Here is a 54,583-nt window from a genome sequence, read left to right on the forward strand (position 1 = left end):
GCCTTCAAGGTCTGCATGAGGTGGGCAGCGAGGCGCTCGGCGGCGTTACCTACGGCACGATCGGCAAGACTACCGGCCGGGCGCCGACGCGCAAGGAGATCGACGGTATGTGCCGCTTCCTCGAGCGGGCGGCGAAGTCGGCGAAGGCGCGCGGGCTGAAGCTCGGCATCGAGCCCTGCAACCGCTACGAGACGCATCTGATCAACCGCGGTATCGATGCGACCAGGGTCATCGAGCGGGTCGGGGCGGAGAATATCTTCATCCACCTCGACACCTACCACATGCATATCGAGGAGGAGAGCTTTGCGGCCGGCTTCGAGGCGGCCGCGCCCTTCCTCGGCTATGTGCATGTGTCGGAGGCAAACCGCGGCGTGCCGGGGCGCGGCATGATCAACTGGGCGGCCTGCATGAAGGCAATCGCCGACATCGGCTATGAGGGACCGATCACGCTCGAAAGCATGAACCATGTCGATGTCGACATTGCCGGCGGGCTAGCGGTGTGGCGCCCGGTGGCGGAGGACCCGCGCGACGTCATCGAGGTCGGCCTGCCGTTCCTGCGTGAGGAAGCACGCAAGGCAGGGCTGCAACTGGGGTGAGCGGGCTGTGAGGCGGTGGCCTTCTCCCGATCACTATTGGTCCGTCTTGTCGCTGTGCGCCAATCGACCTTCTCCTTGAGCGGGAGAAGGAACGTGGTTTGTCCGACGCAATGCCTTCAGGAAGGCAACTAGCGATGCAAGGCCTGCCAGTTGACTACCGGGACCAAGAAAAGCGCCAATGCCGAAGCGCTCTACAATTGCTATCTGGTCCGGATCATCCGGGCCAATCGGCACTTTTTCAAAGCGATCCCGAGGTGCGGCAGCGAGTTTTGCCGACTTGATCTCGTCGAGGCGATTGCCCAGCCGCCTTAGTCGCGTCTCCAACTCGCCATCTGCTGGTCCCATGCCACCATCATCCCAGCTAATTGAGACAGCCGCAACGAGCATCGATACAATTAGCGAGAAAGGCATGTAGCGCCACCGGCGGATGGCGCCAATGGGACCTGCAGTTTCAGAACGGATAATGCTGTCCCGGGTCCTCGATCGTCACCCAGCGCAGGTCGGTGAATTCGGCAATCGAGGCCTTGCCGCCGAAGCGGCCGTAGCCTGAGCCTTTCACGCCGCCGAACGGCATCTGCGCCTCGTCGCCGACAGTCGGGCCGTTGATGTGGCAGATGCCGGCCTGAATGCGGGCAGCGACCGCCATGCCGCGCTTGATGTCGCGGCTGAAGACGGCCGACGACAGGCCGTATTCGGTGTCGTTGGCGACGCGCACGGCCTCGTCCTCGCCTTTGACGCGGATGACCGGCTTGACCGGACCGAAGGATTCTTCAGCGTAGACGCGCATGGCCGGCGTGACGTCGTCGAGCAACGTCGCTTCCACCACAGTGCCGGCGCGCTTGCCGCCGGCGACAAGCTTCGCGCCCTTGGCGACTGCGTCGGCGACCAGTTCCTCCATCTTGTCGGCGGCCTGGCTACTGATCAGCGAGCCCAGCACGACGTGGCCGCGCGGATCGCCTGCCGGCAGTTGCGCGGCACGGGCGGCGAGCCTGGCGACGAACTCGTCGGCGACCTTGTCGTCGACGATCAACCGTTCCGTCGACATACAGATCTGGCCCTGATGCATGAAGGCGCCGAAGGTCGCGGCATTGACCGCCGCGTCGATGTCGGCGTCGTCCAGCACCAGTAGCGGCGCCTTGCCGCCGAGCTCGAGCAGGGCCGGCTTGAGATGCCTTCCTGCAAGCTCGGCGATGATGCGGCCGACCTTGGTCGAGCCGGTGAAGTTGACGCGCTTGACGGCCGGATGCGCGACCAGCGCTTCGACGATGCCGGCCGCGTCCTTCGGATCGTTGGTGACGACGTTGACGACCCCCTTGGGCAGGCCGGCCTCGACCAGCACCTGGCCGATCAGGCGATGCGTGCCGGGGCACATCTCGGAGGCCTTGAGCACCACCGTGTTGCCGCAGGCGAGCGGCATCGCTAGCGCGCGGGTACCGAGGATCACGGGTGCGTTCCAGGGCGCGATGCCGAGGCAGACGCCGGCCGGCTGGCGGATCGCCATGGCAAGCGTGCCCGGCTTGTCCGAGGGGATGATCTCGCCCGAGATCTGCGTCGTCATGGCGGCTGCCTCGCGCAGCATATTGGCGGCCAGCATGACATTGAAGCCGGCCCACGGCCCGGTCGCTCCGGTCTCCTCCATCATCAGCCTGGTGAATTCGCCGACCTTGGAGGCCATCACATCGGCGGCCTTGGAAAGCAAAGCGCGGCGCTCGCCTGGGCCGGTCCGCGACCAGGCCGGGAAAGCCGCGGCAGCGGCCTCAGCCGCGGCGTTGGCGTCGGCGATGCTGGCGGCGGCGGCGCGCGTCGCCAGCTTGCCGGTGAAGGGGTCCAGGCGGTCGAAGGAAGCCTTGCCCGCTGCAGTTCTTTCGTCGCCGTCGATCAGAAGTCCGATATCCATTGTTCTCTCCCTCGCTCCCGGTGGAGCGTTGCAAGTTCAGATTAGAAGCCGAGCACCTCGGCGTTGATCGAGGCTTCGAGGCCGCCGTCGACCGGCACGTTGGCGCCGTTGATCCAGCGCGCGCCATCCGAGCACAGGAACAGCACGACCGGCGCGATATCGCCCGACGTGCCGGCACGACCCACCCGCGAAATATCGCTGTCGACGCGGTCGTCGCCGAGCACGGCGCGGAACTGCTTCAGGATCGGCGTCTCGACCGGGCCTGGGCTGACCGCATTGACGCGGATGCCGCGGCTCTTGAAACGCTCCTGATGCGCGGCGCGGAAAGTCCACAGCAGCAGAAGCTCCTTCGAGACCGGATAGCCTTCCTCGTTCTTGACCGCATGGTCGGCGACCACCCTGGCGACATCGGGAAAGCCCTCGATGCCGATCATCGAAGCGGCGCGGTTGAGATTGGCGCGCCAGCCGAAGCCGGCGATCGAGGCGACATTGACGATGGCACCGCCTTCGCGAAGCTTCGGCGCCAGCGCCTCGGAAAGCGCACGCAGCCCGTAGAAATTGACGGCGAGCGTCGACACGGCGCCGGTGTTGCCGGAAAGGCCGGCGACGTTGCAGAGCGCATCGAGGCGCTGCGGCAGCCGTGCCACCAGTTCGTCGACGCAGGCCCTCGACGAGATGTCGGCCTTGACGAAGCTGCCAGCACTTGCTGCTGGCTCACGCACGTCGACGCCGATCACGTCGGCGCCGAGTTGGCCGGCGAGTTCCGCCGTGCGGGCGCCGATGCCGGAGGCGACGCCGGTGATGAGGATGGTCTTGCCGAAAAGCATGGTCAGGCCTTCTCCCGAGATGTCGTTGTCGGTGCCGGCGAAGCGGTCTCGCCCGTCGTTTGGGTCGAGTTGACGGGAAGCCTGACGCTATAGCCGACGGGCAGCAGGCGCAGCCCAAATCGCTCCTCCAGCGTTCCCCACAGGCCGCGCGGCAACAGTAGCGAGAAGGCGAGGGCCGTGGCGCCGAGGCCGATCAGGTACCAGACGCCGGCACCGCCGAACCAGGTCTCGATGAGGAAGAAGAGCAGCGCGCCAAGGATGGCGCCCTCGAAGGTGCCGATGCCGCCGACCAGCACCATGAAGATCATGTAGGCTGTCCACTGGACGCTGAAATAGGTCTTCGGCTGGAAGGTGATCGAGGTCGCCAGCCACAGCGCGCCGGCAACGCCGATGCCAAAGGCGGCGAGCACGAAAAGCAGCCGCTTGGTGCCGGTAACGCGCACGCCGACGGAGGCCGCCGCATCCTCGTTGTCGCGGATGGCGCGGATGGCGGCACCGGTGCTGCCGCGCAGCAGGCCGAACAGGACGGCAAGCAGGGCGGTCATCGACGCCAGCGCCAGCCAGTAGATCGCCACGCGTCTGGTCGAAGCGTCGTAGACGTTGAGCGAGATCAGCGACGTGCCGGTCTCGCCCTGCACCAGCCGGTCGAGGTTGACGAGGAGATGGGTGAGGGCCGCGATCACCCACATGCCGATGGCGAACTCGCCGTTCCTGAGCCGCAGCATGAACAGCGAGATCGGCCAGGAGACAGCGCCGACGACGATCGCCGAGACGAAGAGCGCGACGAAAGGATTGAGGCCGGCATCCGCCAGCCGGATGCTGAAATAGGCGCCGAGGCCGAAGAACACCTGCTGGCCGACCGAGACCAGTCCGCCGAAACCGGCGAGCGCGTTCCACATCGCCGCGAGGATCACATAGATGAACAGCGCGGTCATCCGGTCGACGGCGCCTGCCGACAGGAATTGCGGCGCGATCGCCAGCAGCGCGATGATCAGGGCCACCGCGATGGCGGCAATGCGCGAGGCGGCGGTGCCGCGCTCGATGACAGGGGAGGCGGCGCTCATGATGCCTTCCCCGCGGGCAGGCGCAGCAGGCCGCGCAGGCCGAGGCCGGAGGTGGACAGGCGTATGAACAGGGCGATCAGGAACGCGACATGGCCGCCGATCAGAAAGCCCTGCGGATGCACCTGGGCGCCGAGCGTCTGGGCGAGCGCCAGCACGATGCCGCCGATCAGCGTGCCCCACAGCGAGCCGGCGCCGCCGATGACCGCCGCCTCGAAGGCGAACAGCAACTGCGGCGCGCCGGCATAGGGATCGAAGGTGGCGCGCATGCCGAGGAAGGCGCCGGCGAGACCGACGGAGACCATGGCGATCGACGCGGCGACCGCATTGGCGCGGCGCGCATCGACGCCGACCAGGCCGGCGGTATCAGGGTCTGCCGAGGTCGCGCGGATCGAACGGCCGAGGCCGGTGCGAGTGAGGAAAAGCTGCAGCCCGCCAAGCAGCACCACGGCGGTGACGAAGATGATGACCGCGAGCTTGCCGACATAGATGCTGCCTGGCCATTCCCAGGAATCGTAGGAGAGGCTGCCGATAAAGGGCGCCAGCGAGCGCGTGTCGGCGCCGAACTGCTCGAACAAGAGATTGTCGATGACGATGGCGAGGCCGAAGGTTGTCAGGATCGGCAACAGCGCGCCGCCACGCGCGCTGCGTTCGAGCAGGAAGCGCTGCAAGGCCCAGCCGATCGCGGCCATCAGCGGCAGGACGATTAGCAGCCCAAGGAAGGGTGAAATGTGGAAGCGCGAGGCGAACAGCCACAGCGCGAAGGCTGACAGCACGGCGAGGCTGCCATGGGCGAGGTTGATGATGCGCATCACCGAAAACATGAAGGAGAGGCCGCAGGCGATCAGCGCGTAATAGCCGCCGAGCAGGATGCCCTGGACGATCTGGTTGGTCATGCCGGCATGCCTCCGGCGCCCTTCCGATGCAGGCCGAAATAGGCTTTCGTCACCTCGTCGCGCGACACGCTCTTGCTGTCTCCGGCAAGCGCGATCCGTCCCTCCAGCATGCAGATGACGTTGTCGGAGACGGAGAGGGCACGGTTGAGATCCTGTTCGACGAGGATGATCGTCGTACCGGAGCTGATCAGGCCGTGCAGCGAGGCGTAGACGCGGTCGACGACCAGCGGCGACAGGCCGAGCGAGACCTCGTCGAGCAAAAGCAGTTGCGGATTGCTCATCAACGCGCGGCCGATGGCGGTTGCCTGCTGTTCGCCGCCGGAGAGATGCCCGGTCTTGGCGCGGCGGCGCGGCTTGAGGTTCGGAAACGAGTCGAGCACCCTGTCGACGCTCCAGTCGCCGGGGCGGCCGGCGCTTCGTCCGAGCAGCAGGTTCTCCTCGACCGTCATGTCGACGAACAGTTTCCTGCCTTCTGGCACCAGCGCGATGCCCATGCCGACTCTGCTGTGCGAGGGCACGCCGCAAAGATCGACGCCATCGAATCGCACGCGCCCCGATGCCTGCGGATGCGCGCCGGCGATGGCTCTCAGCAGCGTCGTCTTGCCGGCGCCGTTGGCGCCGACCAGCGCCAGCGTCTCGCCGCGCTCGACGTCGAAACTCACGCCGCGCACCGCCTGCAACAGGCCGTGGCGGACAACCAGATCCTCGACCGAAAGCAGGCTCATTTCGGGCCTCCGCCGAGATAGGCGTGGATCACCTGCGGATCGGCCATGACCGATTGCGGCTCGCCGTCGGCGATGATCTTTCCCGCATCCATGCAGATCAGCCGCCCGGCCACCTGCAACAGGATGTGGACGATGTGTTCGATCCAGACGATGCCGATCTTCCGGCGCCGCAATTCCCTGATGGTCTCGACCAACTCGCCGGCCTCGCCGTCGGTCAGTCCGCCGCCGATCTCGTCGAGCAGAAGCAGCGTCGGCCTGGCAGCGAGCGCCCGGGCGAGCTCCAACCGCTTGCGGTCGAGCAGGCCGAGCGTCTCGGCACGGCGGTTGGCGACGCCAAGCATGCCGCACAGTTTCAACGAGGCAAGCGCCTCCTCATAGGCTTCGTCGCGCTTGAGTCCGGCGCCATGCGAGGCGGCGACGAAGACATTCTCGAACGTGGTCATGCCGCCGAACGGTTTCGGCACCTGATGCGTGCGCACGAGGCCGAGCCGGCAGCGCGCCGTTGCCGGCAGCGACGTGACATCGCCGCCCTTGAAGGCGACGGTACCGGCGTTCGGCGGATAGGCGCCGGACATCACGCTGAGCAATGTCGTCTTGCCGGCGCCGTTCGGGCCGACAATGCCGACCGCCTCGTCGGCCTGCATGGCGAAGTCGATGTCGTCGAGCACCACCAGCGCGCCGAAGCGCTTGTGGATGCCGGCGGCATTGAGGATCGCAGCGTTGGGCGAAATGGTCACGATGCGAACCCCGTCAGCAGTCCAATCAGCCGTTGTACGGCTGCAGCTTGGCTTCGACCGGCACCTTCGGGTCGGTGGCGTTTTCGGTCACCACATAGTCGAGCGCGAATTTGCTGCCCTCCTTCGCCGCCACCCACTGCGTGCCGATGATCGGGCCGGGCGAGACATTGGCGACTGGGCCGCTGGTAAAGTCGACCTTGCCGATCATCGTCTCGGTGTTGAGCGTGCTGAGAGCCTTCGCGACCGCCGCCTTGTCCTTGGCATCGGTGCTGGCCTTCAGCGCTTCGAACCCGGCGTCGAGCAGCGACATCGAGGCGCCGAGCTGCTGCGTCCACTGCTTGCCGCTCGCCGCCTCGTAGCCGTCGGCCAGCTCGGTTCCGGAGACGCCGGTCAGCGGCGACTTGTAGGGGAAGGCCTTGTGCCAGTAGGCGGCGCTTGAAAGCTTCATGCCGAGATCGCCCAGCGCCTCGATATCGGACGGGAACAGGCCGGTCTTGGCGACCTGGGCGATCTTGATCTGCCGGGTCAGGCCCTGCTGCGCCGCCTGACGCCAGAACGCGGCGAAATCCGGCGGGATCGGGAAGGAATTGAAGATCTCGACGCCTTCCTGCTTGAACAGCGCGATCTGCGAGGAATAGTCGGTGGTGCCGGTCTCGTAGGCGCCGGGGTCGACGATGGTGAAGCCCTGCTTGGCGAGCAGCGGCGCAAGATGGGCACGGATGGCATTGCCGTCGGCGTCGTTCGGATACATGACGCCGACCTTCTTGTTGGTCTCGATCAGAGTCCACTGCGAGACATAGGCCTTGAAGAATTCGTCGACGCCGAAGCCGAAATGATAGGTCCATTTGAACGGCGAAGGCTGGCCCGGCTTGGCGCCGCGGCCGAAATACCAGGCTTCCCAAGGCATGACCGTCGACAGGCAAGGCACGCCGGCCGCTTCGCAGGCGTCGGCCACCGGGTTGATTACCTCAGGCGTGGACACCGCGAGCATCAGGTCGATGGCCTGGTTGTTTATCAGGTCCTTGGCGAGTTGGCCGGCGCGCGAGGGGTCCGACTGCGTGTCCTGGTCGAGGATCTCGACGCTGTATTTCTTGCCGCCGAGCTCGATGCCATTGGCGAGCGCCTTTCGGGCCAGGTCGAGCACATAGCCGTCGGTCTCGCCGAAACCGCCGAGAGGCCCGGTGCGCGGGCTGACGAAGCCGACCTTCAGGGTGTCCGCGGCCTGCGCGAAGGCCTTGCCGCGGCCGAGCGCAAGGGCCGCGCCGCCGGCCACCGAAGTGGCAATGAACTGGCGCCGCGACATGCCGGCGATAACGGGTTTGCTGCCGATAGTCTCAGTCATCTGCTCCTCCCTCAGTGGCCGCCCCACGCGGGCCGCAACCGGTTTTCCGGGTGCCGCCAGCCGGGGCTCGCCTTTGATCCTCCACGGTCACATTGCACTAGCGGTTTGGTTCGGTAAAATGATATTTTGCGGTGTTTCATTAACCCGTAGGTTACGAAAAGACACGCCGAACGGAGTCCGTTGTCAGGCGCTATGCCGTGCCGCCTCGCGGATCGTCTGCAGCAGGATGGAAAAGGCCGGAGAGGGAGCAGTGTCGGTGCGCATGGTCAGGCCGACCGGTCCCTTGGTCTCCTCGGTGTCGACTGGCAAGGCGACGAAGGCGCCGCTGGCGATCTCGTTGGCGACGACGCCGGCCGAGATGATCCAGACCGCATTGCTCTGGCGCATGAAGGAACGTCCGAAGGAATCCGAGACGGTCTCGATCTCGGTTTTGGGCGCGGTCATGCCATTGGTGATGAAGAGACGGTCGACGAAGGGACGGATGACGGATTCCCTGGTTGGCATCAGCACGGGGAACTCATCGAGGCGGGCGAAGATGTCGGCTCCCGGCTCCAGCAGCGGGTGCCCGTCCCGCACCACGAACAGCACCTGCTCGGAATAGAGATGCTCGAAGAAGAAGCCGGTCATGTTGTCCGGAGCGGCGAGACGGCCGACGACGAGGTCGAGCGCGCCGACTCGCAACTGCTCGAGCAGCACCGCGTTCTCGCCGGTGACGATCTTGATGGCGGCACCCGTGTTCTCGCTCAGGAACAGGCTCATCGCCAGCGGCATCACCCGCGCCGATACGGTCGGCAAGGCGCCGATGCGGATCGGATGGCGATTGATTGCGCCGTCCTGGCGGACGGAATCGACGCCGCGCTTCAGTGCCGTGATCGCCGTGCCGGCATGGCCGAGGAAGATCTCGCCGAGCCGCGTGACGCGGATGCCGCGGCCGTCGCGTTCGACGACGGCGATGCCGAGCGCCTCTTCCAACTCGCGCAATGTCTTGGTCACGGCCGGCGCGCTGACATGCAGGAATTCGGCCGCCCTTGCCACGCTGCCTTGCCGCGCCACTTCGAGAAACGCTTGCAGGTGTCGGAAGCGGATGCGGCTTTCGGCCATGGTTCGATAACCTCGGAGTTAATGAAACGCCGCAAAATATCATTTTACCGAACCAAATACCTAGTGCAAGCTAACATCGGAGGATCGAAATCGTGCCATTCGTCAGCATTGGCGGCGTTACGCTGCACCACCGCTACAGGCCGGGGACTGGCAATGCGTGCCCGATCATATTCATGAATTCGCTGGGGACCGACTTCCGGATCTGGGACGAAATTGTCTCGCTGCTCGGCGATGAAATGCCGACGCTCGTCTATGACAAGCGCGGGCACGGGCTGTCCGACATCGGCGGCGTCAGCTCGATCGACGATCATGTCGATGACCTCTGCGGCCTCGTCGATCACTTCGGCCTGGCCAAGGTCGTGCTGTGCGGCCTGTCGGTCGGCGGCCTGATCGCGCAGGGGTTCTATGCGCGGCGCCCCGAAAGCGTTGAGGCCCTCATCCTAAGCGACACGGCGCACAAGATCGGCACGGCCGACAGCTGGAACACACGCATCGCGACGGTCGAAAGCAAAGGCATCCAGGAGATTGCCGACGCCGTGCTCAAGCTGTGGTTCACCCCTGCCTTCCACGCGGAGCGTTCCACCGATCTCGACGGCTGCTGGAACATGCTGACCAGGCAGCCGCTCGCCGGCTATATCGGCACCTGCGCCGCCGTTCGCGATGCTGACTTCACCGAGGCCGCGCCCCGCATCGCGGTGCCCACGCTCTGCATCGTCGGTGACCAGGACGGCTCGACGCCGCCCGATCTCGTGCGCTCGCTTGCCGATCTCATCCCTGGTGCGCGCTTCGAGGTGATCCGCAATGCCGGCCACATTCCCTGCGTCGAGCAGCCCGGGCCGTTTACCGGGCTGATCCGCGATTTCATCGCATCGCTTCCCAGCGGAAAGCAAATCCATGGATGACATTTCCAAGAACACAACCCGATACCGGACCGGACTTGAGGTCCGGCGATCCGTGCTCGGCGATTCCCATGTCGACCGGGCCGAGGATGCGGCCACCGATTTCGACCGGCCGTTTCAGCACCTGATCACCGAAGCCGCGTGGGGAACGGTGTGGGCGCGGCCGGGCTGGTCGAAGCGCGAGCGCTCGATCGTGACGCTGGCGCTGCTTGCGGCACTCGGCCATGACGAGGAGGTGGCCATGCATGTGCGCGCCACCGCCAACACCGGCGCATCGCGCGACGATATCTGCGAGGCTTTCCTGCATGTCGCGATCTATGCCGGCGTACCGGCCGCAAACCGCGCCTTCAGGATCGCCAAGGAGGTGTTCGCGCAGATGGACGAGAATGCCCATGCCTGAGTCGGGCTCCAACCGGGCGCCGGAGACCGGCGCCTTCTTCCAGCGCGATCGCCTTTGGCATCCGCCGGCTTTCACGCCGGGCTACAAGAGTTCGGTGCTGCGCTCGCCGCAAAAGGCACTGCTTTCCTTCGACAACACGCTGTCCGAACTCACCGGCCCGGTGTTCGGGCACGCCATGCTCGGCGAGTACGACAACGACCTGATTCACAATTTCGCCCAGCCAGGCGAGAGCGCCATCGGCGAGCGCATCATCGTGCATGGGCGGGTGCTCGACGAACGGGGCAAGGGTGTGCCGGGCGTGCTGCTCGAATTCTGGCAGGCGAATGCCGGCGGCCGCTACCGCCACAAGAAGGACAGCTATCTGGCGCCGCTCGATCCGAATTTTGGCGGCTGCGGCCGCACCATCACCGGCGACGACGGCGGCTACGCCTTTCGCACCGTCAGGCCGGGACCCTATCCGTGGCCGAACGGTCCGAACGACTGGCGTCCTGCCCATATCCATTTTTCGGTGTTCGGCCAGGGTTTCGCGCAGCGGCTGATCACCCAGATGTATTTCGAAGGCGATCCGCTGATCTGGCGCTGCCCGATCGTCGGCGGCATTTCCGACAAGGCAGCCATCGAAGCGCTGATTGCTACCCTCGACATGCAGTCGACGATCCCGATGGACGCGCTCGCCTACAAGTTCGATATCGTGCTGCGCGGACGTCGCTCGACGCTGTTCGAGAACAGGCCGGAGGGCAATTGATGGCGCAATCGCTCGACCGGCTGAAGGAAAGCCCTTCGCAGACCGCGGGACCCTACGTTCATATCGGGCTGACGCCGAATTTCTGCGGCATCGGCGGCGTCTATGAAAGCGACCTCGGCTCGACCATGGTCAATGGTGAGACCAGGGGCGAGCGCATCGAGCTGCGTATCTGCGTTTTCGACGGTGCCGGCGCGCCGCTCAAGGACGCGCTGATCGAGATCTGGCAGGCCGATGCCAACGGTTTCTACAATTCGCCGGCCGAATTGCGCGGCGCTGCCGATCCGAGCTTTTCGGGATGGGGCCGGAAGCCGACCGACATGGAAACGGGCGTCTGCTTGTTCCAGACGATCAAGCCCGGCCGCGTGCCGTTCCGCGACGGGCGGCTGATGGCGCCGCACATTACGCTGTGGATCGTGGCGCGCGGCATCAATATCGGCCTCCATACCCGGCTCTATTTCTCGGACGAGGAAAAGGCCAATGCCGAGGACCCGATCCTTGCCCGCATCGAGCATCGCCTGCGCGTTCCGACGCTGATCGCCAAGCGCCAGGGCGACACCTACGTCTTCGATGTCCACCTGCAGGGCGAGAAGGAGACGGTCTTCTTCGACAGCTGACCGACCGGAACATGACCGTATCGCCCTTCGATCATCCGCTGCTTTCGGCTCTCCTCGGCGACGAGGAGGCGGCAAGGCATTTTTCCGTGGAAGCCGACATCGACGCGATGCTGGCTTTCGAGCGCGCCCTGGCCGAGGCCGAGGCCGAGTGCGGCGTCATTTCCAACGACGCCGCAACGGCAATCGGCTCGGCTCTGACCTCGTTCCGGCCCGACACGGCCAGGCTCAGGGCCGGCGTTGCCAGAGACGGGGTCGTGGTGCCGGAGTTGGTACGCCAGATCAAGGCCGCCGTCGGCGAACCGCACAATGCGTTCGTTCATTTCGGCGCGACCAGCCAGGACGTCATCGACAGCTCGCTGGTGCTGCGGCTCAGCGGCGCGGTCGACCATATCGGCCTGCTGCTCAGCGAAAACATCGTGCGGCTTGCGGGCCTCGAACAGGATTTCGGGGGCAGGGCGCTGATGGCGATGACGCGCATGCAGCCGGCAATCCCGATCACGGTTGGAGATCGGATTGCCTCATGGCGGGCGCCGCTGGAGCGTCACCAACTCAGATTGAAGGAACAGTCCGCGCGGCTGCTGGTCGTCCAGTTCGGCGGCGCGGCCGGCACGCTCGATAGACTCGGCGACAAGGCTGCGTCCGTGCGCGCGGCGCTCGCCGCCAAACTCGGCCTCGGCGATGCGCCGCAGTGGCACAGCCAGCGCGATGCGATAGCCGAGTTCGCCGGCTGGCTGTCGCTTGTCACCGGCAGCCTCGGCAAGTTCGGCCACGACATCGCGCTGATGGGGCAGGCCGGTACGGACATAAAACTGTCCGCGGGCGGCGGCTCGTCGGCCATGCCGCACAAGCAGAACCCGGTGAAGGCGGAGGCGCTGGTGGCCCTTGCCCGCTTCAACGCCACCCAGCTTGCCGGCATGCATCAGGCGCTGGTGCACGAGCAGGAGCGCTCTGGCGCCGCCTGGACACTGGAATGGCTGATCCTGCCGCAGATGGTGGTGGCGACAGCGGGAGCACTCCGGCTCGCCGCGGAGCTTGCCGGACAGATCGAAAGCCTCGGACACTGATGCGTACACAGGTTGTTATCATCGGCTCGGGCCCATCCGGCCTGCTGCTCGGCCAGTTGCTCGCCACCATCGGTGTCGAGACCGTCATTCTCGAACGGTCGAGCCGGGAGCATGTGCTCGGCCGGGTGCGCGCCGGCGTGCTCGAACAGGGGACCGTCGACCTGCTCGGCGAGGCGGGCGCGGCAGACAGGCTCCATGCCGAAGGACTGCCGCATTCCGGCATCTCGCTCGCCTTCGACGGTCGCTTGCACCGCATCGATCTCACGGCGCTCACCGGCGGCAAGCATGTCACAGTCTACGGCCAGACCGAGGTGACGCATGATCTGATGGACAAGCGCGAAACGGCCCGGCTGGTCACCGTCTACGAAGCCGCGAACGTCGCGCCGCATGATTTCGATGGCGCGGCGCCTTTCGTCACCTATGACAAAGACGGTGTCGGCCACCGCATCGACTGCGACTTCATCGCCGGCTGCGACGGCTATCACGGCGTCAGCCGCCGCTCGGTGCCGGAGGGCACGCTGAAGACCTTCGAGCGGACCTATCCGTTCGGCTGGCTTGGCGTGCTGGCGGAGGTGCCGCCGGCCGACCACGAACTGGTCTACGCCAATCACGAGCGCGGCTTTGCGCTGTGCTCGATGCGCTCGCCGCACCGCAGCCGCTACTATGTGCAGTGCCCGGCGGACGAGCGCGTCGAAGCCTGGTCCGACGACCGTTTCTGGGACGAGTTGCGCCGGCGCTTGCCGCCGAAGACAGCGGCGTCCGTCACCACCGGGCCGTCTTTCGAAAAGTCGATCGCGCCGCTGCGCTCCTTCGTCGCCGAGCCGATGCGCTTCGGAAAGCTGTTCCTGGTCGGCGACGCGGCCCATATCGTGCCGCCGACCGGCGCCAAGGGCCTCAACCTCGCCGCCAGCGACGTGCGCTATCTCTTTGCCGGGCTTCGTGAATTCTATCGCGAGCGGTCGCAGGCAGGGCTCGATGCCTATTCAGGCAAGGCGCTGGCCAGGGTCTGGAAAGCAGTGCGCTTCTCCTGGTGGATGACGACGATCCTGCACCGCTTTCCCGAGACGGGCGAGTTCGGCCAGCGCATCCAGGAAGCCGAGCTCGACTATCTCGTGCATTCCAAGGCCGCTTCGACGGCACTGGCCGAAAACTACGTCGGCCTGCCGTATTGATCGGAAGCAGTCGTCAGACGCGTTCCAGCGCGATCGCAATGCCTTGGCCAACGCCAATGCACATGGTGGCGAGCGCATAGCGGCCGCCGCGCTCGCGGAGTTCGAGCGCCGCCGTGCCGGTGATGCGGGCGCCCGACATGCCGAGCGGGTGGCCGAGCGCGATCGCGCCGCCGTTCGGATTGACGTGCGCGGCGTCCTCGGCGATGCCGAGCTGGCGCAGCACCGCGATGCCCTGCGAAGCGAAGGCCTCGTTCAACTCCACGACCTCGAACTGCTCGGGCGTCAGGCCGAGGCGGGCGCAGAGTTTCTTCGTCGCCGGCGCCGGGCCGATGCCCATGATGCGCGGCGCGACGCCGGCGGCAGCACCGCCAAGGATGCGGGCGATCGGCGTCAGGCCATGTTTCTTCGCGGCTGCTTCCGAAGCGATGACGAGGGCGGCCGAGCCGTCATTGACGCCGGAGGCGTTGCCGGCGGTCACGGTGCCACCCTGGCGGAACGGCGTAGGCAGTTTGGCCAGCGCCTCGATGGTGGTGCCGGCGCGTGGATGCTCGTCCTTGCCGACCACGATTGCATCGCCCTTCCTTTGCGGGATCGTCACCGGCGTGATCTCCTTCGCCAGCCGGCCATTGGCCTGCGCTGCGACCGCCTTGTCCTGGCTGCGCACGGCGAAGGCGTCCTGGTCGGCGCGTGAAACGGCAAAGTCCTCGGCGACGTTTTCGCCCGTTTCCGGCATGGAATCGACGCCATACTGTTTCCTCATCAGCGGGTTGACGAAGCGCCAGCCGATGGTGGTGTCGTGGATCTCGGCGTTGCGGGAGAAGGCGGTGTCGGCCTTGGGCATGACGAACGGCGCGCGGCTCATCGACTCGACACCACCGGCGATCATCAGCTCGGCCTCGCCGGCCTTGATGGCGCGCGCCGCGATGGTGACGGCATCCATCCCCGAGCCGCAGAGGCGGTTGACGGTGGAGCCCGGAATGTCCTGGGGCAGGCCGGCGAGCAGCAGCGCCATGCGGGCGACGTTGCGGTTGTCCTCGCCGGCCTGGTTGGCGCAGCCATAGATAACATCTTCAACCGCCGCCCAGTCGACGCCGGCATTGCGCTCGACCAAGGCCTTCAAGGGTACCGCACCGAGATCGTCCGTTCGTACCGAGGACAGCGCGCCGCCGAAGCGGCCGATCGGCGTACGGATGTAGTCGCAGATGAAGGCGTCGGTCATCTATGCAGCTTTCCCCTTGGCGGTCCCCTCATGCGCCGCCTTGGTGCGGGCCTGAAGATCGCGCAATGTCGTCAGCTCGAGTTCCGTCGGCGCCGGCGTCTCGTCAAGGGCCTCGGCGAATTTTACCACCCAGCCACAGGTCGCCTGCACCTGCTCGCGGGTCACGCCTGGATGCAGCGACACGACGGTGAATTCCTTGGTGACCGGATCCGGCTTCCAGATCGCGAGGTCGGTGATCAAAAGCGTCGGGCCGGCCGTATCGATGCCGAGACGCTTGCGGTGATCGCCGCCGTCGCCATGGCCGAAGGAGGTGAAGAAGTCGATCTTTTCGACCATGCCGCGCTTCGACTGCGCCATGGTGATGTACACCTCTTTTGAAGAGGTGGCGATTTCCGGCGCGCCGCCACCGCCGGGAAGGCGCGTTTTCGGGTGCGCATAGTCGCCGATGACGGTTGTGTTGATGTTGCCGAACCTGTCGAGTTGGGCCGCGCCCAGGAAGCCGATGGAGATGCGGCCGCCCTGCAGCCAGTAGCGGAACATCTCCGGCACCGCGACGGTGGTAACCGCTGTCTCGCACAATTCGCCATCGCCGATCGACAGCGGCAGCACATCGGGCGCGGTGCCGATGGTGCCGCTTTCATAGATCAGCGTGATGTCCGGCGCATGGGTCAGCCGCGCGACGTTGCAGGCGGCAGACGGCGCGCCGATACCGACGAAGCAGACATCCTCGCTCTTCAGCGCCCGGCTGGCGGCGATCGTCATCATCTCGTTGGGCGTGAAGCCAAGATTTTCAGCGTCGCTCATGCGGCTTTCCTCAGATGCTCGACGCGACCGGCGAAGTCGGCCGCGCTGCTCTCGATGACGTTCTTCTGCATCCAGGCCTGGAAACGGTCACGGTCGGCGGCGATCTCGTCCCATTCGAGATAGGCCGCGTTATCGCGCGCATAATATCCATGGGTGTAGGAGGGATGCGAGCCGCCCGGCACGACCGCGATCGCGGCGACCGTCCAGTTGGGCAGCACGGTGAGGTTGGGGTGGAGATCGTCGAAATTGTCGACTATTTCCTCGACCGTCACCACGGCGCGCTTGGCCGCGAGAACGGCTTCCTTCTGGATGCCGATGATGCCTTCGACCAGCACATTGCCTTTCCTGTCGGCCTTCTGTGCATGGATGAAGCTGACATCGGGCCGGATCGATGGAACGGCGGCGAGCACTTCGCCGCTGAACGGGCAGGTGAGCGACCGTATGTTCGGGTTGACCGAAGCGAGGCCGGCGCCGCGATAACCGCGAAAGACCGCGCAGGGCAGGCCGGCGGCACCCGCCTCATAGGCGTTGGCCATGCCGGCGTGGCTGTGTTCCTCGACCTCGATTGCGCGCGGAAAGCCATTCTCGATGGCGTCGCGGGCGCGCCGCAGCAGGCCGACGCCGGGATTGCCGACATAGGAGAAGACGATCTTTCTCGCCATGCCCATGCCGATCATCTGGTCGTAGATCAGGTCCGGCGTCATGCGAATCAAAGTGAGGTCGCGAAAGCCTTGGCGAATGGCCTCATGCGCGGCCGCTGTCGGGATCAGATGGGTGAAGCCCTCGAAGGCGACCGTATCGCCGTCGTGCAGGTTCTCCGCGACAGCCTCCTTCAGCGGCAGGAACTTCACCATTCTTCGGCTCCCGGTATCGAAAAGTTCGTATTGCGAACATATGTTTGATATGTGATACTTTCTAATCTTACCCTGAAGGGGAGTCAACGCCATGCAGACGGCTCTAGAAGGCGAGGCCAGTTCGCGCGATCATGTCGGCTCGCTGGAGCGCGGGCTTGCGGTGATGGAGGTCCTCGCGCGTTATCCCGCCGGCATGACGCTGACCGAGATGGCAGAGGAGGCGGGCCTGACTCGCGCCGGCGCCCGCCGCTTCCTGCTGACGTTGGTGAACGCGGGTTACGCGACACAGTCGGGCCGGCTGTTTTCGCTGTCGCCACGCCTGCTCACCATCGCGCGGACCTGGCTCGGCAGTGCCTCGCTGTGGAGCTTCGCTGCGCCGATCATGCGCGAGGTGGCCGGGCAGTTCGACGAGGCCTGTAACGCCGCGGTGCTGTCGGGCGAGGACGTCGTCTATGTCGCGCGCATCCCCGGCCGCCGCATCCTCAGCGTGGCGCTCGACGTCGGTACCCGGCTGCCCGCCTACTGCACATCGATGGGCCGCGTGCTGCTCTCTGGGCTGCCGGCCGATGAGATGAAGACCTTCCTCGCCGATGCAAAGATCGAGCCGCGGACGCCTCGGACGATCACCAGCCGCGCCGCGCTGGGCAAGGCAATCGACAAGGCGGGGGCGGATGGCTTCGCCATTGTCGACGAGGAACTGGAACTCGGCCTGCGTTCGATAGCCGTGCCGATCAGCGACCGTACCGGCCAGGTAGTCGCCGCCATCAACGTCTCGACGCAGTCGGCCCGGTTCTCGGTCGAGGCGATGGAGCGCGAGATCCTGCCTGTGCTGCGCAAAGCAAAGCAGCGGGTCGAGGAATTCTTCTTCGACTGACTGGCCAGCCAACTGTCTGAAGTCGGCGCCGCCCCTCATCGCCCTGCCGGGCACTTCTCCCCGTATAGTGACGGGGGCTGGCCGCAACGGCGGCGCCTGCATGCGCCGAACTCGACCGTTGACGCCGCCTTTCAAATGCATTATTGAACAGGATTATACAGGTTCAATGAACAGGTATTGATATGGCCCGTCGCGCGACGCAGCTCACTCCCGGCACCGGCAAGCCGGAGCAGATCGCGACGGTTTTGGAGCACGAAATCCGCTCCGGCGTGCTCGGCTTCGGCGACCGTCTGCAGAGCGAGAACGAACTCGTCCAGCGCTTCTCCGTCAGCCGCAACACGGTCCGAAAAGGTCTCGAGGAATTGTCGAGTCGCGGCCTGATCACCACCAGGGTCGGCATCGGTTCCTTCGTCACCTTTGACGGCATGCCGGTCGATGATGCCGTCGGCTGGTCGCGCGCGCTTGCCAATGCGGGCGCCAATGCCGAGACGCGCACGCTGCGGCTCGAAGTCATCGAGGACGCGGAGCTTGCGGCGAAGCTTGGCGTCGACAATCCAGCTTTCATCGCTGTCGATCGCGTCCGCACGAATGCAAATGACGGCCATGCGATCTCGATCGAGCGTAGCCGCCTGCCGCTGTCGCCCGAACTGGAAGACGTGCCGCTGCGCGGCCTGCGCGAAGGCTCGCTGCACCAGACGCTGCGCGGAGCAGGGCTCGTTCCCGACCATGGCGAGGAGTGGGTCGACATCGAGATGCTGAGCGCCGCCGATGCCGCCATCCTCGACTGCGCGCCGGGCACGCCCTTCCTGCGGACGCGGCGCCTGACTCGCGCCGCCGATGGTCGACCGATCGAATTCGTCACTAGCCTGCTCAACCCGGCGCATTTCGCCCTTCATCTGGAGTTTTGAGATGACGGATGCGGCCGGGGTGATCGACCGGGCAATGGGCGCGCTGATCGGCGGCGCGCTTGGCGACGCGCTGGGCATGCCGACGCAGCTTCTGTCGCCCGGCCGCATCGCCGAACTCTATGGCCATGTCGACGACTTCGTCGCGCCCGTCGACGATCATCCGGTGTCGAAGGGCCTTGAAGCCGGCACGATCACCGACGACACGGAACAGGCGCTGCTGCTTGGCCGCATCCTGGTCGGGTCCGGCGACCGTTTCGACCACACGCGCTGGGTCAATGCGCTGCTCGACTGGGAGCGCGGGGTCAAGGCACGCGGCAGCTACGACTTGCTCGGCCCGTCGACCAAGCGCGCCATCGACGCCATCAATGACGGCGTGCCGCCCGAGGAGGCCGGCAGCGGCGGCGACACCAACGGCGCGGCCATGCGCATCGCGCCAGTTGGCATCATGATGCCGCCGGAGCCACTCGACACGCTGGTTGCGAAGGTCGCGGAAACCTGCCGGGCCACGCACAATACCTCGATTGCCATAGCTTCGGCCGCCGCGGTCGCTTTGGCGGTCAGCGGCGGAGTCTCGGGCGCCGACTGGCGCGCGGCTTCCGAGCGCGCCGTGACGGCGGCACGGTTGGGGGCAACGCTCGGGCATTGGGTCACCGGCGGCGACATCGCCGCGCGGATCGCCTGGGCGCAGGACCTTGTGCGCGGCAAGGCCGAGAAAGAGGCGATCCGGCTGATCGTCGATCTGGTCGGCACCGGCGTCGCCAGCCAGGAATCGGTTCCGGCGGCGTTCGCCGTGCTGGAGGTCGCCGAAGGCGATCCGTGGCGAGCGGCTGTCATCAGCGCCAATCTCGGAGGCGACACCGACACGATCGGCGCCATTGCCGCCAGCATGGCAGGTGCCTCTGCCGGCCTGTCGCGCCTGCCGCAGGATCGCATTGCCAAATTGCACGGCATCGATCTCGCCGCGGTTCGCGCGCTGGCAGACGATCTCATCGCGGCACGCGAGGCAAAGATCCGCTCCGGCAAGGAGGCTGCAGCATGAGTGGACGGCTGGTCCATGTCGGCAGCGCCGTGGTGGACTATGTCTACCGCATCGACGCCTTGCCGGCGCCCGGCACGGAAAAGACCGCGTCGAGCTACGCGCGGGTCGCCGGTGGCGGCTTCAACATGATGGTCGCGGCGAGGCGCACCGGCATGAGGGTGGTGTTCGGCGGTCAGCTCGGTACCGGGCCGGACGGCGATTTCCTGCGCGCGGCTTTTGCCGCCGAAGGCATCTCGACGCTGACGCCGCCGTCGCCGTTGATGGACAGCGGCAATTGCGTTGCCATGATCAGCGGCGACGCCGAGCGCACCTTCGTCTCCTGGCCGGGCGCCGAGAGCCGGCTCACGCGCGACATGATGGCTTCCGTCCAAGTCCAAGCCGGTGATTGGGTTTTTACCTCCGGCTACACGCTGAGCTATCCCGGCAGCCGCGACGCGCTCGCCGACTGGATCGAGGCGCTGCCGGCGGAAGTCCCCTTCGTCTTCGATCCAACGCCGGTGATAGCCGAGATTCCGCGCCCGATCCTGGACAGGGTGCTGGCGCGCACGACCTGGCTGAGCTGCAACACCAGCGAGGCGGCCGCGATCGCAGGTTCGGGCGACGCGCAGACTGCAGCCATCCGGCTGCTCGCCGACCATTGCCGGAAAGCGGCAGGCGTCGTCATCCGCGACGGCGCGCAAGGCTGCCTAGTGCGGCTGGCCGATGGCGGTACGCGCGCCATACCCGGTTTCGAGGTCGCCGCCGTCGACACCAACGGCGCCGGCGATGCTCATATCGGCGCCTTCGTCAGCGGCCTGTCGCGCGACATGCCGCCATGCGAGGCAGCGCGCTATGCCAATGCGGCGGCAGCGATTTCCGTTACCCGCCATGGCGGATCGTCGGCGCCGACCGACGCCGAAACCCAGGAATTCCTTGCCCGGCGCGTTCAAGCGGCGATCGCGCAGGACCGGGAACGACAGGCCACAACTTAACAAGCCCGCCAACCGGGCAAACAATGAGAGGAAAGAAACATGCGCATGCCCAGACTGACCGCTTTTTTGACGGCCACGGCCGTCTTCGCTTCAGCATTCACGCTTGCCGCCAATGCCGGTGAAGTGCATGTGCTCAACTGGAAGGGTTACGGCGCCGACGAGCCATGGGCGATCGCCGCCTTCGAGAAGGCGACCGGCAACAAGGTGGTCAACGACTTCTTCAACTCCGAACAGGAGATGCTGACCAAGCTCAGGACCAATCCCGGCCTTTACGACGTCGTCATGATCAATGCCGCCTTCAACGATCAGGCGATGGCCGGCAAGCTGATCCAGCCGATCGACGTCTCGAAGCTTGCCAACTACGCCGACATCAGCAAGGACAAGGCCGGCTCGCCGATGCTCAACCATGACGGCAAGGTCTATGGCGTGCCGTGGGTCTGGGGGCTGACCGCCTTAGCGATCAACGAGAAGTCGTTCCCCAAGCCGCCGACGAGCATCGCCGAAATGTGGGATCCGGCGCATAAGGGCCGCGTCATCATCCGTGATGACGCCGTCGAGGCGGTGCAGTTCGGCGCCATCGCCAGTGGCCAGAACATCAACGACATCAAGGACATGGAAGCGGTCAAGGCGAAGCTCACCTCGCTGATGCCGCAGATCAAGACGTTCTGGAGCTCGGAGAACGACTGGAACCAGATGGTCGCCTCCAACCAGATCGACATCGGCACCTACTGGAGCGGCTCGGCCGATCGCGCCAAGACGCATTTCAAGCTGCCGGTCTCGCTGGTTATCCCGCAGGAAGGCGCCGTCGCCTGGCTCGATGCCTTCTCGATCCCGGCAGGCTCCAAGAATGTCGAGGGCGCCGAAGCCTTCATCAACTACATGATCGACCCGAAATTCTACGTCGAATGGGTCACCAAGGTCGGCGCGCCGGTATCGGCCAACACCAAAGCGGTCGAGGCGCTGCCCGAGGATGCCTTCAACCGCAAGGTCATGGGCGATCCGGACGTCGCCAAGCGCATCCAGTTCCAGGCGCCGGTCACCGACGAGCAGCGCGAGAAGTACCTGGCGCTCTGGCAGGAGCTGAAGGTCAACGTGAAGTAGTCGGCGTCTTTCGCGGAGGAGAGGCATCCATGGCTGACCAGCATGCGATCGGTTCGCGGCGCGGACTGAGGCCGGCCCTGCCGCTTCTCCTGCCGGCCTATCTGTGGCTGACGGTGGCGATCTTCCTGCCGCTGTCGGCCATGGTCTTCTTCTCCTTCATGACCGACCTGCCGCTGGCCGGGAAGGAATGGGCGTTCACGCTCGACAACTACGCGGCCTTCTTCTCGCAGAGCCTTTATCTGACGCTTCTGCTTGCCTCGCTGCGGCTCGGCCTCGAGGTCACCCTTTGGTGCGTGGTGATCGGCTATCCGGCGGCCTATGTGCTGGCCAAGGTGCTGAAGGGACGCAGCCGGGAGGCGATCTTCCTGCTCGTCATCCTGCCGTTCTGGTCGAACGGGCTGGTGCGCATCTTCTCCTGGGCGATGGTGCTGCGCGAGGGCGGCATCCTCGACACGGCACTCAACGCCGTGCTGCCGTTCAAGATCAACATCGATCTCATGTATTCCTACCCGGCCGTGATCATCGGCCTGGTGCACTCCTACGTGCCCTACATGGTGCTGACCTGCTACCTGACGCTGCAGGCGATCGACGATTCGCTGATCGAGGCCGGCCGCTCGCTCGGCGCCTCGCGGCGGCAGGTTCTTTGGCGCGTCATCATACCGCTGTCGATGCCGGGCCTGATCGCGGGGGCGGCGCTGATTTTCGTGCCGGTCGTCGGCTCCTTCATGGAGCCGCGTATTCTCGGCGGCCGCACCGGCACTTTCTACGGCACCGTCATCGAGGACCAGTTCGTCGCCGTCTTCAACTGGCCGCTGGGCGCCGCTCTCTCGTTCATCCTGCTTGCCGTCGTGCTGGTGATCCTGGCGGTGGCCTCGCCAGTGTTGCGGAGGGCCGCCTGATGGCGACGACGCGCATCCTCGAATGGCTAGGGCGGTTCTACATCGTCCTGCTGCTCGCCTTCCTCTATTTGCCGATCATCATCATGGCGCTGATGTCGTTCAACGCCTCGCCCTTCTACCAATTGCCACTCGAGTGGACGACGGACTGGTACGCCTCGCTCTGGCAGAACGACCAGCTGATCGCGGCGACCTGGAACAGCATCGAGATCGCGGTCATCACCACCATCATCTCGACCGTGCTCGGCTCGGCCGCCTCGCTGGCGCTCTACCGCTACGAATTCCCGGGTAAGAAGGCCCTGCAGGCGCTGCTCTTCCCGCCGATCGCCATTCCGTGGCTGATCACAGGCACGGCGATGCTGATCTTCTTCTTCGGCATCGGCATCGGCCGCGGGCTGGTAGCCATCCTGCTCGGCCATGTCGCGCTGGCGCTGCCTTATGTGATCGTCGTTGTCTCGGCCCGGTTGCAGACCTTCGCGCCGGAGCTGGAGGAGGCGGCGCGCTCGCTCGGCGCCAACCAGTGGCAGGTGACGAACCGCGTCACGTTGCCCTGGATCATGCCCGGCGTCATCGCCGGCGGTCTGTTCGCTTTCGCCGTTTCGTTTGACCAGTTCGTGGTCTCGTACTTCCTGTCGACCCCAGGCCAGACGACGCTGCCGGTCGAGATCTATGCGGCGATCCGCAAAGGCTTCACGCCCGAGATCAACGCGGTGTCGACGATCATCATCGTGGTGTCGATGGCGCTGATGCTGCTCACGGCGCGCTTCTTCAAATTCGGCGGAGAGAAATAATGGCAGGCGTCCAGGTAGCGAACGTCTCGCGCAGTTTCGGCGCGCACAAGGCGCTGGATGACGTCTCGATCGATTTCGCCGACGGCGGCTTCTACGCACTGCTCGGGCCGTCCGGCAGCGGCAAGACCACCCTATTGCGCCAGATCGCCGGCTTCGATTTTCCGGACAGCGGCCGCATCGCCATCGGCGGCGAGAGCGTCGGGCGCGTGCCGGTCGAGAAGCGTCGCATCGGCATGGTGTTCCAGAACTATGCGCTGTTTCCCAATATGAGCGTCGCCGACAATGTCGCCTTCGGCTTGTCGGTGCGCGGCGAGGCCAAGGCGACGATCGCCGCCGAGGTGCAGCGGGCACTCGACCTCGTCCAACTTGGCAAGCTGGGTGCCCGCCGGCCGCACCAGCTTTCCGGCGGCCAGCGCCAGCGCGTGGCGTTGGCGCGCGCCATCGTCACCAAGCCGCGCGTGCTGTTGCTCGACGAGCCGCTCGGCGCGCTCGACAAGGCGCTGCGCGTCGACATGCAGATCGAGTTGAAGCGCATCCAGCGCGAGATCGGCATCACCACCATCTTCGTCACGCACGACCAGGAAGAGGCGCTGACGATGAGCGACCGCATCGGCATCCTGCGCGACGGCAGGCTGGTGCAGGAGGGGCCGCCGGAAGAGATCTACGACCGACCGCAAAGCGAGTTCGCCGCGACCTTCCTCGGCGACGCCAACATCTTTCGCGGCGCCGCGACCGGCACCGGCATCCGGCTGCCCGACGGCACGGCGATCAATGCCTCGTCAGGGCCCTCGTTGGCAGCCGGCGCCAAGGCGAGTTGCGCGGTGCGGCCGGAGCGGATCCAGATCTCGACCGGCGCGGCGAAGCCCGATGCGGACAATGCCAATACGCTCAAGGGACAGGTGTCCAAGCGTATCTTCGCCGGCAACAACAGCACCTATTTTGTCGACCGCGACGGCCGGACGCTGAAGGTGATCGTGCAGAACACCGGCGCCGAAAGGTTGGCTGAAGGTCAGCCGGTGGTGCTCAGCTGGTCGCCGGACAGTACTGTGCTGATCGCGGCGGGCTAATCGACGCCGCCGGGCGGTCATCTGAAGCGTGTCGCGCTGGCGCCGATTCAAGAAACGCGGCCAACTCTTTGTTTTTCAGGCCCGCCACGAGCCGTCGGCGAGCGCGGCGTAGAGCACGTTGGCGTTGGCTCCGAGCGGCCTGTCCTCCTTGAGCGCCGGGACATGCGCGCGGACAGAAGCGTGGATGACGGCGGTTGCCGGCGCCAGCGTGATCCCCTCACGCAGGTCGACGGCTTGGGCCGCCGCCATCAGTTCCATGGCGATCAGGCGTCGCCACAGTACCATCATGTCGGCGCATTTCGAAACCGCCAGAAGGGTTTGCGTTGCGTGATCCTCCACGCCTTCCGAGACCGGCAGGTAATCGAGCATCACGGGGTTGGCCTTATGGCGGATCGCGGCCAGGATCGCCGTAACGGTCTTCTGCAGAGGCACGAAGCCGGCGGAGGCGCCGCCGAGCGGCGACAGGTATTTGGGCAGGCTGTTGCGGCCCGAGCCGGTGAGCTGGATGAAGCGAGCGGCGCAAGCCCCCGCGCATTGCGCGATTGCCAGGCCAAGCGTCTCGAAGGCGAGCGCGAGTGACGCGGTGTGAAAGTTGCCGGTCGACAGCACCAACGCGTCTTCGACCAGCACCAGCGGATTGTCGGCGGCGGCGTTGAGCTCGATCTCGACCGCCAGCCTGGCATGATCGATCGCCTGGATCAGCGCCCCGTGGATCGAGGGCATGCAGCGGATCGACAGCGGATCCTGCAAGCTCGTCTGCGTCGTTTCATGATCGCGCGCCAGCAGGTCGCGCAGCGTCCTTGCCGCCAGCAATTGGCAGGCCGCGGGCCGCGCGACATGCAGGCGCGGATCGAGAATGGTGCGGTTGGCCGCGAGCGCTTCCATGGTCAGCGCGCCGGCCTGCTGCTGCTGTTCCATCGCAGACAGCGCGTCGACAAGTGCCAGTGCGCCGGCGCCGGTGGAGACCGCCGAAGCATTGATCAGCGACAAGCCGTCCTTCGGCGCCAGGCTGACAGGAGGGAGGCGCGCCATCATAAGCGCCTTGGCCGAAGGCATGCGCCGGCTTTGGTAATCGGCGTCGCCTTCGCCGATCAGCGTGTGGGCGATCGCCGTCATCATCACCAGGTCGCCGGCGCCGATCGAGCCGAGCGCCGGCATCACCGGATGCACGCCCGCGTTCAGCATTTCGACCAGCGCGCTGAACACATGCGGCGACAGGCCCGAGCCGCCGGCTGAAAGCATGGCGATACGAGCAAACATCGCTGCCCGCACGAGCTGGATGGGCAACGCGTCACCCACGGCGGCGCCGCGCCCATCGAGAAGCTGGCGCTGGAAGGCGCTGGCGTCGCCCTCGACTGCGGTGCCGAGATTGGCGCCGAGCCCGGTGTTCAGGCCGTAGATCTGCTGGCCGGCGGCGGCAGCTTCATCGAGGACTTTGCGCGCCTTGGCCAGGTGTTCCATGACGGAGGGCGTGACCTCCACCTTGGCCGCATTGCGCGCGGCAGCGGCGACATCCTCGATGCTGACGCCGGCGCCGGTGAGGACGAGCGGGGTCATGCGAAACGCAGCCTCTGGCCGACGCCTTGCGTGCCGGCCTTGGCCAGCATCGCCTTGCCGAGCGCGATGTCTGAGAGCGACAGGCCGCGATGCCAGAACAGGATGGTCTCGTCGTCGCCCTGGCGGCCAGGCTTCAGGCCGGCGGCGATCTGGCCGAGTTCGGCATGCAACGTCGCCTCGCTCAGCCGCCCGGTCTCGACATGGGCGCGCAGCGAGCCGAACTTGCCGCTCTTGCACTGGCCCCAATCGTCGACGACGATCTTCCCCATGATATCGGTCAAGGACAGCTCCACCGCGCTCATCGTGCCATAGGGCACCACCAGCGCGCCCGGCTTGATCCATTCGGTCTTGAGCAGCGGCTGCGGTTCGTTGAGCCGCGAGGCCTCGACGACGATGTCGGCTCCGTCGACGCAGCTTTTCCAGTCGGCGACCGCGGTGACTTTCTTGCCGAGGTCGGCCGACAGTTTCGCCGCGAAAGCATCGCGGCTTTCCGGCCGGCGCGAATGGACGCGGATCTCGTCGAAGTCGAAAAGATGGTCGAGCAGGCGGACGTTCCAGTAGGCGGTGCCGCGCGCGCCAATATGGCCGAGCACCTTGGCTGTCTTCTTCGCCAGGTGCTTGGCGCCGATGGCGGTGACGGCGCCGGTGCGCATGTCGGTGATGACGGTGGCGTCGAGGATGGCGCGCGGCGTGCCGGTGCGTGGATCGAACAAATTGAGGATGCCGAATTCCGAAGGCAGGCCGTGCAGATAGTTGTCGACGTAGTCGCCGACGATCTTGACGCCGGCCGCGTCGAGCGGCGCCACATAGCCGCGCAAGACATTGAAATGGCCGTGGAATGACGGGTCCGGTTCAAGATGGACGCGCGGTTCGATCACCGTCTGGCCCTTGCCTTGCGCGACAAGGCCGGCCTCGACCGCACCGATGATCTCGGCATCGGTCATCGCCAGCGCTTCGATATCGAGAGCGTTGAGATAGTCGATATAGATGGGCTTCATCCCACTTCCCCTCTTAGGCCCACTTTCCCATAACAGGCGGCGAGGCACCACAAAAGTTTGTTGGATAACCACTGGACTAGGCTGGCCCAATGCTGTTCAAAGCAGGTCCGTCATGAGCAGTATCCCCGACAATCCGATGGTGTTCCAGCCGTCGACAGCCATGCCGGCGCGCCAGGCACGGCGCGTGGCGCTGATCGTCGCCGTCGCCTTCTTCATGCAGCTCTTGGATTCGACGATCATCTCGACGTCGCTGCCGCAAATGGGCCAGTCCTTCGGCGTGCCGGCGGTGGCGATGAGCATCGGCATCACCGTTTACATGCTGGCCATGGCCGTGTTCGTACCGCTGTCCGGCTGGCTTGCCGACCGTTTCGGCGCGCGCAACGTCTTCCTGGTCGCCATCGCCCTGTTCACCCTGGCCTCGATCGCCTGCGGCTTCTCACAGAACCTTTCGCAATTTGTCGCCGCCCGCGTAGTGCAGGGTCTTGGCAGCGCGCTGATGACGCCGGTTGGCCGCATCCTGGTGCTGCGCAATGCGTCGAAGTCGGAGCTGATCGCCGCCACCGCGCTGATCACCTGGCCGGCGCTGTTCGCGCCGGTGGTCGGACCGGTGCTTGGCGGCTTCATCACCACCTATCTCTCCTGGCACTGGAATTTCTTCATCAACATCCCGCTCGGCCTGGCCGGCCTGCTGCTGGTCGCCCGCTTCGTTCCGGGCGACCGCGAAGCCGAGACCAGGCCGCTCGACTGGCCGGGGTTCGTGCTCACCTCGCTCGGGCTCGCCGCGATGCTCTACGGGCTGGAGCGCATCGCGCATCCAGAGGACGGCGTCTTGCCGACCGTGGCGCTGATTGCCGCCGGCGTGCTGATCGGCTGGCTGGCGGTGCGGCACCTCGCGCGCACGCCGCATCCGCTGCTCGACCTCAAGGCGTTCAAGGTCCTGACCTTCGCCATCTCGACGCTTTCGGCCGGACCGATTTTCCGGGTGTCGATCAATGCCACCCCGTTCCTGCTGCCGCTGCTGTTCCAGGTCGGCTTCGGCTTGCGGCCGGTCGATGCCGGCTTGCTCGTCCTGGCCTATTTCCTCGGCAATCTCGGCATGAAGGCGGTGACGACGCCGACGCTGAGGCGTTTCGGCTTCCGTCGCGTGCTGGTCGTCAACGGCCTGATCGCCTCGCTCGCGGTGATGGCCTGCGCGGCGATCTCGCCTGAAACGCCGCAGGCGCTGGTGGTGGCGCTGATGCTGGTCGCCGGCCTGGCGCGTTCGATGCAGTTCACCGCGCTCAACACGCTGGCTTTCGCCGATATCTCCGCCGCGCAGCGCAGCTCGGCGGCGACCTTGTCCAGCATGCTGCAGCAGATATCGATGTTGTTCGGCGTAGCGGTCGCGGCGGCGGTCCTCAATCTGTCGCAGATCGCAAGAGGCGGGGCAGCACTCGATCTGGTCGATTTCAGGATCGCCTTCCTGGTGGTCGGCGGAATCGGTCTTGCGGCTGCCTTCCGCTTCCTGGTGCTGCCGCCGGCGGCGGGCGCCGAGGTTTCAGGCCATTCGCCGCGGAATTGACATCCGGATTTTGGGCCGATCGCCGAGATATACTCCGCCTCCGCCTTTGGTCGCGCCCTCATCCGTCTCGGGGCGCGCCCCGATCCACCGTCTCTCACAGGGTGCAGGCTCTCACGCCGGTCGATAAACCCTTTCAGCAGTGTTCCAGAAGATATCCGCTTCCGCCGCTGCGCCGTGCCTGGCCACCGCCGCGCGGTGCGCCTTGATCAACTCGGCGTGGCTGGTCCACAGCTTCTCGATCGGGAAGTTCGAGCCGAACATCAGATGGTCCGGGCCGAGGATATCGATCGCGTTGTCGACGATGTAGGCGATCAGCGCCGGATCGTTGCGGTGGACGAAGGTGCCCAGGCCGGACAGCTTGGCGTAGACGTTGGGCGCGGCGGAGAGCGTGCGCAGGCCGGTCTTCCATGCCTCGGTGGTTTCCGGTTCCATGCCGGTCAGCATGCCGGCATGGGTGAGGATGAAGTTGGTCTGAGGGTTCTCGCCGACCAGCGTCAGGCCGTCCTTCATCTGCGCCGGGAAAAGCTGGAGGTCGAAGGACAGGCCGTAGTCCTTCAGCCGCGCCACATTCTTCCGCACTGTGGGATCGATGACCTGGTCTGCCGAGGCGGCGAAGCGGAAAGCCGGCGTCTCGTGCCAGTGCAACTGCATGCGCACGCCGCGAAGCAGCTTGTATTTCATCAGCCGGTCGATCTGCGGCCGGACATCGTCGACGGTCATGTCGGCATAGCCGACGATGGCGTGCGGCCAGCCGGTTTCGTCGGCGGTCTTCTGCAGGAAGGCGACTTCCTTCTCGAAATCCTCCTTGGCCCAGTTGGTCTGGACATAGACGGTCTTTTCGACGCCAGACCCCTTCTGGTCTTCGAGGAATTCCTCGATTGGATAGTCGCGGCGGATCGGCTCGTAGGGGCCGAAGATGCGCGGCACCATCGGTCCGACCAGCCAGGGCTGGTCCTTCTGGCGCCAGATGTGGAAATGCGCGTCGATCGCCTTCTGCATCACGATACCCTTTTCCAGATGGCCTCGGCTGACGGAGCGGGCCGGGCGAGCGACAGGATGAAATCCGTGAGGCTCTTCAGCGACGAGCCGTCGACCAGATCGTCGAGCACCGGCACGATGGCGCGCAGCGCCGCCGTCGCCGGCCGGAAACGCGGGTCGCCGGCGAGCGGCGTCGCCAGCGACAATCGGAAGGCGCGGGCGCTCAGGCGGCGCATCGCGGTCTCGAGATCGGCGTGGTCGCCACGCTCCAGCGCATCCGAAAGGATGACCACCGCCGCGCCGCGGGCGAAGGCGGAAAAACGCGGCACCGAAAGGAAGGCGAGCAGCGTCGGCCCCATGCGGGTGCCGCCATCCCAGTCGTCGACCAAAACCGCCGCCCGGGCGAGCGCCTGGTCGCGGTCACGGACCCGCAGCGCCGAGGTGATGCGCGTGAGTCTCGTGCCGAAGGTGAAGACTTCGGCACGGTCGGCGCCCTGCACGGCGGCGTGCGCCAACTTCAGGTAATCGGCAGTATGGAGCTTCATCGAGCCGGAGACGTCGATGAGCAGGAGCAGCTTGCGCGGCACGGTCTGACGGCGGCGGAGCTGCGGCGAAGGAATGTCGCCGTCGGCGCTGACGATTTCGCCGAGTGAACGCCTGAGATCGAGCGTGCCGCGCGAGCGGGTGCGGATGGTGCGGAAGGAGCGGCGGGCGGGCAAAGCGGAGGCGAGCCCGCGGCGGAATGCGCCAAGACCGTCGGCAGCGCGCTGGAAATCGCGGCTGCTCAACTGCTCGCGCGCCGAGGTCAGCTCGCCGCCCTTCCCCTGGCGAGCGGCCTGGCTTTGCTCTTCGCGCGTGCCACGATCGTCCTTGATGCGGGTTTCATCCTCTTCGCCCTCGATCGACGGTTTTACGTCGCCATAGAAGTGGCTGCGTAAATGTGCGTCGAATTCGATGCGACGGTCGGGCGAAGGCGCGAGCGTCGCCAGCGCGGCCTCGCGGATGTCGTTCATCGAGCGCGGCCCAAGCAGTGTCACCGCCTGCATGAAGCTGGTGGCCTGTTCCGGCGCGACGGCGAAGGCGTGGCGGCGCAACAGGCGGGCAAAGCCAAGGAAGGGCGCGGCGGCGCGGGGCAAGCTTTCCTCGCCCCGTTCACGGGGAGAGGATGCCGGCAGGCAGGTGAGGGGCAGCGCCATCGTCTGCCCATGTTGGCGCCGCCCCTCATCCGCCCCTTCGGGGCACCTTCTCCCCGTGAACGGGGAGAAGGGATTGTTGAGGTCGCGGCTCACGCCAGTGACTCCTCGACGATCCTCCCAAGTTCCGGCGCGATCGCGGACAGATCCTCCTCGTCCTTGATCAGCACGCCGATGGCGCGGCGAAAGGCTTCCGGCCATGGGCTTCCGCCCTTTTCGAGAATGGTGGCGGCATTCGCCCATTCCACCGCCTCGGCAATGCCGGGCGGCTTGGCCAGCGGGCGGGCGCGGATCTGCTGCACGGCATTGGCCACCGCGCGCGCCGTCGCCTCGGCGACATCGCCCGCGCGCAGCATGATGATCTCGGCCTCGCGCGCGGCGTCGGGATAGCCGATCCAGTGGTAGACGCAGCGCCGGCGCAGCGCCTCGGCCAGCTCGCGGGTGCGGTTGGAGGTCAGGATGACGATCGGCTGCGTTGCGGCGCGGATCGTGCCGCGTTCCGGGATGCTGATCTGGAAATCGGAGAGGAATTCCAGGAGCAGGGCTTCGAATTCGTGGTCGGAGCGATCGATCTCGTCGACGAGCAGCACGCGCTGTTCCGGCACGCGCAGCACCTGCAGCAGCGGCCGCGCGATCAGGAAGCGGTCGTCATAGATGTCGATCTCGTGCTCGCCGGCATGGCGGATGGCGAGCAACTGGCGCTGGTAGTTCCATTCATAGAGCGCATGCGCGGCGTCGATGCCTTCATAGCATTGCAGGCGCACCAGCTCACGGCCGAGCAGTTCGGCCACTGCCTTGGCGGCTTCGGTCTTGCCGACGCCCGGCGCGCCTTCGAGCAGCAGCGGCTTGCCGAGGCGAATGGCCAGGAAGATCGCCGTCGCAAGGCTGTCGTCGGCGAGATAGCGCGAGGCGGCAAGGCGCGCCGCCACCGCTTCCGGCGAAGCCGCGATCTGTTCGGCGTCGGCGCGGGTCATTGTCCGCTCAACCCGCGGCTTGCGCCTTTAGCGCGCGCAGGATGCGCTCGGGCGTGATCGGCAAAGTGTCGATGCGAACGCCGACGGCGTCGAAAACGGCATTGGCGACGGCGGGGATCTGCGGGTTGGCGCACATCTCGCCCGGTCCCTTGGCGCCGAAGGGACCGTCCGCCGACGGCCGTTCCAGCACGATGATCTCGGTCTCGGCGAGATCGCCGGGACCGGGCATCAGATACTGGTTGAAATCGGTGCCGCCATGGTCGCGGTTCGGATAATAGGGCTCCGTCGTCTCGTAGAGGGCATGGCTGATGCCCATCCAGGAACCACCGACGAGCTGCTGCTCGACCATCTTCGGGTTCAGGGCGCGGCCGATCTCGAAGACGTTCTTGACGTTGAGCACCGTCACTTCGCCCGTCTCGTCGTCGACCTCGACCTCGGCCACCGTGCAGGCATGCGCGTAGCAGGTCGACGGCTTCATCGCGCCGGTCTCCTTCTCCGGATAGGAGCGCGGGATCAAGAACATGCCGCGCCCAGAGATCGAGCGGCCGCGCTTGAAATGCGCCGACAGCGCAACGTCGAAGATCGAAATCGATTTCTGCGGCGCGCCCTTCACCAATACGTTGCCTTGGCCGTCGGTTTCGAGGTCCGAGGCGTTGACTTCCAGCTCTTCCGCCGCCACTTCCAGCATCACCTGGCGAGCTTCCCTCGCAGCCTGGATGACGGCGTTGCCGGCGCGATGCGTGCCGCGCGAGGCGAAGGTGCCCATGCAGTGCGGCCCGGTGTCGGTATCGGCGGTGTCGACGATGACGCGGTCGGTCGGCACGCCGATGGTCTCGGCGCAGATCTGCGCCATGATCTGTTTCATGCCCTGGCCGAGATCGACGCTGGAAAGGGTGACCATAAAATTGCCGGTCGGGGTCGAATGAACCAGCGCCTGGGTCGGGTCGCCGCCGAGATTCATGCCGGTCGGATAGTTGATCGCGGCGACGCCGCGTCCGCGCCGTATCGCCATCTCAGCCTCCCTTCCTGTAGGACGACATCGCCATGTATTTCTCCGCCACCGGCCAGTTGGCGGCGCGCGAGGCTTCCTGCATGCACTCGATCAGCGCCGCGCCCTCGGTCGGCTGGCGATGCGCCTTCATGTCGCCGTCGCGGTAGGCATTGATGAAGCGGAACTCGAGCGGGTCCATGCCGATCAGCCGCGCCAGCTTGTCCATCTGCACTTCCAGCGCAAAGTCGCCGATAGTGACGCCGAAGCCGCGCATGGCGGAGGAGGGGGTGCGGTTGGTGTAGACGCAATAAGTGTCGATCCAGACATTGGGGATCGTGTAGGGCCCGGGATAGTGCGCCGCACCCTTCTGAGCGCCATAGGGCGAATGGCGGGAGTACGCGCCGGCATCGGTGTAGCCGGTGACCTTGCGGGCAACGATGCGGCCATCCTTCATGACGCCGTCCTTTATGACGACCTTCTCGGCAGCGCGGGGCGACGAGATCTGCATCTCCTCCTCGCGGCTGTAGATAAAACAGACCGGTCGTCCGGTAAACTTTGCGCCGAGGATGGCGATCGGCTCGACGATGACGTCGACCTTGCCGCCGAAGCCGCCGCCGACCGTGCCACCGACGAAATGGAGCTTGCTGCCGGGCATCTGCAGAATGATCGAGGCGTTGTCGAGGGTGAAGAACATCGCCTGCGTGTTGGTGTAGCAGGTGAAGCGGTCGTTGCCCTCGGGCGCGACCACACAGCCGGTGGTCTCGGTCGGCGCATGCTCGATCGGCGAGGACTGGTAGGTCTGCTCGAGGATGTGGTCGGCCTCGGCAAAGCCCGCCTCGACATCGCCGAAGCGCACCTTGCGGCACTCGCCGCTGTCATACAGGTAGTGGTTCTGGCCGTGGTACTCGTTGACGAGCGGCGCGCCGGGCTTCAGCGCCTCCTCCATGTCGAAGACGGCCGGCAGCACCTCGTAGTCGACCTTGACCTTGGCAGCTGCCTCCTGCGCCGCGCGCTCGGTCTCGGCCAGCACCGCCACCACCGCCTCGCCCTTCCAGCGCACCTTGCCGTCGGCGAGCACTGTTTCGTCCTCGGGGCCGATCTGGATCAGGATCAGGATGGTGTAGACATTGTGCGGCACGTCCCTGGCGGTGAGGATCTTCATCACGCCGGGATGCTTCTCCGCCTCCGAGATGTCGATCGAGCGGATGCGGGCGTGATGGTGCGGGCTGCGTACCATCTTCAGATGCAGCATGCCTGGGAAGTTGCGGTCGGCGAAATAGGCTGTCTTGCCGGTGACATGTCCGGGAGAATCGAGCCGCGGCCGTCCCTGGCCGATCTCGTGCAGGCCGTCCTTGCGCTGATCGGCGAAATAGCTCTTGCGCAGTTCCATTCTTTTGGTCCCCTCAGGCCACGTTCTGCGAATTGGCGCGCGCAGCGGTGAGCACGGCCTGGATGATCGGCTCATAGCCGGTGCAGCGGCAGATGTTGCCGGACAGCGCCTCGACCACCTCTTCGCGGCTGGGATTGGGCGTGCGGTCGAGCAACACCTTGGCGGCCATGATCATGCCCGGCGTGCAGAAGCCGCATTGGGTGGCGAAGGCATCGAGGAAGGCGCGCTGCAGCGGATGCAGCACGCCGCCCTCGGCGAGACCTGCCGTCGTCCTGATGACGGCGCCGTTGCAGGTCTCCGCCAGCGTCAGGCAGGAGAGCCTCAGCTCACCGTCGATGATGACCGAGCAGGCGCCGCAAGTGCCCTGGTGGCAGCCGCCTTTCGGCGAGGTGTCGCCGATCTTGTCCCGCAGCGCGTGCAGCAGTGTCGCGCCGCTGTCGATTAACTCGGCTTTCTCGGAACCGTTGAGCGTGAACTGGACCGGGACCTTCACCATGTCTTTCCTCCCAGCGCGCCTGCCCGGATATCCGGACAGACGCGCGCCCCCGACGTGTGAGACTTCCTGCCTGTCGCAATCCCAAAACCGCTACGCGTTTTTGGGCGACGGGCATCATTCGAGCAGCAGCCGGCCGAGATGGACCGGCAGCACTTCGGCGCGATACCAGGCGCTGGCGACCGGATCGGTAATCGGCGTTGTGCCTTCGTTTGCCACAGCCAGCGCCGGCGCGATCTCATCAGGCGTCAGCCTGCAGCCAAGCAGCGCCTTCTCGGCCGCTCTGGCACGCATCGGCCGGTCGGCCATGCAGCCAAGTGCGATCCGCGCGGCGGTGACCGTGCCGTTGTCTATCCGCTGCAAGAGCGCGGCGATGCTGAGTACCGAGACGCCCTTGGGCTTGACCCGTGACACTTTGAGAAAACGGAAGCTCTCCGCGCGGGGTAGGGCGAAGGTGACGGAGGTGACGATGGAACGGCTGGCGTCGCGTCCGGCCAGGAAGGTCTCGATCGGCACTTCGCTATCCTCGGTGGCGACGTTCGCGTCCAGCGCAAGCAGCGCGACGGCGAAGTCGCCGTAGGGCGCAGGCGCGAAGAGATTGCCGCCGACGCTTGCCATGTTGCGGATCGCCGGGCCGCCGACGGCGCGCACGGTGGGCGCAAGCCAGGCGAGTTCCGGATGGCGGGCAATCGCAGCCATGGTGACGGAGGCGCCAAGGCGAACCTTGCCGCCGGAAACAGCGATCGCCGACAGTGACGGTTCGGTGGCGCGGACGAGGCTGGAGACAGAGACATCGCCTTCATTGGCGGCGCGCACGACCAGCGTGCCGCCGCCGAGATAGCGCGTGCCGGCGGCCTGCAGTGCAGCGTTCGCGTCCTTCACCGTCGGGAATGTCTGGAGGGCAAGCGCCATGGCACGCTCCTTGGCTCAGCTTTGGCCGGCGAAATGGCTCTTCAGCGCGTTGAAGCCGCCCTGGAAGACATTGGCGCCCATGCCTTCGGCGAGCTTGTCGGCTTCCTCGGGAGCGGCGTCGAAGCTCGCGCTCCATTCGGCAAAGGTGCGGTCGCCGTCGGTGACACGTCGCAACTGCAGCGTCGCCTTGTGATTGGTGATCGGCTGCGGGGTCTCGAGGATGGAGTAGCTGACCAGAAACTTCTCGTCGGAGAAGTCGAGCAGCTTTTCGCGCAGGCGGGCGCCGCTGACGAGCTGGAAGTTGCGCACGCAGCCAACCGTGCTTGCGTCCTTGCCGTCCTCGATATGGCTTTCGACCATGCGCGGGTGCCAGCCCGGCAGGCCGTTGAAGTCGCGTATCCGCGCCCAGACCTGTTCGACCGGCGCGTCGATGACGCTGGAGATGGTGATTTTCGCCATGGAGCCGTTCCCTTGCGGATGCGTATGGCGGGAAGGGTAGGGCGCACAGGCAGCCGGCGCTTATCAATGCGTCTTGAGTGCCTATCAATCAGTCTGAAAATAGACCGAAACAGCCAGGGCCGCTCAAGCCATCGCCCGCGCCGCCTCGCGATAGAGCGTCGGCGGCACGCCGACATGGTCGCGGAAGAAGCGCGAAAAATTGCCCTGGGTGGTGAAGCCGAGATTGCAAGCGACCGAGATCAGCGGTTCCTGCGACCATTGCAGCTGGCGCACGGCTTCCTCCATGCGCAGCGTGTTCCAGTAGACGTTCGGCGTCAGATTGGTCTGTTCCTTGAACAAGGCGAAGAAATGCGGCCTCGACAGGCCGACGCTGCGGGCCACGTCGTCGAAGGAGATGCGTTCGCAGACATTGGCCTTCATCAGCTGGATCGCCTTGCGGACGCGGAAATCCTGCATGGTGTTGACGCGGCCACGCGCCACATGCGGCGCCGAGGCGTCGGCGGCGTCGAGCACGCTGTCGATGAAGCGCTCGATCTCGTAATTGGCGATGTCGTCGATGCTCTCATTGTCGCTGAGATGATCGAGCAGGTGCGCCGCCGCCTGGTGCAGCCACGGCTCCAGCGTGATCGCGGCCTGCGCGAACAGCGGCGCCGACGAGGGCAGGTCGCGGCGCCGGCGGGCCCAGTCGGGATCGATGTAGAAGGCGAGGAACAGGCCCGGCCTGCCGTCATGCGACAGGGCATGGCTGTGCGGCTGGAACGAATTGATGCCGGCGGCGGTGTCGGGCCCGAGCCGCACCGTCTCGCGGCCGATGGTCATCTCGCCGGCCGTGCCTTCAAGCCAGATGATCAGATGCGCCTCGACATGGGCATGGGTGACGAAGTCGTTGGCGACATTCAGGACAGAGACATGTCCGAACCGGCCCCAATAGAGCCTGATCGCGTCCGTCATGAGTATATCCTCCCGCGGGCGACTGGCCTCCCTTCGCCCGCCCGGGGATTGTGCGGCGGGCGTCGGGCGCTCGTCAAGGCGCGTGCGCTAGGTCTCACAGGCGCCTTGCGCCGCACGGGCGGATTTTCAGACTGAGCGATAGGAGCCGGATCCGGTCCGGCCTAGTCGCTGCGCCTGAAATTGCGGATACGGTCGAACAGGACCGCGAGCAGGATGGCGCCGCCGATGAAGGTGCCTTGCCAGAAGGCGTTGATGCCGAGCAGGCCAAGGCTGTTGCGGATCACCTCGATCAGCGCCGCACCGACGATGGCGCCGAAGGCGGTGCCGACACCGCCGGCGAGATTGGCGCCGCCGATGACGGTGGCGGCGATCACCTGCAATTCCATGCCGGTGCCGATGTTGGTGGTGACGGCGCCCAGCCAGCCGGTCTCGATGATGCCGGCAATGCCGGCCGCGAGCGCCGAGATCATGTAGACTGCGACCTTGATCTGCTTGACGGGAACACCGGTGAGCGTCGCCGCATGCTCGTTGCCGCCGATGGCGAAGATGTGCCGGCCGAACTTGGTCCAGCGCAGCGTGAAGCCGGTGATCAGCGCCAGAAGGATCATGTAGAGCACCGGATTGGCGATGCCGAACACCCAGGCGCCGCCGCCCAGCGCGAGCAGCTTGTCGTGGTCCGGACCGAACTGGAAGACGACCGTGTTGTTGGAGGCGACCATAGCGAGGCTGCGCGCGATGGACAGCATGCCGAGCGTCACCACGAACGGCGGAAAGCCGAGATACGCGATCAGAATGCCGTTGAAAGCGCCGATGACGAGCGCTGTCAGGATGGTGGCGAGGATGCCGACTTCGATGCCGTAGCCGGCATGCATGGTGACCGCCAGCACCATCGAGCACAGGCAAAGCACCGAGCCGACCGACAGGTCGATGCCGCCGGTGATGATGACGAAGGTCATGCCGAGCGCGACGATGGCGACGAAGGTGATGTTGCGGGTGATGTTGTAGAGGTTCTTCTGCGTGGCGAAGGCGTCGGTGGCGAAGGACAGGAACAGGCAGGCGAGGATCACCGCGATCACCACCCAGAAAGTCTGGCTGCCGAGCAGCCGCGACATGAAGGTGTGCTGCTTCTGCGCGATCGTCTGGTCAAGGGTGACTGCCATTATCGACCTTTCCTGCCGGGCCGCGCCAGCACCGTAAATTCCGGGGTTGCCGTGCTCATGCGACCTGCTCGATAGCGCCGGTGATCAGACCGGTTACCTCCTCGGGCGAGCTGGACGCGATGGTCTTGTCGGCCACTTTCCTGCCGCGCCGCATGACGATGACGCGGTCGGCGACGTCGAAGACGTCGGGCATGCGGTGGCTGATCAGCACCACCGCGATGCCCTGGTCGCGCAAATGGCGAATCAGGTTCAGCACTTCGGCGACCTGGCGCACCGAGATCGCCGCGGTCGGCTCGTCCATCAGCACGATCTTGGCCTGCGACAGCATGGTGCGGGCGATCGCCACCGCCTGGCGCTGGCCGCCCGACATCTGCTTGACGAGATCGCGCGGGCGGGTCTCGGACTTCAGTTCGGCAAAGAGCTGGCCGGCGCGCTTGTACATGGCGGCATAGTCGAGGATGCGGAACGGACCGACGCCCCTGCGCAGCTCACGGCCGAGATAGACATTGGCGGCGGCGGTCAGGTTGTTGCACAGCGCCAGGTCCTGATGGACGATCTCGATGCCGTGCTGGCGGGCCTCCGCCGGCTTGTGCAGGACAAGCTCCTTGCCGTCCAGCTGCATGTTGCCATGGCTCGGGCGGAAATTGCCGGCGATCATCTTGACCAGCGTCGACTTGCCGGCGCCGTTGTCGCCCATCAGGCCGACGACCTGGCCAGGCTCGATCGACAATGACACGTCGTTGACCGCCTGGATGGCGCCGAAATGCTTTGAGATGTTGGTGAGTTCGAGAACCGCCACCAGCGTTATGCCTCCCTGTTGCGGCCTGCGGTTCTGCCGCGGCCTCGCTCTCCCCAGCTCCTCCCCGGGAACGGCGATTTCGCGCATTTACGCTAATGCTCATGCAGGCGTCAATCAATTGTCGGACGAATTGAAGACATGTTTTACCAAAAATCCGTTTTGTAGGACAAATAGCAATTGACGTTGGCCGCAAGCCGATATTAGCTAAGCATCGGAGGAAGATCATGCCGATCTTTGGACCCGGCTGGGCGGGCGGAATCGGCGGGCGCGATACCGGTCCGGGACTTGGCGGCAGTTCTCGTCAGCGCGGTTCGGTATTGCATCTGGAAATGCTTATCGACCTGGACTGGCGGGGCACGAGCGCTCGTGAAACGATGCTCTGTTTTCGCGCACCGGGTTGATCTGCGTGGCGGGCACGCCGTGCCCGTCTGTTTCAAGGGAGGACTGATATGAGGAAATCACTTTTGCTCGCCGCTGCCGCCGTCATGGCGTTGGGCGCCGGGCCGGCACTGGCCAAGAAACAGCTCGTCATTGTGGTGAAGGGGCTCGACAACCCATTCTTCGAAGCCATCCACCAGGGCTGCGAGAAGTGGAACAAGGAAAACGCCAGCTCGGAATATGAATGCTTCTACACCGGCCCGGCATCGACTTCGGACGAGGCCGGCGAGGCCCAGATCGTGCAGGACATGCTGAGCAAGCCCGACACGGTGGCGATGGCGATTTCGCCTTCGAATGCGCCGCTGATCGCGCAGACGATCAAGACCGCCAATCCCTCGATCCCGATCATGACGGTCGATGCCGACCTTGCCAAGGAAGATGCGGGCCTTCGCAAGACCTATCTCGGCACCGACAACTATCTGATGGGCAAGAAGATTGGTGAATACATCAAGAAGGCCAAGCCCAATGGCGGCAAGATCTGCACCATCGAGGGCAATCCGGCGGCCGACAACATCCTGCGCCGCGCGCAAGGCATGCGTGACGCGCTGTCGGGCAAGGACGGTCTCGCCGCGCTTGCCGGCGAAGGCGGCTGGACGGAAGTCGCCGGCTGCCCGGTGTTCACCAATGACGACGGCGCCAAGGGCGTGCAGGCGATGACCGACATCCTCGCCGCAAATCCCGACCTCGACGCCTTCGGCATCATGGGCGGCTGGCCGCTGTTCGGCGCACCGCAGCCCTATCGCGACCTGTTCAAGCCGATGGCCGACAAGATCGCCAGCAACGCCTTCGTCATCGGCGCCGCCGACACGATCGGCGACGAGGTGGCGATCGCCAGGGATGGACTGGTGACCGCGCTGGTCGGCCAGCGGCCGTTCGAAATGGGCTACAAGGCGCCGTCGGTGATGATCGACCTCATCGAAGGCAAGAAGGTCGACGACCCGGTCTTCACCGGTCTCGATGAATGCACCAAGGACACGGTCGACACCTGCATCCAGAAGTAGGTCTCGATCTCGGGGTGCCCTTCGAAGGGCGCCCCGTCACTTCCCTCAGGGACAAGGACAGGCAGCGTTGTCGGGGCGGCAGTCTCCGGATTTGACGCGCCCATAGGTCGGCGAAGGCATCCGCGGGCGCGGACAATTCCGGACAGTTTCCACGCGACGGACTGACGATGCCGGAACGCCGATGCCGGACGACAAATCAAGAAAACGCTCTGCCGGGACCACGGCCAGCCATCCACTTGTCGCTGTTCGGCGACCGGAGATGGCCTGGAACCCGGGCTCGAGCGTGCATGCCTCGCTTGCCAGCGAGATCGGTCTTCGGATCGTGCGCGGCGACTATCCGCCGGGCACCATCCTGCCCAACGAGGCCAAATGGTCGGAAACCTTCAACGTCAGCCGCTCGGCGGTGCGCGAGGCGATCAAGATGCTGATGGCCAAGAGCCTTCTGGCATCACGCCCCAAGATCGGAAGCTGGGTGGAGCCGAAGGAACGCTGGAACCTGCTCGACCGCGATGTGCTTGCCTGGTACGCGAGCGCGCCGGACCGCGAGCTGTTCCTGAAGACGGTGCAGGAATTCCGCCACATCATCGAACCGGAAGCCAGCGCCTTCGCCGCCATGCGCAGGAGCGAGGAGCAGATGGCCGAGATCAGCCAGGCCTGCCGCGAGATGGGGGCTGCCACAAACCTGCAGGAGCGCACGCGCGCCGACACGCGCTTTCACCTCGCCATCCTCAGGGCATCGGGCAACGAGCTGCTGGTGCCGCTCGGCGTGCTGATCGAATCGGCGCTCGACCATTTGTTCGTCTTCGTCACGCGCGAGCACAGCGACCAGCGGCGGGCGCAGTCGTTGCACGAGGCCATAGAGAAGAACATCCGCCTCAAGCGCCCGGCCGCCGCTCGAACCGCCGTGCACCGGCTGCTGGCCAACACCGACGAGGTCATCGAGCGGTCGCGGCGGTGACGCGAGGCCTTCCCGACTTCAAATCTTCTGCTTCACGCCATCTTTTGACGGCATCAGGTCGACGCCGTTGACCTTGCCGATATGGGTCGCCAGCATCGGCACGAACTGCTCGGCCGGGCCGGCGGCGAAGGCGCCGGCAAAGGCGTTCTTGGTGGCGTTGCCGAGCGGGTTGGCGATGCCGGCGGCGCCCGCCATGGATTCCAGATAGGTAAGGTCCTTGAAGGCGTTGGCGATGGAGAATTTATGCGCGTCCCGGTCGCCCTCCAGCGTCCACCGCATGAAGGTCTGGTAGAAGGGGCAGTCCATGCGGCCGTTGCGGATGACGCTGTCGAAACGCGGCGGCGAGATGCCGACCTTCTCGGCCAGCGCCAGCGCCTCGGAATAGATCGCGGCGTAGCCCAGCGAGATGAAATTGTTGAGCAATTTCATGCGGTGGCCGTCGCCGGTGTCGCCGATATGGACGATGCGGCCGGCCCAGGTCTCGATCACCGGCTTCACCCTGTTGAAAACCGGGTCGGGCGCACCGACCATGGCGTCCAGCGTGCCTTCCCAGGCCTCCTTCGGCGTGCGGCTAAGCGGCGCGTCGACATAGTCGACGCCGAGCGCCTTGAGTTCGGCAGCCAGCGCCACCGTCGAGACCGGATCGGAGGTCGAGCAATCGACGACCACCGCGCCTTGCCTCAGGCCCTCCTTCAGGCCGCCGGGGCCGCGAATGATGGCTTCGACCTCGCGCGAGCCGGTGACGCAGATGAAGACGATGTCGGATGATGCCGCCACCTCGCGCGATGTCGCCGCTTCTGTGGCGCCGCGACCAGCCAGGTCATCCGCCGGTTTGCGGTTCTTGCGGCCGAGGAAGGTCAGCGGATAGCCCTTGTCGACGATATTCTTGGCGATGCCGTGGCCCATCAGGCCCAAACCGATAAAGCCGATCCTCTCTCGCGCGGCGGTCGTGTTCATGTGCGTCTCGTCCTGTCTGAAAATTATCGATAATTGCGCTGCCGTTCTTGCCGCATGCGCTCGCGGAATGCAATATTGTCCGACAATACACATAGTCCCCAAGCGATGTGGAGAGCGAAATGACGAAGCGGATCATGTTCACCGGTGGCAGCGGCAAGGCGGGGCGTCATGTCGTGCAATATCTGGTCGAGCATGGCTGCCAGGTGCTCAACATCGATACCAAGCCGCTCGACAATCCCAAGGTGCGCACGCTGATTACCGACATCACCGACAGCGGCCAGGTTTTCAACGCGCTGTCGAGCTATATGGGCCTGCATGAGTTCGACCCGTCGCTGCGTCCGCAGCCGGTCGACGCCGTTGTGCATTTCGCCGCCATCCCGCGCATCATGATCACGCCCGACAACGAGGTGTTCCGTATCAACGCGATGGGCACCTACAATGTCATCGAGGCGGCGGTGAAACTCGGCATCCGCAAGGTGGTGGTTGCGTCCAGCGAGACGACCTACGGGCTGGTCTTCGCCAACGAGCCGCGCGATCCCAAATATTTCCCGCTCGACGAGGAGTACGACGTCGATCCAATGGACAGCTACGCGCTGTCAAAGATCGTCAACGAAAAGACGGCGCGCGCCTTCGCGCAGCGCAACGGCACCGACATCTACGCCTTGCGCATCGGCAACGTCATTGAGCCGCATGAGTATTCGCTGTTCCCGAAATGGTTCGCCGATCCGGGCTTCCGCAAGCGGATCGCCTGGAGCTATGTCGACGCCCGCGACCTTGGCCAGATCACGCTCCGCGCCATCGAGAAGGACGGGCTCGGCTATCAGGTGTTCAACGCCGCCAACGACGACACCTCGTCCGACCTGCCGACAGCGGAACTCCTGAAGCGGTTCTATCCGAACGTGCCGGTCAAGGAGGAGTTCGGCGAATACGAGACGCTGCTCTCCAACCGCAAGGCGCGCGACCTGCTCGGCTTCCGTCCGGAGCACAGCTGGCGCAAATACGTCAAAACGGCATGATGGGGCGCAAAGCCGTGGCTGATCTGTGCACAGCCGCCGGCTTTGCGCTCCATCAGCCTTGCCGTGCTTGACAGGGTCCGAAATCCGGACTTTCTGGGGCAGATGCGGAACGGGAAGCCGAACAAGGAAAAATCACCGGAGCAGGCGGCGTCCGCCGAGCGCCAGGCCGCCATTCGCCGAGCCGATGCGCCGCGCATTCCGGGATCGAGCGTGCATGCTTCGCTGGCCAGCGAGATCGGCCTTCGGATTGTGCGCGGCGACTATCCGCCGGGCACCATCCTGCCCAACGAGGCCAAATGGTCAGAGACCTTCGACGTCAGCCGTTCGGCCGTGCGCGAGGCGATCAAGATGCTGATGGCCAAGAGCCTTTTGGCATCGCGTCCGAAGATCGGCAGCTGGGTGGAGCCGAAAGAGCGCTGGAACCTGCTCGACCGCGATGTGCTTGCCTGGTACGCAACGTCGCCGGACCGGGAGGTGTTCCTGAAAACGGTCCAGGAATTTCGCCACATCATCGAGCCGGAAGCGACGGCTTTCGCCGCGATGCGGCGTACCGAAGAACAGATGGCCGAGATCAGCCAGGCCTGCCGCGAGATGGGCGAGGCACCGACCCTGCAGGAGCGGACGCGCGCCGACACGCGCTTCCACCTCGCCATTCTCAGGGCATCGGGCAACGACTTGCTGGTGCCGCTTGGCGTGCTGATCGAATCCGCGTTCGACCATCTGTTCAGCTACACGACGCGAGAGGTCGACGACCTGCAACATGCGCAGAAGCTGCATGAGGCGATCGAGAAGAACATCCGTCTGCAGCGGCCGGACGCGGCGCGCGCCGCGGTGCGCAAGCTGCTCGCCAACACCGATGACGTCATTAAATCGAGATAGACGACGCGACCCGAGCGAAATCAATCGTCTCGCTCGCGGCCGAAAGCGGCGCGCAACTCGTCCTTGGCCTTCTCCAGCACTCGCTTGCGTTCCGCCGGCAGGTTGCTGCCGGCACGGTTGATGTAGAAGTTCAGCATCGACATGGCAGACTGGAACGGCTCGGCCTTACGCCGGTCGCTGTGCTCGGCCGATCGCTTGAGCGAGGCGGCGATCTTCCTGGCGTCGTCGGATTCGAAAATATGCTCTTCGAGATCCAGCGCGTCGCTGTGCCCGGTCACCTCGGCCGACCATTTTCGTTTCGCGGTCATGGCACCACTCCTTTCGTGACGGAAACTCAACGCGGCGATGTCTGTTCCCGCCGGATCCTGGTTTCTGGAGCGACGGATTTGCCTGTCGTGGCGCTGCTCGATGCCTGCCGATGGGCCGAATAGTGGAGCCGAACCGCTCGCTCCCAAGAACACCGCGGACAGGAAACGCCTTGGCCACCACCTTCTCCAGCAGCGCCCAGAGCCCAGACATCGACAGCGCCTATGCCTGGATGCGGCTCGCCATCTCGGTGGTTCTGGCAACGATCGGAGGTGTCGGCATGTGGGCGGTGGTCGTGGTGCTGCCGGCGGTGCAGGCGGAGTTCGGCGTCGACCGCGCCGCGGCCTCGATGCCCTATACCGCGACCATGGTCGGCTTTGCCGCCGGCAATGTGCTGGTCGGCCGCGCCATCGACCGGATGGGCTACTGGATCCCGGCGCTGGTCTCCGCGACGGCGCTCGGCGCCGGTTTCCTGCTCGCCTCGCTCACCAGTTCGATCCTCGGCTTCACCCTGGTCCAGGGGCTTCTGATCGGCGTCGGGACGTCGGCGATCTTCGGTCCGCTGATCGCCGACATCTCGCATTGGTTCAACCGGCGCCGCGGCGTCGCGGTGACGGTGGCGGCATCGGGCAATTACCTCGCTGGGGCGGTCTGGCCCTTCATCATGCCGACGATCATGAGGGCGGAAGGCTGGCGCTTCACCTATGCGGCGATCGGCGTCGTCTGCCTGCTCACAATGGTGCCGCTGGTGCTGATGCTGCGGCGCGGCGCTCCGCATGAAGCGATGGCCGGCACTGCCGGCGGCCGTCCGGTGCGGCCGATCTCGCTGTCGCCGGCGGCGCTGCAGGTTCTGCTGGTCGTCGCCGGCTTCGGCTGCTGCATGGCGATGTCGATGCCGCAGGTGCACATCGTCGCCTATTGCATGGACCTCGGTTATGGCATGGCGCATGGCGCCGACATGCTGTCGATCATGCTGGCGGCGGGCGTCGCCAGCCGCATCGGCTCGGGCTTCCTTGCCGATCGCATCGGCGCGGTGAGGACGCTGCTGCTCGGCTCGGTGCTGCAATGCCTGTCACTGCTGTTCTACATCCCCTTCGACGGGCTTGCCTCGCTCTATGTCGTGTCGCTTGTCTTCGGCCTGTCGCAAGGCGGCATCGTGCCCTGTTATGCGATCATCATACGCGATTACATGCCGGCAAGGGAGGCTGGACAGCGCGTCGGCATCGTCATGATGGCGACCATCTTCGGCATGGCGGTCGGCGGCTGGATGTCGGGCTGGATCTACGACCTCACCGGCTCCTATGCCGCGGCCTTCCTCAACGGCATCGCCTGGAACCTGGTGAATCTGGCGGCCATCCTCCTCCTGATGTGGAAGGCCCGGCGCAGTGCCCTGGCGATGGCCTGATGGCGGGCCGCACGGTGCCGGTCGCTTGACAAGGGCGGCAGGCTGCGCGACGCCAGATGGCGCGGCGAGGGACTGGCATGGCGATACCGACAAACACCATCGTTTCGCGGCCCAGCCTGGCTGATGGCGCGGCATCGAGGGCAGGGCGGTGATCAAGCCGCGCTCGCGCCGCGGCGGCGGCCGCCCGACCATCGCCGACGTGGCGCGCAAGGCCGGCGTCGGCGCCATCACCGTATCGCGGGCGCTGCGCGAACCGGGGCGGGTTTCGGAAGACCTGCGCCGCCAGATCCAGGCCGCCGTCGACGAGCTCGGCTATGTTCCCGACCCGAACGCAAGGGCGCTGGCCTCGGCCCGCGCCGAGGTGTTCGGCGTGTTGGTGCCGTCGCTCACCAACAACGTTTTCGCCGAAGTTGTGCGCGGCATCTATGACAGCCTGTCGGACAGCCCCTTCCGCATCCAGCTCGGCAATACCCACTATTCCGGCCTCGAAGAGGAGCGCCTGCTGCAGGTGTTTGCCCCGCAGCGTCCGGCGGCGTTGATCGTGGCCGGCATCGACCAGACTCCAACCTCGCGCCGCCTGCTGGAGACTGCCGGCTGCCCGGTGGTTCAGGTCATGGAGACCGGTCCCGATCCGGTCGACATGCTGGTCGGGTTTTCCCATTTCGACGGCGGCCGGGTGGCGAGCGAGCACCTGGTCGAGGCGGGCTACCGGCGGATCGGCTTCATCGGCGCCCGCATGGACCCGCGTTCGCAGCGGCGTCTGGCCGGCTACCGCGCCGCCATGGAAGCGGCGGGCCTGTTCGACCCCCGGCTGGTGACGACCACGCCACTGCTGTCCAGCGTGACGCTCGGTCGTGAGCTTTTTCGCGATGCGTTGGCCAAGATGCCGGCGCTCGACGGGATATTCTGCAACAATGACGATATCGCGCTTGGCGTCCTGTTCGAATGCCATCGCGCCGCTATCGCGGTTCCGAAGACCATCGGCATCGTCGGCTTCAACGATCTCGACATGATGCAAGCAGCGTTTCCGTCGGTCACCAGCATCCGCACCCATCGCTATGAAATCGGCCGCCAGGCAGTCGCCATGGCGCTGGCGGCGATCGCGGGAGAGAGGCCGCGACAGCGCGTTGTCGACCTCGGCTTCGAGCTGATGCGCCGCGAGAGCACAGCACGTTGAAACACGCAGAAGCGACTGTGCAAATGCCGGTTTACACTGCGTCATGGTAGCGCTACCAATTGTTTCGTGCGGAAATTCAAAGCAAGGCCAGCGTCTGTTTATTATATATAAGCGACAGCTCATGCTTGTTTATTATGTATAATATGCTAGCTTTGTTTTCTCCTTGAGGGAGATGGAGGAGGGGGCATCGGGTGGCAAACCGCCACCCTGGGTAGGCGTCATGGGGCAAGGCTGGAGGGCTTCGCCGGATGTGGACGGGCGCCAGAACCACGCAGCATCAGGCAGAACTGCAATCGGGAGGAATATCGATGATCAAGTCACTTGTTGGTGGCATCGTTGCCGCCACTGCATTCGTTATGCTGAGCTCATCGGCGATCGCCGAGCCGGAAATCGTCAAGGGACCGGCCGCGGAGCCGGACTGCTTCGCGCCGTGGGCAGCCGATACCCAGTTCTTCAAATTCCCCAAGAAGGAGGGCCCGTACCGCATCGCGCTCGCCAACGGCTATATCGCCAATACCTGGCGCATCCAGATGATCCAGACGGCCAAGGCCTATGCCGCGCAGAAGGACGTCGCGGCAAAGCTCAAGGAATTCAAGGTCGTATCGACCGGCGAGGATGTGCCGGCGCAGATTTCGGCGATCAACAACTTCATCGATTCCGGCTTTGATGCGGTCGTCGTCAATGCGCAGAACCCGACGGCCTTCGGGCCGGTGATCAAGCGCGCCAAGGAAGCCGGCGTCGTTCTTGTCGCCTTCGACAACATCCTCGACACCAAGGATGCCATCAACGTCAATGTCGACCAGAAGGGCCTCGGGGAACTGTGGGCCAAGTGGCTGATCAGCCATATACCCGATGGCGGCAAGATCCTGGAAGTACGCGGTGTTGCCGGCACCTCGGTCGACACCGATCGCCACAATGGCATCCATGAGGTCCTGGACGCTTCGGGCAAGAAGTGGGACGTCACCGAAGTCGCCGGCAAATGGGATGATCCGACAGCGCAGAAGGTCACCGCCGACGCCATCGCCACCAACGGTCCGTTCGTCGGCATCACCGGCCAGGGCGGCGACACCGGCATCGTACAGGCGATGATCGATGCAAAGCATGCTTTCGTGCCGTTCGGCGGCGAGACCGAAAACGGCTTCCGCAAGTTCTGCGCGGCGCACGCGGCCGATGGCCTGAAGTGCTCGTCGGCCGGCACCGGCCCCGCCCAGGTGGCGGTCGCTATCAAGACGGCGATCTCCGCGCTCGAGGGCAACGTCGTGCCGCAATCGGTGAAACTGCCGCTGGCGATCGTCGAGGATCCGAACTTTAAGGAAGGCCAGGACTACTTCCCCGATCAGTCCGACAATTTCTTCGTCGGCAATTCCTTCCCGACCTGCGGGATCAATTTCACCGCGCAGGAAATCATGGGCCAGACCAAGGAAAACAAGTAGTCTGACCGGCCGGGGCGGTGGGCATCTCCCGCGGCTCCGGCTGCTTGCCATCTGTCGATAGAAATTGCCTCGGAGGGCTGATGGACGGCGCGGTTCCGCTCTTTCGCATGGAAGGCATATCCAAGCGCTATGGCGGCGTGCGTGCCTTGGAAAAGGCCGAGCTGACGGTCACGGCCGGTAGCATCCACGCCATTCTCGGCGAAAACGGCGCCGGCAAGTCGACACTGATCAAGGTGATGGCCGGGGTCGTCGCGCCGGACGAAGGCCGCATGATGCTGGACGGTCGCGAGGTGAGCTTCGCCTCGCCGGCGGCGGCCAACCAGGCAGGCATCGTCTGCATCTTCCAGGAACTGTCGCTGATACCGGAACTCAGCGTCGCCGACAACATCGTCATCTCCGACCCGCCGAAACGTTTCGGCCTGATCGACCGCAAGGCGCAGCGCCGCATCGCCGAAGAGGCGCTCGCCCGCGCAGGTGCTTCCGACATCCATCCGCTGGGGCTGGTGAAGGATTTGCCGCTGTCGCGCCGGCAGATGGTCGAGATCGCCAAGGCGCTGGCCCGCAAGCCGCGCATCCTGATCCTCGACGAGGCGACCTCGGCGCTGACCGCGACCGATGTCGCCAAGATCTTCGGCGTGCTGAAGAGGCTGCGGGAAGAGGGGCTGGCGCTGCTCTACATCTCGCACCGGATGAACGAGATCGCCGAGCTTGCCGACCAGTGCACCGTCTTCCGCAACGGCCGCAACGTCGCCAGCTACGCGGCTGGCTCGAAGAGCGACAGCGAAGTCGTCGAATTGATGATCGGACGCGAATACAGCCACATCTTCCCGCCGAAGCCGGCGCGGCACGCCGCCGCCGTCCCGGTGCTGGAGGCACGCAACCTGTGCTGGACCGATCGGCTGGACAATGTCTCGCTCACCGTCGGGGCGGGCGAGGTCGTCGGCCTCGGCGGCCTCGACGGTCAGGGCCAGCGGGAGTTGCTGCTTGCCTTCTTCGGCGTGCTGCGCGGCCTTGCCGGCGAGATCCTGGTCGACGGCAAGGCGGTTTCCATCGCCAGTCCTTCAGCCGCGCGTGACGATCGCATCGGCATGGCGCTCATCCCCGAGGACCGCAAAACCGAGGGGCTCATGCTGCCGATGACGGTGCGCGAGAACCTTTCCTTCGCGGCGCTCGACCGACTGTCAAAGGCTGGCGTCATCGACCGCGCGACCGAGCAGCGGCTGATCGACGACATGGTGGAGCTGCTCGCGATCAAGACCGCTGGCCTCGACATTCCGGTCGGCGCGCTGTCGGGCGGCAACCAGCAGAAGGTCGTCATCGCCAAATGGCTGATGCGGCAGCCGCGCATCGTCCTGCTCAACGACCCGACGCGCGGCATCGATGTCGGCACCAAGCAGGAACTCTACCAGTTGATGCGCAAGCTCGCCGACGCCGGGGCCGCGATCCTGTTCTATTCGACCGACTATGACGAACTGATCGGCTGCTGCGACCGGGTGCTCGTGCTCTATGACGGCGCGGTCAAGCGCGAGCTGGTCGGCGCCGAGATCACCGAGCATGCGCTGATCGCCAGCGCGCTCAATATCCACGGCGAGGGCGCCGGTCCGATGCAGGGAGAGGGCGCATGAAGGGGATCGCAGCGTGAAGGATTGGCGTTACTGGCTGGCCGAGCAACGCGGAACGCTGCTCGCACTCGGTATCTTCGTCGCCATGTTCGCGATCTACAGCGCGAACCACCCGGCGGGCTTTACCGCCAATGTCGTGCAGACGGCCGCCAACAAGGGCGTGCTGCTTGCCTTCGTCGCCATGGCGCAGACCCTGGTGGTGATCACGGCCGGCATCGATCTATCCGTCGGCATGATCTTCACGCTGACCAATTGCCTGGCTTCCTGGCTGGTGATCGGCACCGGCCTCGAGACGGCCTTCGGCGTCGTCGCGGTGCTCGGCACCGGGCTCGTCTGCGGCGCCATCAACGGCGCCATCGTCATCTATGGGCGGCTGCAGCCGATCGTCGCCACCATCGCCACCGGCGCCGTCTATTTCGGCCTCGCACTGCTGCTGCGGCCGTTTCCGGGCGGTTCGGTCAATGAGGACCTTGCCGATTTCCTGACCGGGCGCTTCTTCGGCGTCGCGCCGGCGAGCCTGGTCGCGCTGGCGGTCGTGGTGCTGATCGTGTGGGTGCCGTTCAGCCGCTCGGAGCTTGGCCGCGCGGCCTACGCCGCCGGCTCCTCGGAAACCGCCGCCTACATGTCGGGCGTGCCGATCCGGCGCGGGAAATTCGTCGCCTACGCGCTTGCCGGGCTGCTTGCCGCGATCGGCGGGCTGTTCCTGACCTTCTTCACCTATACGGGTGACGCCGCCTACGCCAGCGGCAATGCCTATACGCTGTTTTCGATCGCCGCCGTCGTGCTCGGCGGCGTTTCGCTGTTCGGCGGCAAGGGCAGCGCCATCGGCGCGATCTTCGGCGCGCTCGCCTTCCGCACCATTGGCGACCTTTTGTTCGTCTTCGATTTCGATCCGCTCTGGCAACCGCTGTTCCAGGGCGTCATCCTCCTGATCGCGGTCAGCCTCGGCGCCTTCGCCCTGTTCAGGGTCCGCAACCGGCTGGAGTGGTTCCTGTGAGCGAAACGACCATCGGCGGCATCGCCGGGCGCATGCCGAAATTCATCCGCCGCGCCGATCCGGCTGTTATCACGGCCTTCGCCTGCATAGCGCTGCTGCTGTTTCTCGGCAGCCTCTATTCGCGCAGCTTCCTGTCGCCGGAATATCTCTTGCAGCAGCTCAAAGTGGCGTCGTTCCTCGGCGTCATTGCCACCGGCATGATGCTGGTCATCCTGCTCGGCCAGATCGACCTGTCGGTGCCGTGGTCGGTGGCGGTCGGCGCGATGATGGCCGCCGCGGCCGCGGCCTACGGTCCGGTCGGCGTGGCGCTTGCCATCCCGTTCGGCATTGTCTGCGGCATCGCGATCGGCGTCGTCAACGGCATCGGCGTCGCCTATCTGCGCATCCCCTCGATGATCGTGACGCTGGCCACCAACGCCGTCGCGCAAGGGCTGATGGTGGTCTACACGGGGGGCTTCTCGCCGCAGGATTCGGCAACGCCGGCCATGCGCTACCTGGCGACCGGCTTTGCCATTCCGGCGGTGCCCAACGCCGTCATCATCTGGGCGCTAATCGGCGCGGCCATGGTCTTCGTGCTGACCCGTACCGGCTTCGGCCGCGCCGTCTACGGCATCGGCAACCGTGAGCGCGCCGCCTATCTTTCGGGCATCGACACACGCCGCGTTGTGATGGTCGCCTTCGCGGTTTCGGGCGGACTCTCGGCCTTTGGCGGCGTGCTTTTGGCGGGTTACGCTTCGAAGGCGGCGCAGTCGATGGGCGATGCCTATCTCTTGCCGTCGATCGCGGCGGTGGTGCTCGGCGGCACCTCGATCCTTGGTGGACGCGGTTCCTATCTGGGCACTGTCGCCGGCGTCATCCTGATCACGCTTCTGCAGTCCATCCTCTCGGTCATGCAGATGCCGGAGGCAGGACGGCAGATCATCTACGGCGTGGTCATCGTGGTCATGCTTCTGCTCTACGGCCGGGCCCCGGCGAGCCGCTGACCGTGATCGAAAAAGCGGGACCGCCGGCGACCAAGACGCCGCTGGCCATCGTGGTGATGGGGGTTGCCGGCTGCGGCAAGTCCGCGGTCGGCGAGGCGCTGGCGGCGGCGCTGGGTACGGCATTCGTCGAGGGCGACAGGCTGCATCCGCCCGAGAATGTGGCGCGCATGGCAAGCGGTGAACCGCTCACCGACGAATTGCGCGCCGGCTGGCTCGATGCGATCGGCCGGCGCATCGCGGCCTCGATCGCCGACGGGCAGAGCGTAGTCGCCGCCTGCTCGGCGCTGAAGCGCGGCTACCGCAGGCGGCTGCGCGGCTTTTGCCCGGACCTGCGTTTCGTCTATCTGGAAATCGATGCGGAAACCGCCAGGCGCCGTGTCGGCAGCCGCAAGGGGCATTTCATGCCGGCGAGCCTGGTCGACAGTCAGTTCGCCACTCTGGAAGCGCCGACAGCGGATGAACCCGCCTTGACCGTGGACGGCACCGGCCGGATCTCCAACATCGTCGCCGGCGTGCTTGACGAACTCAGGACAAAGACCTCATGAGGATACGTCGGCGTCGGCGTCCGTCGTGTCGCCCGACCTCGCGGTGAACCTCTGGGCACCTGCCCATACCATCATCTGTTCCGGGTACAATTTCATCGCCTCCAGGAGGCGATCGCGCTTGAGCAGGATGTAGCGCGCCTGCAGCTCCAGGTTCTTCGCCGCCATCTCCCCTGTCGCGGCGGATATCGGCTCTTCAGCCGGGACCAGTTCGGGACTGATAACCGCACGGTATTCGCGAAACGGCACCGTCTCGAAGGTCGACATGGCAAACAGCGCCGTTCCGCCGCGCGCGGCGAAGTTCGCCGGAGTCGAGGCCAGTTGGGTCCAGCCGCTTTGCCCCATGTCGACTTCGGTGAACGTCGTGCCGGAGTGGGTGGTGTTGGTCATCAGGACGACGCCGTTTTCCCTGAGCATGCGCTGCATGCGCACGGTCACCTGATAGGCGTCGCCGCGCTCGAAGATGACCCGGCCTTTCAGAAAACGGTTCTCCACCGCGATCAGCGGCCGGTTCAGGAAGCGCAGGCCGAACACCGTGTCCGAAACGCCGTGGAAGTTGACGCTGACCTGATGCGCCTCGATGCCGGCCTCATGCAAGGCCCGCTTGCCGATGACGGTCTGGGCGGTGAACTGATCACACCAGATGATGGCGCCCCGACCTCGCTGCAGCGCCGCGCGCAGGCCCTCAAGCCCCTCCAGCCGAATTTCCGGCGACCATCCATGGCCGGTGATGTGCGCGGCAAGCAGCAATTGTCGGCGATGGACCGCGGCAAGCAACCCCTTGAATAGCGCTTCCGTATCGACGCCATCGCCGAAGACGGCACGAACCGCCGCGGCATAGCGTGGAAAATCCTTGCGGAGATGGCGCCTCAGCCGGAGCTTGGAGCTCCAGGCGCAGATCCGCACCCAACTGGCGAGCGGCAGCGTCGCGGCGACCACGAGAAAAAAGCCGAGCAACAGGCTTTCGCGAACATCGCGGTTCGAGAAGCGGCGCAGCCGGCCGGGCCTGACCAGCCTGCGGCTGAAGAAGCGGACCGCTTCGCCGCGCTCCGGCACCGGCACGTCGGCGATGATCTCGGTGTGGTAGATGTTGGACGATGTCCTGCGGTCGGCCTTGCGGGATTTTCCGAACCACGGCAGCCTCATCGGATCGGTGTCCCGCCTGTTCCTGGTTGCGTCCGAAAGGCCGCTCTACTGCGTCCATTGCCCCGACGCAATCGGGCACAGGCATTCGAGCGCCCAGGGGACGGCGCTGACCTTGATGCGGAGCTTCAGGTCCGGGTCAGATCTGCGAGGTCAGCTCGACGGGAAAATCGTCATTGTCGGCGTCGCGCATGGCGGCAAGGCTGCGGTTGTCCAGCACCTCGGCAATCGCCTGGCGCACTTCCAGCATCATGTGCCGGACCTGGCAGGTCGCCTCGTCGCAATCCTCACAGCGCTGGTACTGCGTGCGGCTGGCGCAGGGGATCGGCGCCAGAGGCCCGTCGAGGACGCGCACGACATGGCCGATCTTGATCTCGGAGGCCGGCCGGGCAAGGCGATAGCCGCCTTCCTTGCCCTTGCGGCTCTGGACGAAACCGGCATTGCGCAACTCGCCCAGAATAGCGTCGAGGAATTTCTTCGGAATGTTGTTGGCGACAGCGATGTCATTGACGAATGCAAGCTGGCCGGCCGGCAGTCCGGAAAGATGCACGAGGGCCTTGAGGCCGTATTTGCCTTTTTTGGTAAGCATGCCCGATTCAGTTCATGAAAACCCCAACCGCCTGCATCTGGCGGTTGTTTGTGTGCAAATCATGACGTCTCGGATCGCGTATTGCCGTTTCGTGCAAAACAAGCCGCCCGACGGCACGTTA

57 protein-coding genes are annotated in these 54,583 nt (G+C 65.5%); 28 read left to right on the forward strand and 29 right to left on the reverse strand.

Annotated features, from left to right (window positions below; genetic code table 11):
* A partial coding sequence (locus EJ073_RS31025) for a sugar phosphate isomerase/epimerase family protein (RefSeq protein ID WP_145965107.1) occupies window positions 1–596 on the forward strand: 596 nt, incomplete at its 5' end.
* Between the two features lie 33 nt (window positions 597–629).
* Here EJ073_RS31025 and EJ073_RS31030 read toward each other — a convergent pair.
* The 9 genes from EJ073_RS31030 to pcaQ all read right to left on the reverse strand — a co-directional run bounded on the left by EJ073_RS31030 (window position 630) and on the right by pcaQ (window position 9,182).
* Window positions 630–1,007, reverse strand: coding sequence for a hypothetical protein (locus EJ073_RS31030; RefSeq protein ID WP_126058980.1), 378 nt, complete (start codon window positions 1,005–1,007; stop codon window positions 630–632).
* Between the two features lie 40 nt (window positions 1,008–1,047).
* A complete protein-coding gene (locus EJ073_RS31035) occupies window positions 1,048–2,493 on the reverse strand; it encodes an aldehyde dehydrogenase (RefSeq protein ID WP_126058981.1) in 1,446 nt (481 codons plus the stop codon).
* A gap of 41 nt (window positions 2,494–2,534) precedes the next feature.
* Complete coding sequence (locus tag EJ073_RS31040; protein WP_126058982.1) at window positions 2,535–3,320, reverse strand: coniferyl-alcohol dehydrogenase; 786 nt, start codon at window positions 3,318–3,320, stop codon at window positions 2,535–2,537.
* Window positions 3,321–3,322: 2 nt separating this feature from the next.
* Window positions 3,323–4,384, reverse strand: a complete 1,062-nt coding sequence (locus EJ073_RS31045; protein WP_126058983.1) for a branched-chain amino acid ABC transporter permease — start codon at window positions 4,382–4,384, stop codon at window positions 3,323–3,325.
* Window positions 4,381–5,277 (reverse strand): branched-chain amino acid ABC transporter permease, encoded by an 897-nt coding sequence (locus tag EJ073_RS31050; RefSeq protein ID WP_126058984.1) that lies wholly within the window; start codon window positions 5,275–5,277, stop codon window positions 4,381–4,383. Before EJ073_RS31050 ends, EJ073_RS31045 begins: the two co-directional genes overlap by 4 nt.
* A complete protein-coding gene (locus tag EJ073_RS31055) occupies window positions 5,274–6,002 on the reverse strand; it encodes an ABC transporter ATP-binding protein (RefSeq protein WP_126058985.1) in 729 nt (242 codons plus the stop codon). Before EJ073_RS31055 ends, EJ073_RS31050 begins: the two co-directional genes overlap by 4 nt.
* Window positions 5,999–6,646 carry an ATP-binding cassette domain-containing protein gene (locus EJ073_RS31060; RefSeq protein WP_245455795.1) on the reverse strand — a complete coding sequence of 216 codons (648 nt, stop codon included), beginning with the start codon at window positions 6,644–6,646 and terminating at the stop codon, window positions 5,999–6,001. Before EJ073_RS31060 ends, EJ073_RS31055 begins: the two co-directional genes overlap by 4 nt.
* A gap of 118 nt (window positions 6,647–6,764) precedes the next feature.
* Window positions 6,765–8,081 (reverse strand): ABC transporter substrate-binding protein, encoded by a 1,317-nt coding sequence (locus EJ073_RS31065; protein WP_189347420.1) that lies wholly within the window; start codon window positions 8,079–8,081, stop codon window positions 6,765–6,767.
* 183 nt (window positions 8,082–8,264) lie between these two features.
* Window positions 8,265–9,182, reverse strand: a complete 918-nt coding sequence (gene pcaQ, locus EJ073_RS31070) for a pca operon transcription factor PcaQ (protein ID WP_126058987.1) — start codon at window positions 9,180–9,182, stop codon at window positions 8,265–8,267.
* Between the two features lie 92 nt (window positions 9,183–9,274).
* Here pcaQ and pcaD point away from each other — a divergent pair, with 92 nt between their 5' ends.
* Genes pcaD through pobA form a run of 6 tightly spaced genes read left to right on the forward strand, consistent with a single transcriptional unit; the run spans window position 9,275 to window position 14,076 of the window.
* Entirely contained in the window at window positions 9,275–10,084 is an 810-nt protein-coding gene (gene pcaD / locus EJ073_RS31075; protein WP_126058988.1) for a 3-oxoadipate enol-lactonase, read from the forward strand.
* Window positions 10,077–10,481: a 4-carboxymuconolactone decarboxylase gene (gene pcaC / locus EJ073_RS31080; RefSeq protein ID WP_126058989.1), complete on the forward strand. Its 405-nt coding sequence runs from the start codon at window positions 10,077–10,079 to the stop codon at window positions 10,479–10,481. Before pcaD ends, pcaC begins: the two co-directional genes overlap by 8 nt.
* Window positions 10,468–11,226, forward strand: a complete 759-nt coding sequence (gene pcaH, locus EJ073_RS31085; protein ID WP_126058990.1) for a protocatechuate 3,4-dioxygenase subunit beta — start codon at window positions 10,468–10,470, stop codon at window positions 11,224–11,226. Before pcaC ends, pcaH begins: the two co-directional genes overlap by 14 nt.
* The gene (pcaG, locus tag EJ073_RS31090; RefSeq protein WP_126058991.1) at window positions 11,226–11,840 is read left to right on the forward strand and encodes a protocatechuate 3,4-dioxygenase subunit alpha; all 615 of its coding nucleotides are present in this window, start codon (window positions 11,226–11,228) and stop codon (window positions 11,838–11,840) included. Before pcaH ends, pcaG begins: the two co-directional genes overlap by 1 nt.
* Window positions 11,841–11,851: 11 nt before the next feature.
* Window positions 11,852–12,904, forward strand: coding sequence for a 3-carboxy-cis,cis-muconate cycloisomerase (locus EJ073_RS31095; RefSeq protein WP_126058992.1), 1,053 nt, complete (start codon window positions 11,852–11,854; stop codon window positions 12,902–12,904).
* Window positions 12,904–14,076 (forward strand): 4-hydroxybenzoate 3-monooxygenase, encoded by a 1,173-nt coding sequence (pobA, locus tag EJ073_RS31100; RefSeq protein WP_126058993.1) that lies wholly within the window; start codon window positions 12,904–12,906, stop codon window positions 14,074–14,076. The genes EJ073_RS31095 and pobA overlap by 1 nt, the downstream gene beginning before the upstream one ends.
* 13 nt (window positions 14,077–14,089) lie before the next feature.
* Here pobA and pcaF read toward each other — a convergent pair whose 3' ends face one another.
* From pcaF to EJ073_RS31115, 3 genes are read right to left on the reverse strand one after another with little or no spacing between them, the layout of a single operon-like run.
* Window positions 14,090–15,295 carry a 3-oxoadipyl-CoA thiolase gene (gene pcaF, locus EJ073_RS31105; protein ID WP_126058994.1) on the reverse strand — a complete coding sequence of 402 codons (1,206 nt, stop codon included), beginning with the start codon at window positions 15,293–15,295 and terminating at the stop codon, window positions 14,090–14,092.
* Window positions 15,296–16,099 carry a CoA-transferase subunit beta gene (locus tag EJ073_RS31110; RefSeq protein WP_126058995.1) on the reverse strand — a complete coding sequence of 268 codons (804 nt, stop codon included), beginning with the start codon at window positions 16,097–16,099 and terminating at the stop codon, window positions 15,296–15,298.
* Window positions 16,096–16,953, reverse strand: a complete 858-nt coding sequence (locus EJ073_RS31115; protein ID WP_126058996.1) for a CoA transferase subunit A — start codon at window positions 16,951–16,953, stop codon at window positions 16,096–16,098. The genes EJ073_RS31110 and EJ073_RS31115 overlap by 4 nt, the downstream gene beginning before the upstream one ends.
* A 91-nt stretch (window positions 16,954–17,044) precedes the next feature.
* Here EJ073_RS31115 and EJ073_RS31120 point away from each other — a divergent pair, with 91 nt between their 5' ends.
* From EJ073_RS31120 to EJ073_RS31155, 8 genes are all read left to right on the forward strand, one after another.
* Window positions 17,045–17,827 carry an IclR family transcriptional regulator C-terminal domain-containing protein gene (locus EJ073_RS31120; protein ID WP_126058997.1) on the forward strand — a complete coding sequence of 261 codons (783 nt, stop codon included), beginning with the start codon at window positions 17,045–17,047 and terminating at the stop codon, window positions 17,825–17,827.
* 182 nt (window positions 17,828–18,009) lie between these two features.
* Window positions 18,010–18,735 (forward strand): GntR family transcriptional regulator, encoded by a 726-nt coding sequence (locus tag EJ073_RS31125; RefSeq protein ID WP_126058998.1) that lies wholly within the window; start codon window positions 18,010–18,012, stop codon window positions 18,733–18,735.
* Window position 18,736: 1 nt separating this feature from the next.
* Complete coding sequence (locus EJ073_RS31130) at window positions 18,737–19,774, forward strand: ADP-ribosylglycohydrolase family protein (protein WP_126058999.1); 1,038 nt, start codon at window positions 18,737–18,739, stop codon at window positions 19,772–19,774.
* Window positions 19,771–20,745 carry a PfkB family carbohydrate kinase gene (locus EJ073_RS31135; RefSeq protein ID WP_126059000.1) on the forward strand — a complete coding sequence of 325 codons (975 nt, stop codon included), beginning with the start codon at window positions 19,771–19,773 and terminating at the stop codon, window positions 20,743–20,745. Before EJ073_RS31130 ends, EJ073_RS31135 begins: the two co-directional genes overlap by 4 nt.
* A gap of 39 nt (window positions 20,746–20,784) precedes the next feature.
* Entirely contained in the window at window positions 20,785–21,846 is a 1,062-nt protein-coding gene (locus EJ073_RS31140) for an ABC transporter substrate-binding protein (RefSeq protein WP_126059001.1), read from the forward strand.
* A 29-nt stretch (window positions 21,847–21,875) separates the two neighbouring features.
* Window positions 21,876–22,745 carry an ABC transporter permease gene (locus EJ073_RS31145; RefSeq protein ID WP_126059002.1) on the forward strand — a complete coding sequence of 290 codons (870 nt, stop codon included), beginning with the start codon at window positions 21,876–21,878 and terminating at the stop codon, window positions 22,743–22,745.
* Window positions 22,745–23,533, forward strand: a complete 789-nt coding sequence (locus tag EJ073_RS31150) for an ABC transporter permease (RefSeq protein WP_126059003.1) — start codon at window positions 22,745–22,747, stop codon at window positions 23,531–23,533. The genes EJ073_RS31145 and EJ073_RS31150 overlap by 1 nt, the downstream gene beginning before the upstream one ends.
* Entirely contained in the window at window positions 23,533–24,600 is a 1,068-nt protein-coding gene (locus tag EJ073_RS31155; RefSeq protein WP_126059004.1) for an ABC transporter ATP-binding protein, read from the forward strand. The genes EJ073_RS31150 and EJ073_RS31155 overlap by 1 nt, the downstream gene beginning before the upstream one ends.
* Before the next feature lie 75 nt (window positions 24,601–24,675).
* Here the strand turns inward: EJ073_RS31155 and hutH are convergent, their stop codons facing one another.
* Together hutH and EJ073_RS31165 are read right to left on the reverse strand one after the other, a co-directional pair.
* Window positions 24,676–26,157: a histidine ammonia-lyase gene (hutH, locus tag EJ073_RS31160; protein WP_126059005.1), complete on the reverse strand. Its 1,482-nt coding sequence runs from the start codon at window positions 26,155–26,157 to the stop codon at window positions 24,676–24,678.
* Window positions 26,154–27,155, reverse strand: coding sequence for an ornithine cyclodeaminase family protein (locus tag EJ073_RS31165; RefSeq protein WP_126059006.1), 1,002 nt, complete (start codon window positions 27,153–27,155; stop codon window positions 26,154–26,156). Before EJ073_RS31165 ends, hutH begins: the two co-directional genes overlap by 4 nt.
* Window positions 27,156–27,267: 112 nt before the next feature.
* Here EJ073_RS31165 and EJ073_RS31170 point away from each other — a divergent pair, with 112 nt between their 5' ends.
* On the forward strand, window positions 27,268–28,716 hold the full coding sequence (locus EJ073_RS31170) for a DHA2 family efflux MFS transporter permease subunit (RefSeq protein WP_126059007.1): 1,449 nt from the start codon (window positions 27,268–27,270) through the stop codon (window positions 28,714–28,716).
* A gap of 111 nt (window positions 28,717–28,827) precedes the next feature.
* Here EJ073_RS31170 and EJ073_RS31175 read toward each other — a convergent pair whose 3' ends face one another.
* The 11 genes from EJ073_RS31175 to EJ073_RS31225 form a co-directional block, all read right to left on the reverse strand.
* A complete protein-coding gene (locus EJ073_RS31175; RefSeq protein WP_190233818.1) occupies window positions 28,828–29,715 on the reverse strand; it encodes an amidohydrolase in 888 nt (295 codons plus the stop codon).
* The gene (locus tag EJ073_RS31180; RefSeq protein ID WP_126059009.1) at window positions 29,715–30,890 is read right to left on the reverse strand and encodes a VWA domain-containing protein; all 1,176 of its coding nucleotides are present in this window, start codon (window positions 30,888–30,890) and stop codon (window positions 29,715–29,717) included. The genes EJ073_RS31175 and EJ073_RS31180 overlap by 1 nt, the downstream gene beginning before the upstream one ends.
* A gap of 89 nt (window positions 30,891–30,979) precedes the next feature.
* Window positions 30,980–31,861 carry a MoxR family ATPase gene (locus EJ073_RS31185; RefSeq protein WP_126059010.1) on the reverse strand — a complete coding sequence of 294 codons (882 nt, stop codon included), beginning with the start codon at window positions 31,859–31,861 and terminating at the stop codon, window positions 30,980–30,982.
* 7 nt (window positions 31,862–31,868) lie between these two features.
* Window positions 31,869–32,873: a molybdopterin cofactor-binding domain-containing protein gene (locus tag EJ073_RS32840; protein ID WP_126059011.1), complete on the reverse strand. Its 1,005-nt coding sequence runs from the start codon at window positions 32,871–32,873 to the stop codon at window positions 31,869–31,871.
* Window position 32,874: 1 nt separating this feature from the next.
* Complete coding sequence (locus tag EJ073_RS32845; RefSeq protein WP_126059012.1) at window positions 32,875–34,242, reverse strand: xanthine dehydrogenase family protein molybdopterin-binding subunit; 1,368 nt, start codon at window positions 34,240–34,242, stop codon at window positions 32,875–32,877.
* 13 nt (window positions 34,243–34,255) lie between these two features.
* On the reverse strand, window positions 34,256–34,738 hold the full coding sequence (locus EJ073_RS31200) for a (2Fe-2S)-binding protein (RefSeq protein WP_126059013.1): 483 nt from the start codon (window positions 34,736–34,738) through the stop codon (window positions 34,256–34,258).
* A gap of 114 nt (window positions 34,739–34,852) precedes the next feature.
* Complete coding sequence (locus EJ073_RS31205) at window positions 34,853–35,647, reverse strand: FAD binding domain-containing protein (RefSeq protein ID WP_126059014.1); 795 nt, start codon at window positions 35,645–35,647, stop codon at window positions 34,853–34,855.
* A gap of 15 nt (window positions 35,648–35,662) precedes the next feature.
* Window positions 35,663–36,106 carry an SRPBCC family protein gene (locus EJ073_RS31210; RefSeq protein ID WP_126059015.1) on the reverse strand — a complete coding sequence of 148 codons (444 nt, stop codon included), beginning with the start codon at window positions 36,104–36,106 and terminating at the stop codon, window positions 35,663–35,665.
* Window positions 36,107–36,229: 123 nt separating this feature from the next.
* Window positions 36,230–37,057 carry an AraC family transcriptional regulator gene (locus EJ073_RS31215; protein ID WP_126059016.1) on the reverse strand — a complete coding sequence of 276 codons (828 nt, stop codon included), beginning with the start codon at window positions 37,055–37,057 and terminating at the stop codon, window positions 36,230–36,232.
* A 161-nt stretch (window positions 37,058–37,218) separates the two neighbouring features.
* A complete protein-coding gene (locus EJ073_RS31220) occupies window positions 37,219–38,217 on the reverse strand; it encodes an ABC transporter permease (protein ID WP_126059017.1) in 999 nt (332 codons plus the stop codon).
* Window positions 38,218–38,272: 55 nt separating this feature from the next.
* Complete coding sequence (locus EJ073_RS31225; protein WP_126059018.1) at window positions 38,273–39,016, reverse strand: ATP-binding cassette domain-containing protein; 744 nt, start codon at window positions 39,014–39,016, stop codon at window positions 38,273–38,275.
* A gap of 224 nt (window positions 39,017–39,240) precedes the next feature.
* Between EJ073_RS31225 and EJ073_RS31815 the strand changes: the two genes are divergently transcribed.
* The 3 genes from EJ073_RS31815 (at window position 39,241) to EJ073_RS31235 (ending at window position 41,413) form a co-directional block, all read left to right on the forward strand.
* Window positions 39,241–39,417, forward strand: coding sequence for a hypothetical protein (locus EJ073_RS31815; RefSeq protein ID WP_189347597.1), 177 nt, complete (start codon window positions 39,241–39,243; stop codon window positions 39,415–39,417).
* 48 nt (window positions 39,418–39,465) lie between these two features.
* Entirely contained in the window at window positions 39,466–40,455 is a 990-nt protein-coding gene (locus tag EJ073_RS31230) for a sugar-binding protein (RefSeq protein ID WP_126059019.1), read from the forward strand.
* 181 nt (window positions 40,456–40,636) lie between these two features.
* Entirely contained in the window at window positions 40,637–41,413 is a 777-nt protein-coding gene (locus EJ073_RS31235; RefSeq protein WP_126059020.1) for a FadR/GntR family transcriptional regulator, read from the forward strand.
* 18 nt (window positions 41,414–41,431) lie between these two features.
* Here the strand turns inward: EJ073_RS31235 and EJ073_RS31240 are convergent, their stop codons facing one another.
* On the reverse strand, window positions 41,432–42,370 hold the full coding sequence (locus EJ073_RS31240; protein ID WP_126059021.1) for an NAD(P)-dependent oxidoreductase: 939 nt from the start codon (window positions 42,368–42,370) through the stop codon (window positions 41,432–41,434).
* A 119-nt stretch (window positions 42,371–42,489) separates the two neighbouring features.
* Here EJ073_RS31240 and EJ073_RS31245 point away from each other — a divergent pair, with 119 nt between their 5' ends.
* Window positions 42,490–43,386, forward strand: a complete 897-nt coding sequence (locus tag EJ073_RS31245) for an NAD(P)-dependent oxidoreductase (protein ID WP_126059022.1) — start codon at window positions 42,490–42,492, stop codon at window positions 43,384–43,386.
* Between the two features lie 102 nt (window positions 43,387–43,488).
* On the forward strand, window positions 43,489–44,265 hold the full coding sequence (locus EJ073_RS31250) for a FadR/GntR family transcriptional regulator (RefSeq protein WP_126059023.1): 777 nt from the start codon (window positions 43,489–43,491) through the stop codon (window positions 44,263–44,265).
* A gap of 20 nt (window positions 44,266–44,285) precedes the next feature.
* Here EJ073_RS31250 and EJ073_RS31255 read toward each other — a convergent pair whose 3' ends face one another.
* On the reverse strand, window positions 44,286–44,573 hold the full coding sequence (locus EJ073_RS31255) for a DUF3175 domain-containing protein (RefSeq protein WP_126059024.1): 288 nt from the start codon (window positions 44,571–44,573) through the stop codon (window positions 44,286–44,288).
* 230 nt (window positions 44,574–44,803) lie between these two features.
* On the opposite strand from EJ073_RS31255, the gene EJ073_RS31260 reads away from it, so the two are divergent.
* The 7 genes from EJ073_RS31260 (at window position 44,804) to EJ073_RS31290 (ending at window position 52,733) form a co-directional block, all read left to right on the forward strand.
* Window positions 44,804–45,976: an MFS transporter gene (locus EJ073_RS31260; protein WP_126059411.1), complete on the forward strand. Its 1,173-nt coding sequence runs from the start codon at window positions 44,804–44,806 to the stop codon at window positions 45,974–45,976.
* 148 nt (window positions 45,977–46,124) lie between these two features.
* Entirely contained in the window at window positions 46,125–47,153 is a 1,029-nt protein-coding gene (locus EJ073_RS31265; RefSeq protein ID WP_126059025.1) for a LacI family DNA-binding transcriptional regulator, read from the forward strand.
* Between the two features lie 308 nt (window positions 47,154–47,461).
* The gene (locus tag EJ073_RS31270; protein WP_126059026.1) at window positions 47,462–48,586 is read left to right on the forward strand and encodes a sugar ABC transporter substrate-binding protein; all 1,125 of its coding nucleotides are present in this window, start codon (window positions 47,462–47,464) and stop codon (window positions 48,584–48,586) included.
* Window positions 48,587–48,666: 80 nt separating this feature from the next.
* Window positions 48,667–50,211, forward strand: a complete 1,545-nt coding sequence (locus tag EJ073_RS31275; protein ID WP_126059027.1) for a sugar ABC transporter ATP-binding protein — start codon at window positions 48,667–48,669, stop codon at window positions 50,209–50,211.
* A gap of 13 nt (window positions 50,212–50,224) precedes the next feature.
* Complete coding sequence (locus EJ073_RS31280) at window positions 50,225–51,205, forward strand: ABC transporter permease (protein ID WP_126059028.1); 981 nt, start codon at window positions 50,225–50,227, stop codon at window positions 51,203–51,205.
* The gene (locus EJ073_RS31285; RefSeq protein WP_126059029.1) at window positions 51,202–52,188 is read left to right on the forward strand and encodes an ABC transporter permease; all 987 of its coding nucleotides are present in this window, start codon (window positions 51,202–51,204) and stop codon (window positions 52,186–52,188) included. The genes EJ073_RS31280 and EJ073_RS31285 overlap by 4 nt, the downstream gene beginning before the upstream one ends.
* A gap of 56 nt (window positions 52,189–52,244) precedes the next feature.
* Window positions 52,245–52,733, forward strand: a complete 489-nt coding sequence (locus tag EJ073_RS31290; RefSeq protein ID WP_126059412.1) for a gluconokinase — start codon at window positions 52,245–52,247, stop codon at window positions 52,731–52,733.
* Here the strand turns inward: EJ073_RS31290 and EJ073_RS31295 are convergent.
* Together EJ073_RS31295 and EJ073_RS31300 are read right to left on the reverse strand one after the other, a co-directional pair.
* Window positions 52,728–53,876 (reverse strand): hypothetical protein, encoded by a 1,149-nt coding sequence (locus tag EJ073_RS31295; RefSeq protein WP_126059030.1) that lies wholly within the window; start codon window positions 53,874–53,876, stop codon window positions 52,728–52,730. The genes EJ073_RS31290 and EJ073_RS31295 overlap by 6 nt on opposite strands.
* Before the next feature lie 136 nt (window positions 53,877–54,012).
* A complete protein-coding gene (locus tag EJ073_RS31300; protein ID WP_013530871.1) occupies window positions 54,013–54,462 on the reverse strand; it encodes an Rrf2 family transcriptional regulator in 450 nt (149 codons plus the stop codon).
* Window positions 54,463–54,583: the final 121 nt, after the last annotated feature.

This window comes from Mesorhizobium sp. M4B.F.Ca.ET.058.02.1.1 (genome assembly GCF_003952505.1).
GTDB lineage: Bacteria > Pseudomonadota > Alphaproteobacteria > Rhizobiales > Rhizobiaceae > Mesorhizobium.

What these genes read in the sequence shown, in the direction of transcription:
- EJ073_RS31030 (WP_126058980.1), bottom strand. Translation starts at nt 1,007, where the DNA reads ATGCCTTTCTCGCTAATTGTATCGATGCTCGTTGCGGCTGTCTCAATT.
- EJ073_RS31035 (WP_126058981.1), bottom strand. Translation starts at nt 2,493, where the DNA reads ATGGATATCGGACTTCTGATCGACGGCGACGAAAGAACTGCAGCGGGC.
- EJ073_RS31040 (WP_126058982.1), bottom strand. Translation starts at nt 3,320, where the DNA reads ATGCTTTTCGGCAAGACCATCCTCATCACCGGCGTCGCCTCCGGCATC.
- EJ073_RS31045 (WP_126058983.1), bottom strand. Translation starts at nt 4,384, where the DNA reads ATGAGCGCCGCCTCCCCTGTCATCGAGCGCGGCACCGCCGCCTCGCGC.
- EJ073_RS31050 (WP_126058984.1), bottom strand. Translation starts at nt 5,277, where the DNA reads ATGACCAACCAGATCGTCCAGGGCATCCTGCTCGGCGGCTATTACGCG.
- EJ073_RS31055 (WP_126058985.1), bottom strand. Translation starts at nt 6,002, where the DNA reads ATGAGCCTGCTTTCGGTCGAGGATCTGGTTGTCCGCCACGGCCTGTTG.
- EJ073_RS31060 (WP_245455795.1), bottom strand. Translation starts at nt 6,646, where the DNA reads ATGCAGGCCGACGAGGCGGTCGGCATTGTCGGCCCGAACGGCGCCGGC.
- EJ073_RS31065 (WP_189347420.1), bottom strand. Translation starts at nt 8,081, where the DNA reads ATGACTGAGACTATCGGCAGCAAACCCGTTATCGCCGGCATGTCGCGG.
- pcaQ (WP_126058987.1), bottom strand. Translation starts at nt 9,182, where the DNA reads ATGGCCGAAAGCCGCATCCGCTTCCGACACCTGCAAGCGTTTCTCGAA.
- pcaC (WP_126058989.1), top strand. Translation starts at nt 10,077, where the DNA reads ATGGATGACATTTCCAAGAACACAACCCGATACCGGACCGGACTTGAG.
- pcaH (WP_126058990.1), top strand. Translation starts at nt 10,468, where the DNA reads ATGCCCATGCCTGAGTCGGGCTCCAACCGGGCGCCGGAGACCGGCGCC.
- pcaG (WP_126058991.1), top strand. Translation starts at nt 11,226, where the DNA reads ATGGCGCAATCGCTCGACCGGCTGAAGGAAAGCCCTTCGCAGACCGCG.
- EJ073_RS31095 (WP_126058992.1), top strand. Translation starts at nt 11,852, where the DNA reads ATGACCGTATCGCCCTTCGATCATCCGCTGCTTTCGGCTCTCCTCGGC.
- pobA (WP_126058993.1), top strand. Translation starts at nt 12,904, where the DNA reads ATGCGTACACAGGTTGTTATCATCGGCTCGGGCCCATCCGGCCTGCTG.
- pcaF (WP_126058994.1), bottom strand. Translation starts at nt 15,295, where the DNA reads ATGACCGACGCCTTCATCTGCGACTACATCCGTACGCCGATCGGCCGC.
- EJ073_RS31110 (WP_126058995.1), bottom strand. Translation starts at nt 16,099, where the DNA reads ATGAGCGACGCTGAAAATCTTGGCTTCACGCCCAACGAGATGATGACG.
- EJ073_RS31115 (WP_126058996.1), bottom strand. Translation starts at nt 16,953, where the DNA reads ATGGTGAAGTTCCTGCCGCTGAAGGAGGCTGTCGCGGAGAACCTGCAC.
- EJ073_RS31120 (WP_126058997.1), top strand. Translation starts at nt 17,045, where the DNA reads ATGCAGACGGCTCTAGAAGGCGAGGCCAGTTCGCGCGATCATGTCGGC.
- EJ073_RS31125 (WP_126058998.1), top strand. Translation starts at nt 18,010, where the DNA reads ATGGCCCGTCGCGCGACGCAGCTCACTCCCGGCACCGGCAAGCCGGAG.
- EJ073_RS31130 (WP_126058999.1), top strand. Translation starts at nt 18,737, where the DNA reads ATGACGGATGCGGCCGGGGTGATCGACCGGGCAATGGGCGCGCTGATC.
- EJ073_RS31135 (WP_126059000.1), top strand. Translation starts at nt 19,771, where the DNA reads ATGAGTGGACGGCTGGTCCATGTCGGCAGCGCCGTGGTGGACTATGTC.
- EJ073_RS31140 (WP_126059001.1), top strand. Translation starts at nt 20,785, where the DNA reads ATGCGCATGCCCAGACTGACCGCTTTTTTGACGGCCACGGCCGTCTTC.
- EJ073_RS31145 (WP_126059002.1), top strand. Translation starts at nt 21,876, where the DNA reads ATGGCTGACCAGCATGCGATCGGTTCGCGGCGCGGACTGAGGCCGGCC.
- EJ073_RS31150 (WP_126059003.1), top strand. Translation starts at nt 22,745, where the DNA reads ATGGCGACGACGCGCATCCTCGAATGGCTAGGGCGGTTCTACATCGTC.
- EJ073_RS31155 (WP_126059004.1), top strand. Translation starts at nt 23,533, where the DNA reads ATGGCAGGCGTCCAGGTAGCGAACGTCTCGCGCAGTTTCGGCGCGCAC.
- hutH (WP_126059005.1), bottom strand. Translation starts at nt 26,157, where the DNA reads ATGACCCCGCTCGTCCTCACCGGCGCCGGCGTCAGCATCGAGGATGTC.
- EJ073_RS31165 (WP_126059006.1), bottom strand. Translation starts at nt 27,155, where the DNA reads ATGAAGCCCATCTATATCGACTATCTCAACGCTCTCGATATCGAAGCG.
- EJ073_RS31170 (WP_126059007.1), top strand. Translation starts at nt 27,268, where the DNA reads ATGAGCAGTATCCCCGACAATCCGATGGTGTTCCAGCCGTCGACAGCC.
- EJ073_RS31175 (WP_190233818.1), bottom strand. Translation starts at nt 29,715, where the DNA reads ATGCAGAAGGCGATCGACGCGCATTTCCACATCTGGCGCCAGAAGGAC.
- EJ073_RS31180 (WP_126059009.1), bottom strand. Translation starts at nt 30,890, where the DNA reads ATGGCGCTGCCCCTCACCTGCCTGCCGGCATCCTCTCCCCGTGAACGG.
- EJ073_RS31185 (WP_126059010.1), bottom strand. Translation starts at nt 31,861, where the DNA reads ATGACCCGCGCCGACGCCGAACAGATCGCGGCTTCGCCGGAAGCGGTG.
- EJ073_RS32840 (WP_126059011.1), bottom strand. Translation starts at nt 32,873, where the DNA reads ATGGCGATACGGCGCGGACGCGGCGTCGCCGCGATCAACTATCCGACC.
- EJ073_RS32845 (WP_126059012.1), bottom strand. Translation starts at nt 34,242, where the DNA reads ATGGAACTGCGCAAGAGCTATTTCGCCGATCAGCGCAAGGACGGCCTG.
- EJ073_RS31200 (WP_126059013.1), bottom strand. Translation starts at nt 34,738, where the DNA reads ATGGTGAAGGTCCCGGTCCAGTTCACGCTCAACGGTTCCGAGAAAGCC.
- EJ073_RS31205 (WP_126059014.1), bottom strand. Translation starts at nt 35,647, where the DNA reads ATGGCGCTTGCCCTCCAGACATTCCCGACGGTGAAGGACGCGAACGCT.
- EJ073_RS31210 (WP_126059015.1), bottom strand. Translation starts at nt 36,106, where the DNA reads ATGGCGAAAATCACCATCTCCAGCGTCATCGACGCGCCGGTCGAACAG.
- EJ073_RS31215 (WP_126059016.1), bottom strand. Translation starts at nt 37,057, where the DNA reads ATGACGGACGCGATCAGGCTCTATTGGGGCCGGTTCGGACATGTCTCT.
- EJ073_RS31220 (WP_126059017.1), bottom strand. Translation starts at nt 38,217, where the DNA reads ATGGCAGTCACCCTTGACCAGACGATCGCGCAGAAGCAGCACACCTTC.
- EJ073_RS31815 (WP_189347597.1), top strand. Translation starts at nt 39,241, where the DNA reads ATGCCGATCTTTGGACCCGGCTGGGCGGGCGGAATCGGCGGGCGCGAT.
- EJ073_RS31230 (WP_126059019.1), top strand. Translation starts at nt 39,466, where the DNA reads ATGAGGAAATCACTTTTGCTCGCCGCTGCCGCCGTCATGGCGTTGGGC.
- EJ073_RS31235 (WP_126059020.1), top strand. Translation starts at nt 40,637, where the DNA reads ATGCCGGACGACAAATCAAGAAAACGCTCTGCCGGGACCACGGCCAGC.
- EJ073_RS31240 (WP_126059021.1), bottom strand. Translation starts at nt 42,370, where the DNA reads ATGAACACGACCGCCGCGCGAGAGAGGATCGGCTTTATCGGTTTGGGC.
- EJ073_RS31245 (WP_126059022.1), top strand. Translation starts at nt 42,490, where the DNA reads ATGACGAAGCGGATCATGTTCACCGGTGGCAGCGGCAAGGCGGGGCGT.
- EJ073_RS31250 (WP_126059023.1), top strand. Translation starts at nt 43,489, where the DNA reads ATGCGGAACGGGAAGCCGAACAAGGAAAAATCACCGGAGCAGGCGGCG.
- EJ073_RS31255 (WP_126059024.1), bottom strand. Translation starts at nt 44,573, where the DNA reads ATGACCGCGAAACGAAAATGGTCGGCCGAGGTGACCGGGCACAGCGAC.
- EJ073_RS31260 (WP_126059411.1), top strand. Translation starts at nt 44,804, where the DNA reads ATGCGGCTCGCCATCTCGGTGGTTCTGGCAACGATCGGAGGTGTCGGC.
- EJ073_RS31270 (WP_126059026.1), top strand. Translation starts at nt 47,462, where the DNA reads ATGATCAAGTCACTTGTTGGTGGCATCGTTGCCGCCACTGCATTCGTT.
- EJ073_RS31275 (WP_126059027.1), top strand. Translation starts at nt 48,667, where the DNA reads ATGGACGGCGCGGTTCCGCTCTTTCGCATGGAAGGCATATCCAAGCGC.
- EJ073_RS31290 (WP_126059412.1), top strand. Translation starts at nt 52,245, where the DNA reads ATGGGGGTTGCCGGCTGCGGCAAGTCCGCGGTCGGCGAGGCGCTGGCG.
- EJ073_RS31295 (WP_126059030.1), bottom strand. Translation starts at nt 53,876, where the DNA reads ATGAGGCTGCCGTGGTTCGGAAAATCCCGCAAGGCCGACCGCAGGACA.
- EJ073_RS31300 (WP_013530871.1), bottom strand. Translation starts at nt 54,462, where the DNA reads ATGCTTACCAAAAAAGGCAAATACGGCCTCAAGGCCCTCGTGCATCTT.